This window comes from Paraburkholderia franconis, from assembly GCF_009362735.1.
Lineage (GTDB): Bacteria > Pseudomonadota > Gammaproteobacteria > Burkholderiales > Burkholderiaceae > Paraburkholderia > Paraburkholderia franconis.
Genome location: NZ_WHNP01000024.1, coordinates 57,672 through 113,583 on the forward strand (window position 1 = coordinate 57,672; position 55,912 = coordinate 113,583).

Annotated in this window: 56 protein-coding genes and 1 tRNA gene (2 of these 57 only partly in view); 42 read left to right on the forward strand and 15 right to left on the reverse strand. The window is 62.8% G+C overall.

Going from position 1 to position 55,912, the window contains the following annotated elements:
* The 4 genes from GCT13_RS24205 to GCT13_RS24220 all read left to right on the forward strand — a co-directional run.
* Positions 1 to 677, forward strand: the 3' portion of a protein-coding gene (locus GCT13_RS24205; protein WP_152762506.1) for an ABC transporter permease. The gene continues 1,813 nt to the left of window position 1, outside the view; the window shows 677 of its 2,490 coding nt (coding positions 1,814-2,490); its start codon lies beyond the left edge, outside the window; its stop codon occupies positions 675 to 677.
* 74 nt (positions 678 to 751) lie between these two features.
* Entirely contained in the window at positions 752 to 1,162 is a 411-nt protein-coding gene (locus tag GCT13_RS24210) for a group II truncated hemoglobin (protein WP_152762388.1), read from the forward strand.
* A gap of 134 nt (positions 1,163 to 1,296) precedes the next feature.
* On the forward strand, positions 1,297 to 2,028 hold the full coding sequence (locus GCT13_RS24215; protein WP_152762390.1) for an alanyl-tRNA editing protein: 732 nt from the start codon (positions 1,297 to 1,299) through the stop codon (positions 2,026 to 2,028).
* Positions 2,025 to 2,660 carry a DUF924 family protein gene (locus GCT13_RS24220; protein WP_321574583.1) on the forward strand — a complete coding sequence of 212 codons (636 nt, stop codon included), beginning with the start codon at positions 2,025 to 2,027 and terminating at the stop codon, positions 2,658 to 2,660. The genes GCT13_RS24215 and GCT13_RS24220 overlap by 4 nt, the downstream gene beginning before the upstream one ends.
* Before the next feature lie 95 nt (positions 2,661 to 2,755).
* Here GCT13_RS24220 and GCT13_RS24225 read toward each other — a convergent pair whose 3' ends face one another.
* The 6 genes from GCT13_RS24225 to GCT13_RS24250 form a co-directional block, all read right to left on the reverse strand.
* Positions 2,756 to 3,499, reverse strand: a complete 744-nt coding sequence (locus GCT13_RS24225; RefSeq protein ID WP_152762392.1) for an SDR family oxidoreductase — start codon at positions 3,497 to 3,499, stop codon at positions 2,756 to 2,758.
* Positions 3,500 to 3,575: 76 nt separating this feature from the next.
* Positions 3,576 to 4,160 (reverse strand): LOG family protein, encoded by a 585-nt coding sequence (locus GCT13_RS24230; protein ID WP_152762394.1) that lies wholly within the window; start codon positions 4,158 to 4,160, stop codon positions 3,576 to 3,578.
* A 2-nt stretch (positions 4,161 to 4,162) separates the two neighbouring features.
* Positions 4,163 to 4,879, reverse strand: coding sequence for a TetR/AcrR family transcriptional regulator (locus GCT13_RS24235; protein ID WP_087733310.1), 717 nt, complete (start codon positions 4,877 to 4,879; stop codon positions 4,163 to 4,165).
* 196 nt (positions 4,880 to 5,075) lie between these two features.
* A complete protein-coding gene (locus tag GCT13_RS24240) occupies positions 5,076 to 5,660 on the reverse strand; it encodes a diacylglycerol kinase (protein ID WP_407670844.1) in 585 nt (194 codons plus the stop codon).
* A 270-nt stretch (positions 5,661 to 5,930) separates the two neighbouring features.
* Complete coding sequence (locus GCT13_RS24245) at positions 5,931 to 6,962, reverse strand: glycosyltransferase family 4 protein (RefSeq protein WP_152762508.1); 1,032 nt, start codon at positions 6,960 to 6,962, stop codon at positions 5,931 to 5,933.
* Between the two features lie 35 nt (positions 6,963 to 6,997).
* Positions 6,998 to 7,939 (reverse strand): UDP-2,3-diacylglucosamine diphosphatase, encoded by a 942-nt coding sequence (locus tag GCT13_RS24250; RefSeq protein WP_152762398.1) that lies wholly within the window; start codon positions 7,937 to 7,939, stop codon positions 6,998 to 7,000.
* A gap of 292 nt (positions 7,940 to 8,231) precedes the next feature.
* On the opposite strand from GCT13_RS24250, the gene GCT13_RS24255 reads away from it, so the two are divergent.
* The 4 genes from GCT13_RS24255 (at position 8,232) to GCT13_RS24270 (ending at position 13,477) form a co-directional block, all read left to right on the forward strand.
* On the forward strand, positions 8,232 to 9,287 hold the full coding sequence (locus GCT13_RS24255) for a LacI family DNA-binding transcriptional regulator (protein WP_152762400.1): 1,056 nt from the start codon (positions 8,232 to 8,234) through the stop codon (positions 9,285 to 9,287).
* 185 nt (positions 9,288 to 9,472) lie between these two features.
* Positions 9,473 to 10,429, forward strand: a complete 957-nt coding sequence (locus GCT13_RS24260) for a substrate-binding domain-containing protein (protein WP_152762402.1) — start codon at positions 9,473 to 9,475, stop codon at positions 10,427 to 10,429.
* A gap of 125 nt (positions 10,430 to 10,554) precedes the next feature.
* Positions 10,555 to 12,129, forward strand: a complete 1,575-nt coding sequence (locus tag GCT13_RS24265; RefSeq protein ID WP_227746982.1) for a sugar ABC transporter ATP-binding protein — start codon at positions 10,555 to 10,557, stop codon at positions 12,127 to 12,129.
* A gap of 19 nt (positions 12,130 to 12,148) precedes the next feature.
* On the forward strand, positions 12,149 to 13,477 hold the full coding sequence (locus GCT13_RS24270) for an ABC transporter permease (RefSeq protein ID WP_152762404.1): 1,329 nt from the start codon (positions 12,149 to 12,151) through the stop codon (positions 13,475 to 13,477).
* Between the two features lie 142 nt (positions 13,478 to 13,619).
* Here GCT13_RS24270 and GCT13_RS24275 read toward each other — a convergent pair whose 3' ends face one another.
* The 4 genes from GCT13_RS24275 to GCT13_RS24290 are packed head-to-tail and all read right to left on the reverse strand — an operon-like array spanning position 13,620 to position 15,982.
* Positions 13,620 to 14,153 (reverse strand): RDD family protein, encoded by a 534-nt coding sequence (locus tag GCT13_RS24275; protein WP_321574585.1) that lies wholly within the window; start codon positions 14,151 to 14,153, stop codon positions 13,620 to 13,622.
* Between the two features lie 52 nt (positions 14,154 to 14,205).
* Positions 14,206 to 14,976: a DUF3106 domain-containing protein gene (locus GCT13_RS24280; protein WP_321574586.1), complete on the reverse strand. Its 771-nt coding sequence runs from the start codon at positions 14,974 to 14,976 to the stop codon at positions 14,206 to 14,208.
* A 17-nt stretch (positions 14,977 to 14,993) separates the two neighbouring features.
* On the reverse strand, positions 14,994 to 15,422 hold the full coding sequence (locus GCT13_RS24285; RefSeq protein ID WP_152762411.1) for a DUF3619 family protein: 429 nt from the start codon (positions 15,420 to 15,422) through the stop codon (positions 14,994 to 14,996).
* Positions 15,419 to 15,982: an RNA polymerase sigma factor gene (locus GCT13_RS24290; protein ID WP_152762413.1), complete on the reverse strand. Its 564-nt coding sequence runs from the start codon at positions 15,980 to 15,982 to the stop codon at positions 15,419 to 15,421. The genes GCT13_RS24285 and GCT13_RS24290 overlap by 4 nt, the downstream gene beginning before the upstream one ends.
* A 398-nt stretch (positions 15,983 to 16,380) precedes the next feature.
* On the opposite strand from GCT13_RS24290, the gene GCT13_RS24295 reads away from it, so the two are divergent.
* From GCT13_RS24295 to GCT13_RS24320, 6 genes are all read left to right on the forward strand, one after another.
* The gene (locus GCT13_RS24295) at positions 16,381 to 18,144 is read left to right on the forward strand and encodes an acetolactate synthase 3 catalytic subunit (RefSeq protein WP_152762415.1); all 1,764 of its coding nucleotides are present in this window, start codon (positions 16,381 to 16,383) and stop codon (positions 18,142 to 18,144) included.
* A 120-nt stretch (positions 18,145 to 18,264) separates the two neighbouring features.
* Positions 18,265 to 18,756 (forward strand): acetolactate synthase small subunit, encoded by a 492-nt coding sequence (gene ilvN, locus GCT13_RS24300; protein ID WP_007588180.1) that lies wholly within the window; start codon positions 18,265 to 18,267, stop codon positions 18,754 to 18,756.
* 112 nt (positions 18,757 to 18,868) lie between these two features.
* Entirely contained in the window at positions 18,869 to 19,885 is a 1,017-nt protein-coding gene (ilvC, locus tag GCT13_RS24305) for a ketol-acid reductoisomerase (RefSeq protein WP_152762417.1), read from the forward strand.
* Positions 19,886 to 20,008: 123 nt separating this feature from the next.
* Positions 20,009 to 20,647 (forward strand): phosphatidylserine decarboxylase, encoded by a 639-nt coding sequence (locus GCT13_RS24310; RefSeq protein ID WP_152762419.1) that lies wholly within the window; start codon positions 20,009 to 20,011, stop codon positions 20,645 to 20,647.
* A gap of 19 nt (positions 20,648 to 20,666) precedes the next feature.
* Positions 20,667 to 21,542, forward strand: a complete 876-nt coding sequence (pssA, locus tag GCT13_RS24315; protein ID WP_152762421.1) for a CDP-diacylglycerol--serine O-phosphatidyltransferase — start codon at positions 20,667 to 20,669, stop codon at positions 21,540 to 21,542.
* 411 nt (positions 21,543 to 21,953) lie between these two features.
* Positions 21,954 to 23,504, forward strand: a complete 1,551-nt coding sequence (locus GCT13_RS24320; protein ID WP_152762423.1) for a 2-isopropylmalate synthase — start codon at positions 21,954 to 21,956, stop codon at positions 23,502 to 23,504.
* A gap of 130 nt (positions 23,505 to 23,634) precedes the next feature.
* Here the strand turns inward: GCT13_RS24320 and GCT13_RS24325 are convergent, their stop codons facing one another.
* On the reverse strand, positions 23,635 to 24,186 hold the full coding sequence (locus GCT13_RS24325; protein ID WP_152762425.1) for a hypothetical protein: 552 nt from the start codon (positions 24,184 to 24,186) through the stop codon (positions 23,635 to 23,637).
* 227 nt (positions 24,187 to 24,413) lie between these two features.
* On the opposite strand from GCT13_RS24325, the gene GCT13_RS24330 reads away from it, so the two are divergent.
* The 28 genes from GCT13_RS24330 to GCT13_RS24465 all read left to right on the forward strand — a co-directional run bounded on the left by GCT13_RS24330 (position 24,414) and on the right by GCT13_RS24465 (position 51,619).
* Positions 24,414 to 25,706, forward strand: a complete 1,293-nt coding sequence (locus GCT13_RS24330; RefSeq protein ID WP_152762427.1) for a branched-chain amino acid ABC transporter substrate-binding protein — start codon at positions 24,414 to 24,416, stop codon at positions 25,704 to 25,706.
* 211 nt (positions 25,707 to 25,917) lie between these two features.
* Complete coding sequence (gene rpsO / locus GCT13_RS24335) at positions 25,918 to 26,187, forward strand: 30S ribosomal protein S15 (RefSeq protein WP_087733293.1); 270 nt, start codon at positions 25,918 to 25,920, stop codon at positions 26,185 to 26,187.
* A 316-nt stretch (positions 26,188 to 26,503) separates the two neighbouring features.
* Entirely contained in the window at positions 26,504 to 28,642 is a 2,139-nt protein-coding gene (gene pnp / locus GCT13_RS24340; protein WP_152762429.1) for a polyribonucleotide nucleotidyltransferase, read from the forward strand.
* 127 nt (positions 28,643 to 28,769) lie between these two features.
* The gene (locus GCT13_RS24345) at positions 28,770 to 29,786 is read left to right on the forward strand and encodes an NAD(P)H-quinone oxidoreductase (protein ID WP_152762431.1); all 1,017 of its coding nucleotides are present in this window, start codon (positions 28,770 to 28,772) and stop codon (positions 29,784 to 29,786) included.
* 167 nt (positions 29,787 to 29,953) lie between these two features.
* Positions 29,954 to 30,733 carry a triose-phosphate isomerase gene (gene tpiA, locus GCT13_RS24350; RefSeq protein ID WP_152762433.1) on the forward strand — a complete coding sequence of 260 codons (780 nt, stop codon included), beginning with the start codon at positions 29,954 to 29,956 and terminating at the stop codon, positions 30,731 to 30,733.
* Positions 30,734 to 30,823: 90 nt separating this feature from the next.
* Positions 30,824 to 31,213, forward strand: a complete 390-nt coding sequence (gene secG, locus GCT13_RS24355) for a preprotein translocase subunit SecG (protein WP_152762435.1) — start codon at positions 30,824 to 30,826, stop codon at positions 31,211 to 31,213.
* A gap of 112 nt (positions 31,214 to 31,325) precedes the next feature.
* A tRNA-Leu gene (locus GCT13_RS24360) sits at positions 31,326 to 31,410 on the forward strand.
* Positions 31,411 to 31,582: 172 nt separating this feature from the next.
* On the forward strand, positions 31,583 to 31,942 hold the full coding sequence (locus GCT13_RS24365; RefSeq protein WP_007588164.1) for an NADH-quinone oxidoreductase subunit A: 360 nt from the start codon (positions 31,583 to 31,585) through the stop codon (positions 31,940 to 31,942).
* 62 nt (positions 31,943 to 32,004) lie between these two features.
* Positions 32,005 to 32,484: a NuoB/complex I 20 kDa subunit family protein gene (locus GCT13_RS24370; RefSeq protein WP_006052903.1), complete on the forward strand. Its 480-nt coding sequence runs from the start codon at positions 32,005 to 32,007 to the stop codon at positions 32,482 to 32,484.
* Between the two features lie 21 nt (positions 32,485 to 32,505).
* Positions 32,506 to 33,108 (forward strand): NADH-quinone oxidoreductase subunit C, encoded by a 603-nt coding sequence (locus GCT13_RS24375; protein ID WP_152762437.1) that lies wholly within the window; start codon positions 32,506 to 32,508, stop codon positions 33,106 to 33,108.
* 9 nt (positions 33,109 to 33,117) lie between these two features.
* Positions 33,118 to 34,371, forward strand: coding sequence for an NADH-quinone oxidoreductase subunit D (locus tag GCT13_RS24380; protein ID WP_152762439.1), 1,254 nt, complete (start codon positions 33,118 to 33,120; stop codon positions 34,369 to 34,371).
* A 158-nt stretch (positions 34,372 to 34,529) separates the two neighbouring features.
* The gene (gene nuoE / locus GCT13_RS24385) at positions 34,530 to 35,015 is read left to right on the forward strand and encodes an NADH-quinone oxidoreductase subunit NuoE (RefSeq protein WP_087733287.1); all 486 of its coding nucleotides are present in this window, start codon (positions 34,530 to 34,532) and stop codon (positions 35,013 to 35,015) included.
* Positions 35,012 to 36,340, forward strand: a complete 1,329-nt coding sequence (gene nuoF, locus GCT13_RS24390; protein WP_152762441.1) for an NADH-quinone oxidoreductase subunit NuoF — start codon at positions 35,012 to 35,014, stop codon at positions 36,338 to 36,340. The genes nuoE and nuoF overlap by 4 nt, the downstream gene beginning before the upstream one ends.
* A 108-nt stretch (positions 36,341 to 36,448) precedes the next feature.
* Entirely contained in the window at positions 36,449 to 38,782 is a 2,334-nt protein-coding gene (nuoG, locus tag GCT13_RS24395; protein WP_152762443.1) for an NADH-quinone oxidoreductase subunit NuoG, read from the forward strand.
* Positions 38,783 to 39,847: an NADH-quinone oxidoreductase subunit NuoH gene (nuoH, locus tag GCT13_RS24400; protein ID WP_152762445.1), complete on the forward strand. Its 1,065-nt coding sequence runs from the start codon at positions 38,783 to 38,785 to the stop codon at positions 39,845 to 39,847.
* A 15-nt stretch (positions 39,848 to 39,862) separates the two neighbouring features.
* Positions 39,863 to 40,351 (forward strand): NADH-quinone oxidoreductase subunit NuoI, encoded by a 489-nt coding sequence (nuoI, locus tag GCT13_RS24405; protein ID WP_063495298.1) that lies wholly within the window; start codon positions 39,863 to 39,865, stop codon positions 40,349 to 40,351.
* 159 nt (positions 40,352 to 40,510) lie between these two features.
* Positions 40,511 to 41,179 (forward strand): NADH-quinone oxidoreductase subunit J, encoded by a 669-nt coding sequence (locus GCT13_RS24410; RefSeq protein WP_152762447.1) that lies wholly within the window; start codon positions 40,511 to 40,513, stop codon positions 41,177 to 41,179.
* Positions 41,180 to 41,195: 16 nt separating this feature from the next.
* The gene (gene nuoK, locus GCT13_RS24415) at positions 41,196 to 41,501 is read left to right on the forward strand and encodes an NADH-quinone oxidoreductase subunit NuoK (RefSeq protein ID WP_087733282.1); all 306 of its coding nucleotides are present in this window, start codon (positions 41,196 to 41,198) and stop codon (positions 41,499 to 41,501) included.
* Between the two features lie 18 nt (positions 41,502 to 41,519).
* Positions 41,520 to 43,574 carry an NADH-quinone oxidoreductase subunit L gene (gene nuoL / locus GCT13_RS24420; RefSeq protein ID WP_152762449.1) on the forward strand — a complete coding sequence of 685 codons (2,055 nt, stop codon included), beginning with the start codon at positions 41,520 to 41,522 and terminating at the stop codon, positions 43,572 to 43,574.
* Positions 43,575 to 43,596: 22 nt separating this feature from the next.
* A complete protein-coding gene (locus tag GCT13_RS24425; protein WP_152762451.1) occupies positions 43,597 to 45,090 on the forward strand; it encodes an NADH-quinone oxidoreductase subunit M in 1,494 nt (497 codons plus the stop codon).
* Positions 45,091 to 45,116: 26 nt separating this feature from the next.
* Positions 45,117 to 46,595, forward strand: coding sequence for an NADH-quinone oxidoreductase subunit NuoN (gene nuoN / locus GCT13_RS24430; RefSeq protein WP_152762453.1), 1,479 nt, complete (start codon positions 45,117 to 45,119; stop codon positions 46,593 to 46,595).
* A complete protein-coding gene (locus GCT13_RS24435; protein ID WP_152762455.1) occupies positions 46,595 to 46,891 on the forward strand; it encodes a DUF2818 family protein in 297 nt (98 codons plus the stop codon). The genes nuoN and GCT13_RS24435 overlap by 1 nt, the downstream gene beginning before the upstream one ends.
* Positions 46,892 to 46,933: 42 nt before the next feature.
* Entirely contained in the window at positions 46,934 to 47,524 is a 591-nt protein-coding gene (locus GCT13_RS24440; RefSeq protein ID WP_152762457.1) for an NUDIX domain-containing protein, read from the forward strand.
* 306 nt (positions 47,525 to 47,830) lie between these two features.
* Positions 47,831 to 48,265 (forward strand): DUF1178 family protein, encoded by a 435-nt coding sequence (locus tag GCT13_RS24445; RefSeq protein WP_152762459.1) that lies wholly within the window; start codon positions 47,831 to 47,833, stop codon positions 48,263 to 48,265.
* A 54-nt stretch (positions 48,266 to 48,319) separates the two neighbouring features.
* Complete coding sequence (locus GCT13_RS24450; protein WP_152762461.1) at positions 48,320 to 49,516, forward strand: acyl-CoA dehydrogenase family protein; 1,197 nt, start codon at positions 48,320 to 48,322, stop codon at positions 49,514 to 49,516.
* Positions 49,517 to 49,526: 10 nt separating this feature from the next.
* A complete protein-coding gene (locus GCT13_RS24455) occupies positions 49,527 to 50,666 on the forward strand; it encodes an acyl-CoA dehydrogenase family protein (RefSeq protein WP_152762463.1) in 1,140 nt (379 codons plus the stop codon).
* 33 nt (positions 50,667 to 50,699) lie between these two features.
* A complete protein-coding gene (locus GCT13_RS24460) occupies positions 50,700 to 51,158 on the forward strand; it encodes a MaoC family dehydratase (protein WP_152762465.1) in 459 nt (152 codons plus the stop codon).
* Positions 51,155 to 51,619 carry a MaoC family dehydratase gene (locus GCT13_RS24465; protein WP_152762467.1) on the forward strand — a complete coding sequence of 155 codons (465 nt, stop codon included), beginning with the start codon at positions 51,155 to 51,157 and terminating at the stop codon, positions 51,617 to 51,619. Before GCT13_RS24460 ends, GCT13_RS24465 begins: the two co-directional genes overlap by 4 nt.
* A 69-nt stretch (positions 51,620 to 51,688) precedes the next feature.
* Here GCT13_RS24465 and GCT13_RS24470 read toward each other — a convergent pair whose 3' ends face one another.
* From GCT13_RS24470 to GCT13_RS24485, 4 genes are all read right to left on the reverse strand, one after another.
* On the reverse strand, positions 51,689 to 52,390 hold the full coding sequence (locus GCT13_RS24470; RefSeq protein ID WP_152762469.1) for a glutathione binding-like protein: 702 nt from the start codon (positions 52,388 to 52,390) through the stop codon (positions 51,689 to 51,691).
* A gap of 560 nt (positions 52,391 to 52,950) precedes the next feature.
* A complete protein-coding gene (locus GCT13_RS24475) occupies positions 52,951 to 54,201 on the reverse strand; it encodes an acyl-CoA dehydrogenase family protein (protein ID WP_152762471.1) in 1,251 nt (416 codons plus the stop codon).
* A 65-nt stretch (positions 54,202 to 54,266) separates the two neighbouring features.
* Positions 54,267 to 55,373, reverse strand: a complete 1,107-nt coding sequence (locus tag GCT13_RS24480) for a phosphotransferase (RefSeq protein ID WP_152762473.1) — start codon at positions 55,371 to 55,373, stop codon at positions 54,267 to 54,269.
* 32 nt (positions 55,374 to 55,405) lie between these two features.
* Positions 55,406 to 55,912 carry the 3' portion of a histidine phosphatase family protein gene (locus GCT13_RS24485; protein WP_152762475.1) on the reverse strand. 228 nt of this gene lie beyond the right edge of the window, so 507 of the gene's 735 nt are visible here — the last part of the coding sequence; the start codon falls outside the window, past its right edge — the gene reads right to left on this strand; the stop codon is at positions 55,406 to 55,408.

Sequence of the window (55,912 nt, forward strand, 5' to 3'; positions counted from 1 at the left end):
AGCTGCTCAACGTGAAGGTCGGCGACGCGATGCGCTTCGACGTGACGGGCCTGCAAATCGAGGCGCCCGTGACGAGCGTGCGCAAGCTCGACTGGGGTTCGTTCAAGGTCAACTTTTTCGTGGTGATGCCGCCCGCCGCGTTGAAGGACTATCCCGCGACGTTCATCACGAGCTTCCATGTGCCGCCCGAGCAGCACAGGGTAATCGACGGGCTGATCGGCCAGTATCCGAATCTCACCGCGATCGATACGGCGCCGATCCTCGCGCAGGTGCAGCGCGTGATCGGCCAGGTGATCGGCGCGGTGCAGTTCCTGTTCGCGTTCACGCTGATCGCTGGTGTGCTCGTGCTGTACGCGGCGCTGGCGGGTACGCGCGACGAGCGTATGCGAGAATCGGCGCTGCTGCGCGCGCTCGGCGCATCGCACCGGCAGGTGCGCGCGGTGCAGATCGCGGAGTTCGTCGTGGTCGGCGCGCTGTCGGGCCTGATGGCTGCGCTCGGCTCGCAGCTGATCGGTTTCATTCTCGCGACGCGTGTGTTCGATTTCACGATCGAATTCAATCCGTGGCTGCTGCCGACGGGCATCGCGGCGGGCGTCACGTGCGCGGCCGTTGGCGGCTGGATCAGCTTGCGTCACGTGCTGATGCGGCCTGCGCTGCAATCGCTGCGCGACGCGTGAGATCGCGCGCCCTTTGATGCATCGGCGCGAACGCGCGATGCCTTTGTGTTCCTCTTGAATGTGTAGTTGCCCGTATGACTGATCCGATTGACGAAGCACCGTCGAAGCCGACGGCCTTCGAACTCGTGGGCGGCGAGGCGCGCGTGCGCGAACTCGTCGACCGTTTCTACGACCTGATGGACCTCGAAGCCGATTTCGCGGGCATTCGCAAGCTGCATCCGCCGACGCTCGACGGCTCGCGCGACAAGCTGTTCTGGTTCCTCTGCGGCTGGCTCGGCGGCCCCGATCACTACATCGGACGCTTCGGCCATCCGCGTCTGCGCGCGCGGCATCTGCCCTTTCAGATCGCATCGAGCGAGCGCGACCAGTGGCTGCGCTGCATGGCGTGGGCGATGGAAGACGTCGGCCTGCCCGAGCCGCTGCGCGAGCGTCTTCTGCATTCGTTCTTCGATACGGCCGACTGGATGCGCAATCATCCGGGCTGAGGTGTCACACTTCGTCAAAGCGTCGCGTCGAAACGCCCGGTACAGTTCCGCCGCGCGCGCTTCGATGTGGACGCGGCGGACATGTGCGATCCCGGCATAATGTCCAGCACGAACCAAGAATCAGGAGACACTCGATGAAGACGCGCGCGCTCTTTCGCGACGACGCCTATCTGACCCACTGCGACGCGTCCATTACCGCGATTGACGAACAGGGCATCCATCTCGACCAGACCGTGTTCTATCCGCTCGGCGGCGGCCAGGCGGGCGACGCGGGCGTACTGACGCTCGCCGACGGCACGCGCATCGAGATCGCCGACACGCGCAAGGCGGCATTCGAAGGCGCGACGCCCGACGATGCCGTCCACGTTCCCGCGCCCGGCCAGGAAGCGCTGCTCACGCAGCTTGCCGTCGGACAGCGGGTGACGGCGCAGATCGACTGGGAGCGCCGCTATCGGCACATGCGCCTGCACACGGCGAGTCACCTGATGTGCGCAGTGTTGCCGTATCCCGTCGACGGTTGCAGCATCACGTCCGCCTACGCGCGCCTCGACTTCGCGACGGTCGAGCCGATCGAACGCGAGCAGGTCGAGGCGCGGCTCGCTGAGCTGGTGGGCGGCGCGCACGACGTCGCGACGCAATGGATCACCGACGACGAAATGGCCGCGCGCCCCGAACTCGTGCGCACGATGAGCGTGAAGCCGCCGATGGGGTTGGGGCGCGTGCGGCTGCTGCGCATCGACGGCGTCGATCTGCAGCCGTGCGGCGGCACGCATGTGCGCAATACGCAGGAGATCGGCGCGCTGCGTGTCGCGAAGCTGGAAAAGAAGAGCGCGCGCACGCGGCGGCTGGTGCTGGAGTTCGCGTGAGCCCGCGCTTCGACGCGGCCGCCTGGTCGACACGAGGCGACTACGCGTCGCTCGATGCGCGTGCGCGCGAGGTGCTCGACTGCTGGTTCGGCGCACCCGGTTCGGACGAATACGGCACCGACCGCAAGTGCTGGTTCAAGCGCAGCGACGCGTTCGACGCGATGCTGCGCGAGCGCTTCGGCGCGCTGATCGAAGCGGCGCTCGCGCATGAACTCGACGCGTGGCTCAATACGCCGCTCGGCTCGCTCGCGCTCGTGATCGTGCTCGATCAGTTCACGCGCAACTGTCATCGGCATACGGCGCACATGTATGACGGCGATGCGCAGGCGGTCGGCATCGCGCGCCGGATGGTCGAAGAGGGCAGCGACCTGTTGCTGCCGACCGTCTATCACCGCGCATTCGCGACTATCCCGTTCGAGCACGACGAAACACTGGAAGGCCAGCGCGAAGGTGTGCGCCTCTACGCGCTGCTCGAAACGCAAGGGCTGGACCCGTCGTATGCGCGCTCGGCCGTGCGGCATGCGAAGATCGTCGAACGTTTCGGGCGTTTTCCGCATCGCAATGCGCTGCTCGGCCGTCCTTCCACCGATGAGGAAATCGCGTTCCTGCGCGAGCCGGGGTCGTCGTTCTAGAAGCGAGCGGCGTCCTGCTTCGAGTTGCACGGCACTTCACGGCGAAGCATCGCGCAATCCGCAACGATGGAACGCGCGAAGAGACAACCGGAGAATCAGCGGCCCGCGCTCACATCGAGCAGTGCGCCGTTCACATACGATGCCGCGTCGCTCAACAGCCAGACGATCGCCTCGGCGACTTCTTCAGCCGTGCCCGGACGGCCCAGCGGCGTTTGCGCACCGAGCACGGCGGCGCGGTCGGGGCGCCCGCCGCTCGCGTGGATGTCGGTGTCGATCAGGCCCGGGCGCACGGCGTTCACGCGCACGCCTTGCGGGCCGAGTTCCTTCGCGAGGCCGATCGTCATCGTATCGACGGCGCCTTTCGAGCCCGCGTAATCGACGTATTCGTTCGGCGACCCGAGCCGCGATGCCGCCGACGACACGTTGACGATCGCGCCGCCATGTCCGCCGCGATCCTTCGCCATGCGCCGCGCCGCTTCGCGCGCGCACAGATACGCACCGTACACGTTGACGTCGAACATGCGCTTCAGGCGCACGGCGTCCATGTCGGCGAGCGGCATCGAAGGCGCGACGATGCCCGCGTTGTTCACGAGCGCATCGATGCGGCCGTACGCGCTCTCGAGCGCATCGAACATCGCGACGACTTGCGCTTCGTCGGCGACGTCGCCCGCGATCACGCGTGCGTGCCCGCCCGCGCGTCCGACTTCGGCGGCGGCTTCTTTCGCGGCGGCTTCGTTGGCCGCGTAGTTGATGCCGACCGACCAGCCGTGCGCGCCGAGCAGACGCGCCGTCGCGCGGCCGATGCCGCGGCTCGCACCCGTGATCAGAACCACTTTCATCGTGTGTGCCTCATCTGTGCCTGATGTGTGCCGCCAGCGACCAAACTCCCGCTCACCATAGCGAGCGCGCCGCGCGTCACACGCGTTCGCGCCGGTCCGCCCACTTGTCGCGCGCGGGCGGCTGATAGCGCTGCAGCTTGGCGATCAGCGCGGCGGGGTCGTTGTCGATCTGCAGGATGTCGAAGTACGTCTGACGCATGAAGCCTTCCTGCACGGTGTGCCCGAGCAGCGAAATCAGCGGATCGTAGAAGCCGTCGATGTTCAGCACGGCCACGGCCTTCTGGTGATAGCCGAGCTGCGCCCACGTGTAGACCTCGAACAGCTCTTCGAGCGTGCCCGCGCCGCCCGGCAGCGCGACGAACGCATCCGACAGGTCGGCCATCATCTTCTTGCGCTGATGCATGTCGGGCACGACGTGCAGTTCCGACAGGCCGTCGTGACCGACTTCCTTGTTGACCAGCAATTCGGGAATCACGCCGATTGCGCGGCCGCCCGCGGCCATCACTTCATCGGCGATCACGCCCATCAGGCCGACCTTGCCGCCGCCGTAGACGAGCGACAGGTTCGCGTCGACGAGCGCGCGGCCGAACGCCTTCGCTGCGTCGCGATACAGCGGTTTGGCTCCGTCCGACGAGCCGCAATACACACAGACTGCCTTCATCTTCAACTTTCCTTTGATTCGTTGCGAGGTTCGCGCGGCGGCAGATAGTCGTAGAACTCGCGCTGCGGATGCTTGCCCGACACCAGATCGTCGAACAGCTCGCGCGAGCGGCCGCGCAGATACGGCGCCATCAGCGAAACAATCTGCACGCTCACCTGATGCAGCTCGGCGCGAATCGCCTCCTGCTCGTTGTACTTGCGCGGGTTCATCACGAACTGATACGACAGCCAGTACGTCGCGATCACGCCGATGTTGGTCGCGATCACCTTGATCTCGTCGGGCGTCGCGACCATTTCGCCGTCGGCGACGAGCTGCTCGCAGAACTGGCTCGCAAAACGCACCTTGTGGCTGATGATCTGCTTGAAGTGCGTTTCCAGCGTGCGGTTGCGCGCGAGCAGATCGTTCAGGTCGCGATACAGGAAGCGGTAGCGCCACGTGAAATCGACCATGTACTGCAGATACGACCACATTTCGTCGATGGTCGCGCGATGGTCTTCCGGAAAACGCAGACGCTTTTCGATCTCCTGCTCGAACTGGCTGAAGATGCTGTTGATGATGTCGTCCTTGTTGCGGAAGTGGTAGTACAGGTTGCCTGGACTGATTTCCATTTCCTCGGCGATCGTCGTCGTCGTGACGTTCGGCTCGCCGATCTCGTTGAAGAGCTTCAACGACAGTTCGAGAATCCGTTCGCGCGTGCGGCGGGGAGGTTTGGCTTCCATATCGTCCGGCCCTGGTTATCGGGCGGCCTCGATGCCTCGTGCTACGGCATGCTCCTGCGCCCGGTCTGGTTGGCTGTTTTTGAGACTATCGAACGATTATAAACCGACCGTTCTATCCCCAGAACGCGCGCTTCTGTATGGCGCGGATGCGGCGGCGATGATGGACTCGTAAAGACTCGGGACGTGCGTGCGCCGGCTAGCGCCCGTATCCGAACCACCCGCCGACCCAGTGGACGACGAGCGGTCCGACGATCAGCGCCCAGGTCATCACGCACATGAAGAGCGCGACCATCACGGCCGCGCTGCCGAGATCCTTCGCGCGCCGCGACAGTTCGTGGCGCTCGAGCGAGATGCGGTCGATGGCCGCTTCGACGCTCGAATTGAGCAGCTCGACGATCAGCACGAGGAACACGGAGCCAAGCAGCAGCACGCGCGACACAGGCTCGACGGGCACGACGATACCGCACGGCACGAGAATCGCCGCGAGCGTCAGTTCCTGGCGAAACGCGCTTTCCTCGCGGATCGCGACACGAAAGCCCGCGAACGAGTTCTTCATCGCGTGCCATGCGCGCGTGACGCCGCGATTGCCTTTGTACGGGTTGAACGGCAGCGGCGCGAGGGGATCGTCGGGGCCGAGCGGCTCGTGCGGATCATGCGCCTCGGCGCGGGTGTCGCCGTGGACGTCTGCACCGGCTTCGGCTTCGATGTCGGTCTCGATCAGCGTGTCGTCCTCGGAAGGCGCGGAATCGCGCGATATCGACTTGCGCGTCGTGGATGTCATGGGAGATGGCTTGCGTGCTGGACCAGGTTGAGTGCGTCCAGCATAGCGCGACTGCGGCGCGCCGTCGTCATGCCGTTCGTGCACATCGCCGAAAGGTTCGCCGTCCGGCTCGACGGCCGGACCGGCGTCGGACGCGATGGCTTCGGCGTCGCGCAGCGATTCCTGCGGGGCGCGCAATGCGTTCGATTGTCTCGTTTGCATGGGCGTGGCGGGAAGTAAGGGCGCTCGCGCGTCGGGCAGTGTGCTTCGGATACGCGCTTCGGATACACCTTACGCGGCGGCGTTTTCCTCGCTGTAGGCGGCGCGCGGCAACGGTTTCAGATGCGCGGCGAACTGTTCGGAGGCGGCCGTCCACGAGAAGCGCTCGGCCCATTCGCGCGCGCGGCTGCGCTCGATCTTCAGCGCTTCGAGACACGCTTCGCGCAGATCTTCGTGCATCGCGCCCGCGCCGCCGTCGCCGAGCACGTCGATGGGGCCCGTCACGGGATACGCGGCGACGGGCGTGCCGCACGCGAGCGCTTCGAGCAGCACGAGACCGAACGTGTCAGTGCGGCTCGGGAACACGAATACGTCGGCGGCCGCATAGACCTTCGCGAGTTCGGCTTGCGTCAGCACGCCGAGATAGTTGACGGCCGGATAGCGCGACTTGAGTTCGGCGAGTGCCGGGCCTTCGCCCGCGACCCATTTCGAGCCGGGCAGATCGAGCTTCAGAAATGCTTCGACGTTCTTCTCGACGGCGACGCGTCCCACGTACAAAAAGATCGGCCGCGCGGTGTTCAGCACCTTCGAGTCCATCATATGAAAGATGTCGAGATCGACGCCGCGCGTCCACAGCACCACGTTCGTGAAGCCGTATTTTTCGAGGTCCGCCTTCACGACGGGCGTCGGCGCCATCACGGACAGCGACGGCTTGTGGAACCAGTGCAGGAAGCGATACGTCCACGCGAGCGGAATGCCGAAACGCGCCTCCACGTACTCGGGAAAGCGCGTGTGATACGCGGTCGTGAACGGCAGCTTGTGCTCGATCGCATAAGCGCGCGCGGCGAGTCCGAGCGGGCCTTCCGTCGCGATGTGCAACGCGTCCGGCTGGAATGCGTCGATGCGCTCGCGCAGATGGCGCTTCGGCAGCAGCGACAGGCGGATCTCGGGGTACGTCGGGCACGGAATCGTCTTGAACTCGAGCGGCGTCAGCAGATCGACCTTGTGGCCGATCTCTGTCAATTCGCGCGTGGTGTTCTTCAGCGTGCGGACGACGCCGTTGACCTGCGGCTCCCACGCATCGGTGACGATCATGATCTTCATGCGGTTGGCCCTCTCGTAGTGGTGGTTGTGTGCGGTCATGCCGTCGCGCGGGCCTTCGACGCGGTCGCTTGCGGAGAGCGGATCACCGTCCAGTAGATCACTTTCAGTTCGCCCTCGTACGTCTCGACAAGCGCCGACAGGCTCTCGACCCAGTCGCCGTCGTTGCAGTACAGCACGCCGTCGATCTCGCGGATCTCGGCCTTGTGGATGTGCCCGCAGACGACGCCGTCGCAGCCGCGGCGGCGCGCTTCGTCGGTCATCACGCGCTCGAACGACGAGATGAAGTTGACGGCGTTCTTCACCTGATGCTTCAGGTACTGCGACAACGACCAGTACTGGAAGCCGAGCTTGCTGCGGATGCGGTTGAACCAGCGGTTCAGCACGAGGATCAGCGTATAGAGCGTGTCACCGAGATACGCGAGCCACTTCGCGTGCTGGATCACGCCGTCGAACAGATCGCCGTGCACGATCCACAGCCGCTTGCCCGTGAGCGTCGTGTGAAACGCTTCGCCGCGCACGTGGATGTCGCCGAATGCGAGGTCGCAGAACTGGCGCGCCGCTTCGTCGTGATTGCCGGGGATGTAGACCACCTGCGTGCCCTTGCGCGCCTTGCGCAGCACCTTCTGCACGACGTCGTTGTGCGCCTGCGGCCAGTACCAGCCCTTCTTCAGTTGCCAGCCGTCGATGATGTCGCCGACGAGGTACAGATACTCCGATTCGTTGTGCCGCAGGAAATCGAGCAGATACGTCGCCTGGCATCCGCCCGAGCCGAGGTGAATGTCGGAGAGCCAAATCGTGCGATAGCGATGCGAGTTCTCGTGATCGTCATCGTGATGGCTTTCGGAGGGCGAAGGCGGTATCGGCGGATGCGGAATCGTCGGCAGGGTTGCGGAGGGGGAGCGGGGCCCGAAAGCGACGGGATCGACGCTCGGGCCAGTCTGGCGGAAGAGGGAAGTCGCGGACGTGTTGTTGTCCATGGCTCACGCGTCGAGTTGCAGTACCCGCATTCCGCCATCGCCGCATGACGAAGCCGTGACATTCACGAGAAGTTCTTATTACGTATCGCGATGTGTCGGCTGGGTGCAACGCAACAAGCCATGCAGGAAGGCTGCGGATGCGCGATCGCGCCTCGGGAAAGCCCTGGCCGCCTGTGTCTTGTGCTGATGTAATCGATTGCATATTCTCTGAAACGTTTCAATCTCTGCGCACGACCAGAACACAAGATCAACGGTTCGACGAACCGGACATCGATCAAGGGGCTGACGAAACATGGGCGTATCCGAGCGGCTTTTGCCGACACTGCGCGACGTGGCCAATGCCGCCGAGGTCTCGGTAGGCACGGCGTCGAAAGTGTTGTCGGGCGTGCCGGGCGTCAGCGAAGCGCGCGCGCAGCGCGTGTGGGACGCGGCGCGCCGGCTCGGCTATCGCCGCAACGGCATCGCCGCCGACTTGCGGCGCGGCAGGCCCAGTTCGATCGGCTTCGTGCTGCCCGATCTCACCAATCAGTTCTTCGTCGACATTGCGCGCGCGCTGGAAAACCGCGCGCTCGAGCACGGCTACCGCCTGATCATGGCGCACGCGGACGAAGACCCCGAGCGCGAAATGGAGCGCATCCGCTTCGTGATGTCGCGCCAGGTGGCGGGCATGATCATCATTCCGTGCCGCGGCTATGAGCACGCGATCGAAGAAGTGCGCGAGTGCAATGTGCCGCTCGTGATGGCCGACCGCGTCGACGATTCCTTTCCCGCCGATACCGTGACGACGGACAGCCACGCGGCGTCGTTCGACGGCACCGAGCATCTGATCGGGCTCGGCCACAAGCGCATCGCGTTTCTCGTCAACACGCTCGAGCTCGTGAACTCGCGCGAGCGTGCGGACGGCTATATCGACGCGATGAAGCGCGCGGGACTCGACGCTCATATACGCGTCGTCGAATGCGGAATGACGGCGGCGGAGATTCATGCATCGACGCTCGAAGTGCTGTCGAATGCCGTGCGCCCTACGGCGCTCTTCGCGGGCGGCAACGTGACGACGCTGGGCGCGTTGCGCGCGATCCGCGACGCCGATCTGCGCCTGCCCGAGGACATCTCGCTGCTGTCGTTCGACGACGCGCCGTGGATGTCGGTGCTGCGTCCGTATCTAAGTTCGATCCGTCAGCCGGTGGAGGCGATCGGCCATGCGATCTGGCAGCTGATGCTCAAGCTGCTGAACGGCGAGCGCAATGCGCCCGTGCATCTGAGCTTCAAGGCCGAACTGCTGGTGCGCGAGAGCACGGCGCCCGTGCCCGTCGAGCAGTCGGAATTCGAGGAGACCCGAAGCAATTAAAACGTTTCAATCTCGGTAGGGCAGACCGAAACAGTAACAGCAGCAGTAACAGCAGCAGAGCAGCGGAGCAGGAGAAGGAGACGCACAAACCGCGCATCACGTAATGCGCAATGACAGCAACTTCCTTGCATGGGACGGGAGCAAGGCGCGAAAGCGCCAAACTCCGGATCGACAGGAGACACAAGATGAACCGCAATCGCCGTCTGATTACTGGCGCGCTCGTTTCGGCGCCTTTCGCCGGGATGTTGATCAAAGCCGGCTATGTGCACGCGCAGGGCAAGAAGTATCGCTTCGGTTTTTCGCAGGTGACGACCGTCGAGCCGTGGCGCGTCCAGTTCAACAAGGACATGAAGGCCGAGGCGGCGAAGCATCCGAACGTCGAGCTCGTCATCGCCGATGCAAACGATCGCACCGACAAGCAGAACGCCGACATGGAGAACTTCATCGCGCAGAAGATGGACGTGATCTTCATCTCGCCGAAGGAGTCGGCGGGGCTTACGGGCGTCGTCGAGAAGGCGTTCAAGGCGGGCATTCCCGTGTTCGTGCTCGACCGCGAGGTGAACGGCGACCAGTACACGCAGTTCGTCGGCGGCGACAACGTGCTGATCGGCAAGGGCGCGGGCGAGTTCATCGTGAAGACGCAGGGCGGCGCGGGCAAGGCGAAAGGCAATATCGTCGAGGTGTGGGGCGGCTTCGGCACGCAGGCGTCGCACGACCGGCACGACGGCATGATGTCGTTCGTCGGCAAGGAGTCGGGGCTGAAGATCGTCGGGCAGCGCGTCGATTGCGACTGGAAGCAGGACAAGGCCTACGATTACATGAAGACCGTGCTGCGCGTGAATCCGCAGGTCGATCTCGTGTTCGCGCACAACGATCCGATGGCGTATGGCGCGTATCTCGCCGCAAAGGACGCAGGGGTCGAAAAGAAGATCAAGTTCGTCGGCGCGGACGGGCTGCCGAACGAAGGCGCCGTATGGGTCGAAAAGGGCATTCTCACGGCGACGTTCGTCTATCCGACGCCGGGCGGCGAAGCGCTCCGCCAGGCGCTGAAGATGCTCGGCGGCGAAAAGATTCCGAAGAAGGTGATCATGCCGACGCAAGGCATCTTCGCCGACAACGCCAAGCAGTTCGTCGCGAGCTGAGTCGGCGTAGATGAGTCGGCGTAAATGAGTCGGCGTGAAGCACGCGCAACGGTGGCCACGAACATTGCGCGTGCTCCATACGCCACTTCTCACGTCACTTCACACCACCCACGAAGAAGCAGCGGATGGAATCCATGACGCCGACCGCAACCAGTCTCGATCCACCTCTCGCGCAGCAGCACGCTGCGGAGAGCGCGACGCCGCTCGTCGCCGCGACGCGCATTTCGATAGCGTTCAACGGCAGCCCCGCGCTCACCGACGTCGATTTCGACATCATGGCGGGCGAAGTGCATGCGCTCGTCGGCGAGAACGGCGCGGGCAAGTCGAGCCTGATGAAGATACTGGGCGGCCTGTATCTGCCCGATGCTGGCTCCATCGAAGTAGCCGGCGCGCGCACCGATTTTAGAACCACGGCCGATGCGATGGATGCCGGGATTGCGATCATCCACCAGGAGCTGAATCTGGTGGACAGCCTTTCGGTCGTCGACAATCTCTTTCTCGGCAAGGAAATCACGACGCGCTTCGGCTTTCCCGATCATCGCGCGATGCGGGCCAAAGCGCGCGACGTGCTTGCGCAACTGCAATTCAGGCCGTCGCCGGATGCGCTCGTGGGCGCGTTGCGGATCGGCGAAAAGCAGTTGATCGAGATCGCGAAGGCACTGCTCGCCGACGCGCGCGTGCTCATCATGGACGAGCCGACCTCAGCGCTCTCCGACACTGAAACGCATGCGCTCGCGGTGCTCGTGCGCGCGTTGCGCGAGCGCGGCATGGGCATCGTGCTGATCAGCCATCGCCTGCACGAAGTCTTCGATCTCGCCGATCGCGTGACCGTGCTGCGCGATGGCCGCCATATCGCGACGCTGCCGATGAGCCGCGTCGAATCGGCGGAACAGCTGGTGTCGATGATGATCGGCAAGAACTTCGTCGCGCCGCACCGCGAGTCCGGCGAAGTGCGCGCGGCCGCCGACACGATGGTCGCCGTGCGCGATCTCACGCTCTTTGGCGAACATCGGCCCGTGGTCGACGGCGTGTCGTTCGAGGTGCGGCGCCGCGAGGTGTTCGGTTTGTCGGGCCTGCTCGGCGCGGGCAAGACGGAGATTCTCGAAACGCTGTATGGCGTGTCGCCGTATCGCGTATCGGGTGCAATCGAGATCGGTCCCGGCAAGCGCGTGTTCAGGACGCCGGCGGAAGCCGTCGACGCGGGCGTCGCGTTCGTCACCGAAGATCGCAAGAAGGACGGGCTGATCGTCGATCAGTCGGTCGAGGCGAACTTCGTGCTGCCGAGTCTCGCGCACATCGAAGGCTTTCCGTTCTACCGGCCTCGCGCGATCGCGCGACGCGTGACCGCGCAGGCGAAAGCGTCGAACGTGAAGCACGGCGGCGCGTCGGAGCCCGTCGCGACGCTCTCGGGCGGCAATCAGCAGAAACTCATCATCGGCAAGTGGCTGATGACGCAGCCCGCCATTCTGCTGCTCGACGAACCGACGCGCGGCGTCGACGTAGCCGCGAAGGCCGAAATCTATAGCCAGATCCTGCAGGCGGCGCGCAGCGGACTGACGGTGGTGGTCGCGAGTTCGGAGATCGACGAACTGATGCTGATGTGCGACCGCATCCTCGTGCTGTGCGAAGGGCGCGCGCGAGGCGTGCTCGAACGCGAAGCGTTTTCCGCCGATGAACTCGTGAAGCTGGCATCGCCCTGATGCCGATGGAGCCCCGAACATGCTCAAGACCAACGAACAACCGATGAATGCCATGCCCGACACGCGGCAGCAGCGTCTGCGTGCGTGGCTGACGAACGTGAAGTACTACCTGGGGCTGATCGTGCTGCTTGCGCTCGGCGCGCTGACCTCGCCGCATGCCGCGGACGGCAGCAATATTTTTCTGTCGTCGGCGAATTTCTCCGATGTGTTTCGCCAGGTGGCGAACGTCGGCGTGATGTCGGTCGGCATGACGCTCGTGATCATCACGGCGGGCATCGATCTGTCCGTCGGCTCGGTGATGGGTTTCGGCAGCGTGCTCACCGCGATCCTGCTCACGACGCCCGGCAGCAACACGGCTTCGTGGACGTCGCTCGCGCTCGATGCCGCAAGCGTGTTCGCCGTCGTCTATATGGCGGGCGGCATGTTCGTGCGGCGCATGCGTGCGGGCGGTGCGCGTGTCAGCGCTCTTGCAGGCGGATCGCGAGGCGAGCGGCATCGCGACGTTCGCGCGGGTGTCGCGGCTCTTGTTGCGCTGCTCGCGTGCGGCTACGCGTGGCATCAGCTGCCGCAAAAGGTGTCGCTGCTGACCGTGCTCTGGATGGTGCCGCTCGCGGGCCTTGCGATCGGCGCGCTCAATGGCTTCATGATCACGCGCGGACGCATGCAGCCGTTCATCGTGACGCTCGCGGCGATGGTCGGCGTGATGGGCGTGGCGCGGCTCGTCGCAGGGCAGGATACGGCCGTTTATTCGATCTACAGCGGCAGTAACGCGACCACCGACATCGAAAATCTGCGCGCGCTGCTCTTTGGCGTGGTGCCCGTGCCCGCGCTCTTTTTCATCGTGATCGCGTTGATCGCGGACTTCGTGCTCAATCGCACGGTGTTCGGCAAGTACCTGTATGCGATCGGCGGTAACGAGAAGTGCGCGCGCATTTCGGGGCTCAAGGTCGATCGCCACAAGATCGCCGCGTATGCGATTTCGGGCATGCTCGCGGCGCTGGTCGGCGTGCTGTACGCGGCGCAGTACCGGCAAGGGAAGGCGGATGCGGGCGTCGGCTGGGAACTCGATGCGATCGCGGCCGTGGTGATCGGCGGAACGAGCCTGATGGGCGGCGTCGGACGGATCGCGGGGACGGTGGCGGGTGTGCTGATCTTCGGCTTTCTCGGCAACATCCTGCTGCTCAACAACATCGACAGCAATACGCAGCTGGTGCTGAAGGGGCTCATCATCGTCGTCGCAGTGTTCCTGCAGCAGACGCGGATGAATCCGCAAACGATGCTCGCGCGGCTGCGCGGCCGGCGCGTGGTGATGAATGCGCCGGGGCGCGAGGAGAAGGCGCGGCCGTGAGCGTTGAGGGCTGCGTCTGGATGAGTGCGAGCCTGGCGTGTGCATCAGCGTGAGATGGCGCACCGCGCTTGCGTGAGGCGAGCGTAAGCGTGCGCTAAGGCAAGAGGGCAGTGGCGAAGCCTTGCAACGGCTGCCCGGTGCGTCAGCGCGGCAACGAAACGATCCGTGTGCCGGCCAGCCGGTCGTGCAGGAACTGCCGGCTCGCGCCGATCCGGCCGACGGCCGCATACAGGACGAACCATACGGCGGCCACGATCAACGTCTGCGGCACGGCGAGCCCGAGCAGCGGATGCAGCGCGAGCGGCGGCAAGAACCACAGCCACGCGAACACATAGCGCAGGACGGCGCGTGGCACCGACAGGCGCTCGCCATCCTGCGCGCCGACGACGCGCAGCCGCCACGTCTTCATAGGCAGTGTCTGTCCGCCGTGCGTCCAGAACCAGACGAAATACACGCCGACCACCAGAGCGACCCACGCCGCGAGCCAGTTGTGATGCACGAGCCCGTTGCGCTGCCGCGTGAGCGTGCTGAACAGATAGCCCGCGAAGAACACGACGCCGAACAGCAGCACGCCTTCGTACATCAGCGTCGCAAGACGCCGGCGCACGGTGGGTGCGGCGAGTTCGGGGGATTCGGGCTTGGGCGGCAGGGCTGCAGAGTCGACGGAAGTGGACACGGGCGGGGCCTCGGTTGCCGTTGATGAGCCCGCGGCGCAGGCTCGCGGGAGATTATGAGCCGTTGAAGATCGACGGCGCGTCGGAAGGCGAGACGGGCGTCGGCGACGCCGGAACGAAGCTGCCGGCGGCGGGAACGGCAGGCGCGCCCGGCGCGGGCGTCATGCCTCCCGCCGCGCCCGCCGATGCGCCCGCTGCCGGCGGCACGGGCACGCTCGCGAGCTTGTCCTTGCCGTTCACGAGACGGTTGATGTCCTTGATCTCCGACTTGCCCGAAGGCGGTGCGCTGACGACGGTGGGGCGGCGCTTGTGCTCGCTCGCGGCGAGCTTCTGCTTCTGCTCTTCGGAGAGCTGCTGATACGCCTTCCACGCGTTCTGACGCGCTTCGCGCGGCAGTTCCTTCGACACCTGATAGTTCTCGCGCGCGACACGCCGCTGCTCGGGCGTCATGCGCACCCATTCCGTCATCCGGTCGTGGAGCCGCTTTTGCGCTTCGGGTGTCATCTTCGGGTAGCGCGACGCGATTTTCAGCCACTTGTGCTTGCGCTCTTCGCTGAAGCTGTCCCACTGCGACGCGAACGGCGCGAGCGCCACGTGTTCGGAGCTGGTCAGCTTCGCCCATGCGAGCGGACTGCTCGACGTCGGCAGAGCAGGCAGTTCGACGGTCAGCGCCGGGGCGGGCGCCGGCTTCGCGGGCGTGCCGGCAGTGGCGGGCGCCGCGGCCGGCATGGGTGTCGGATAGAAGCGCGGATAGGTGGCGGCAAATGACACCAGGGCTGCGATCACGCATCCGGACACAACGGCGAGGCCGCGCTTGTAACTCACCCGTCAAGTCTCCGCGGTCAGTGGTTGCGCGTCAGATACGCGTTGAACCCGTGATCGAGATAGGCATTGAGCGGCAGGTCGTCGCTCAGCATGGCGGCGTCGATATCGGCGAGTTCGGCCGTGCGCTGGTGGTCTTCCCACCACGCGATGCCCGCGAGGCCGATGACGAGCGCAAGCACCGGCCACGCGAGCGCGAGCTTGCGCAGGCGCGGCAGGCGGCGCGACGCTTCCCGTTGCGGCATGCCCGCAAGCGTGCCGGCGCCGACGAAGACAGGCACGAAGGCGGGCGCATGCACGGCTTCGGGCTTCTTGCGAGCGAGCGCGGCACTGCGCGCGGCGGCGAGCCGGTCGGTAGTGGCAGTCGGAATGCGGGCAGCGTTTTCGTCGAGCGCACGGCGAAGCTGTCGCGCAAACTCGAGTTCTTTTATTTCGAGAGCGGTGCTCATAGCGTGATTCCTTTGGCCCTGAGCGCATGCGCCAGCGTGTGCGTGGCTCGCGAGCAGTGGGTTTTCACACTGCCTTCCGAGCAGCCCATCGCGGCAGCAGTCTCAGCGACATCCATATCTTCCCAGTAACGCATCAGAAACGCCTCCCGTTGACGTGCCGGTAATTTTTGGATCTCGTCGTCGATCAACTGCAGCACCTGCTCGCGCTCGAGCTGCTGCTCGCCGCTTTCCGCGCCCGTTGCGCCGTCCTGGCTTTCGAACGTCTCCAGCGGGTCGAAGTCCTCGTCTTCAGCGTTGCCTAGCGACGAGAACAGCGTCACCCACGTGTTGCGCACTTTTTGCCGACGGAAATAGTCGTGCGTCGCATTCTGGAGAATACGCTGAAATAAAAGCGGCAGCTCGGCGGCAGGGCGGTCGCCGTATTTTTCGGCGAGCTTGATCATCGCGTCCTGCACGATGTCGAGCGACGCGTCATCGTCCCGCACGGCGTAGACCGTCTGCTTGAACGCGCGCCTTTCGACGCCCGCCAGAAAATCGGCGAGTTCCTTGTCTGATGCCATCCGTTGGGGGTCGGCGCAGCGAGAGTGCGCGGAATCGGTCGAAAAATGTCGTAAAACTCGCGGATGCTAACAAACTTTCGCGCGAATCGGGAAAAAACGCGGCAACCGTGCGGCTTGCATCCAGCCTTCGATTGAACTTTGTCCACGGTTCATGCAGGTTGGGCAAAGCGGTCAGAAGTGGACGACGGAAGGGCTGCCGCCGTCAATCATGGAAATATTTGCTTGACCATCGGACGCATCGTGGATATCGTCTACGGTTCGCAACATAAGTGACTTGTCTCATTTGAGTCGAGCCCAAGAAGCTCGCCTGTCAAACTGGACGCGCCGCTTGAACCCGAGCCACAAGCCCGGCAGAGAGCACCCGATCAATTTTTTGCCGAAAATTCGAAAGGTGAACGATGAATATGCCCAGCGCGGAATTCTCCACGTCGGATACCACACCCCCTCACGAAGCTGACTCGATCGGCGCCACCGTGCTCATGAAGGCACTGGCCGACGAAGACGTCGAGTTTGTCTGGGGCTATCCCGGCGGCTCGGTACTCTACATCTACGACGAGTTGTACAAGCAGGACAAGTTCCAGCACATCCTCGTGCGCCACGAGCAGGCCGCGGTTCACGCCGCCGATGCCTACTCGCGCTCGACCGGCAAGGTCGGCGTGTGCCTCGTGACCTCCGGCCCCGGCGTCACCAATGCGGTGACGGGCATCGCGACGGCCTATATGGACTCGATCCCGATGGTGGTCATCAGCGGCCAGGTGCCGACTGCCGCGATCGGCCAGGATGCGTTTCAGGAGTGCGATACGGTCGGCATCACGCGTCCCTGCGTGAAGCACAACTTCCTCGTGAAGGACGTGCGCGATCTCGCCGCCACCGTCAAGAAAGCTTTCTATATTGCCCGTACCGGCCGGCCCGGCCCCGTGCTGATCGACATTCCGAAGGACGTGTCGAAGGCGCCTTGCCAGTACGAACCGTTGAAGAGCGTGTCGCTTCGCTCGTACAACCCCGTCACGAAGGGCCACTCGGGCCAGATCCGCAAGGCCGTCGCGCTCTTGCTGTCGGCGAAGCGTCCGTACATCTACACGGGCGGCGGCATCATTCTCGCGGACGCGTCGCGCGAGCTGAACCAGTTCGCCGATCTGCTCGGCTATCCCGTCACAAACACGCTGATGGGCCTCGGCGGCTATCGCGCCGCGGACAAGAAATTTCTCGGCATGCTCGGCATGCACGGCACATACGAAGCCAACATGGCGATGCAGCACTGCGACGTGCTGATCGCGATCGGCGCGCGCTTCGACGACCGCGTGATCGGCGACCCCGCTCACTTCGCGTCGCGTCCGCGCAAGATCATTCACATCGACATCGACCCTTCGTCGATTTCGAAGCGCGTGAAGGTCGATATCCCGATCGTCGGCGACGTGAAGGAAGTACTGAAGGAGCTGATCGAGCAGCTGCAGACGGCCGAGCATGGCCCGGACACGGAAGCGCTCGCCGCGTGGTGGAAGGACATCGAAGGCTGGCGCTCGAAAGACTGCCTGAAGTACGACCGCGCAAGCGAGATTATCAAGCCGCAGTACGTGGTCGAAAAGCTGTGGGAGCTGACGGACGGCAACGCGTTCGTGTGCTCGGACGTGGGCCAGCATCAGATGTGGGCCGCGCAGTTCTACCGCTTCAACAAGCCGCGCCGCTGGATCAACTCCGGCGGTCTCGGCACGATGGGCTTCGGGCTGCCGGCGGCGATGGGCGTCAAGATGGCGCATCCGGATGACGAGGTTGTCTGCATCACGGGCGAAGGCTCGATCCAGATGTGCATCCAGGAGCTGTCGACCTGCAAGCAGTACGACACGCCCGTCAAGATCGTTTCGCTCAACAACCGCTATCTGGGCATGGTGCGCCAGTGGCAGCAGATCGAATACAGCAAGCGCTATTCGCATTCGTACATGGATGCGCTGCCTGATTTCGTGAAGCTCGCCGAAGCGTACGGGCACGTCGGCATGCGCATCGAAAAGACTGCGGATGTCGAGCCGGCGCTGAAGGAAGCGCTGCGCCTGAAAGATCGCACGGTGTTTCTCGACTTCCAGACTGATCCGACCGAAAACGTCTGGCCGATGGTTCAGGCCGGCAAGGGCATCACGGAGATGCTCCTCGGATCGGAAGATCTATAACGAGCGCGTTTGTGCGCCGGCTTCGTCATGCATGTCTTCACAAAAGGCGAGAGCGGATGGAGCGGCGCCAAATTGCATAAGGGCACGTATCGCCTGCATCGACATCTGGAAGAAGCGAACATGAGACACATCATTTCCGTTTTGCTGGAAAACGAACCGGGCGCGTTGTCGCGCGTGGTCGGCCTGTTCTCCGCACGCGGCTACAACATCGAAACCTTGACGGTGGCACCGACGGAAGACCGCTCGCTGTCGCGCATGACCATCGTCTCCATTGGCTCGGACGACGTGATCGAACAGATCACGAAGCATCTGAACCGCCTGATCGAGGTGGTGAAAGTGGTCGACCTGACCGAGGGCGCCCACATCGAGCGCGAGCTGATGCTGATCAAGGTAAGGGCGGTCGGCAAGGAACGTGAGGAGATGAAGCGGATGTCGGATATTTTCCGTGGCCGCATCATCGACGTCACCGAAAAGACCTATACGATCGAGCTGACGGGCGCGAGCGAGAAGCTCGACGCGTTCATCGAAGGGCTCGACGCCACCGCGATTCTCGAAACGGTTCGCACGGGCGGCTCGGGCATCGGGCGCGGCGAGCGTATCCTGAAGGTTTGATGACGAGCCACAGAAGCCGGTTCGATCCGGGCCCGGCGTCGCGTCATCCGTCGGGCCCACGCAACACACACACGCAGCTTTGAATTTTTCTGAATTTCGCCAAGGAACAGACATGAAAGTTTTCTACGACAAGGACGCCGACCTCTCCCTCATCAAAGGCAAGCAGGTCACCATCATCGGCTATGGCTCGCAAGGCCATGCTCACGCGCTGAACCTGAAGGAAAGCGGCGTGAACGTCACGGTGGGTCTGCGCAAGGGCGGCGCATCGTGGAGCAAGGCTGAGAACGCTGGCCTCGCGGTGAAGGAAGTGGCGGAAGCCGTGAAGGGCGCGGACGTCGTGATGATGCTGCTGCCCGACGAGCAGATCGCGGAGGTGTACGCGAAGGAAGTCGCCGCGAACATCAAGCAGGGCGCGGCGCTCGCGTTCGCGCACGGCTTCAACGTGCACTACGGCCAGGTGATCCCGCGCGCGGATCTCGACGTCATCATGATCGCGCCGAAGGCGCCGGGCCACACGGTGCGCAACACGTACCAGAACGGCGGCGGCGTGCCGCACCTGATCGCCGTCGCGCAAGACAAGTCGGGCGCGGCGCGCGATATCGCGCTGTCGTATGCAGCGGCAAACGGCGGCGGCCGTGCCGGCATCATCGAAACGAACTTCCGCGAAGAGACGGAAACTGACCTGTTCGGCGAGCAGGCCGTGCTGTGCGGCGGTACCGTCGACCTGATCAAGGCCGGCTTCGAAACGCTGGTCGAAGCGGGCTACGCGCCGGAAATGGCGTACTTCGAGTGCCTGCACGAACTGAAGCTGATCGTCGACCTGATCTACGAAGGCGGCATCGCGAACATGAACTACTCGATCTCGAACAACGCCGAGTACGGCGAGTACGTGACGGGCCCGCGCATCATCACGGACGAAACGAAGAAGGTGATGAAGGAAGTCCTGAAGGACATCCAGACGGGCGAGTACGCGAAGAGCTTCATCATCGAAAACCGCGCAGGCGCGCCGACGCTGCAGTCGCGTCGCCGCATCACGGCCGAGCATCAGATCGAGCAGGTCGGCTCGAAGCTGCGCGCGATGATGCCGTGGATCGCGAAGAACAAGCTGGTCGATCAGTCGAAGAACTAATCTGCCTGTTTTTCGCACTCCGGCGCACGAAATGCGTCGGAAGCATCAAAAAGCCGTCCAGGTGTGCTGAACCCTGGACGGCTTTTGCTATCCTACGGTTTTCCAAAAGACTGAACCCATTTTATGAATTACCCCCATCCGATCATCGCGCGCGAAGGCTGGCCGTTCATCGCCGTCGCGGTCGTCGTTGCGTTGTTGATCCACTTCGTCGCAGGGTTCGGCATTGCCTGGATTTTCTGGCTGTTGGTCATCTTCGTCGTGCAGTTCTTCCGCGATCCCGCCCGTCCCATTCCGACCCAGGCGAACGCGGTGCTGTGCCCCGCCGATGGCCGCATCGTCGCCGTCGAAACCACGCACGATCCGTATGCGAACCGCGAAGCGCTGAAAATCAGCGTGTTCATGAATGTGTTCAACGTGCACTCGCAGCGTTCGCCCGTCGATGGCGCAATCTCGAAGGTCGAGTACTTTCCGGGCGCGTATCTGAATGCCGCTGTCGACAAGGCGTCGACGGAAAACGAGCGTAACGCGATTGTCATCGAAACCGCGAGCGGCGCGACTGTGACCTCGGTGCAGATCGCCGGCCTGATCGCGCGGCGTATCCTCTGCTACGTGAGGGCGGGCGAGCCGCTGACGCGCGGTCAGCGCTACGGCTTCATCCGCTTCGGTTCGCGCGTCGACGTGTACCTGCCCATGGGCAGCCGTCCGCGTGTGTCGATCGGCGAGAAGGTGTCGGCGTCGTCCACGATTCTGGCTGAGCTATAAGCGGCACAGGGAGAGTTCGATGGCCGCATTCAAACCGCGTCGTCCTCGCAGCAGCGGTGCGCCGCAGCCGCGTCCGTTCAGGCGCAACAAGCCGCCCGTCGTCGCGGAATCCGCCGTGATCGACAGCCGGCGCGCCGCGCGCCAGCAATTCCTGCGCAAGCGCGGCATCTATCTGCTGCCGAACGCGTTCACGACGGCCGCGCTCTTTTGCGGCTTTTTCGCTGTCGTGCAGGCAATGAACGTGCGCTTCGAAGTCGCGGCAATCGCGATTTTCGTCGCGATGGTGCTCGACGGCATGGACGGCCGCGTCGCGCGTATGACGCATACCCAAAGCGCATTCGGCGAGCAGTTCGACAGTCTGTCGGACATGGTGTCGTTCGGCGTCGCGCCGGCGCTCGTGATGTACGAGTGGATTCTCAAGGATCTTGGCCGCTGGGGCTGGCTTGCGGCGTTCGTCTACTGCTCGGGCGCGGCGCTGCGTCTCGCGCGCTTCAACACGAACATCGGCGTCGTCGACAAGCGCTTCTTCCAGGGCATGCCGAGCCCGGCCGCGGCCGCGCTGATCGCGGGCTTCGTGTGGCTTGCCACCGACAACCGCGTGCCGCTCAAGCTCGTATGGCTGCCGTGGGTCGCGTTCGCGCTGACCATCTACGCGGGCGTCACGATGGTGTCGAACGCGCCGTTCTACAGCGGCAAGGCGCTCGACGTGCGCCATCGCGTGCCGTTCGCGGCGATCCTGCTGGTGGTGGTCGCGTTCGTGCTGGTGTCGTCCGATCCGCCGCTGATGCTGTTCGGCCTCTTCGTGCTGTATGGATTCTCGGGCTACGTGTTCTGGGCGTACCGCGCGATGCGCGGAATGGGCAATCCGGCGCGCTCGTCGCAGCGTCCGAACTGACAGCGCTCGCGCGCAGCGCAGTGAAACGGAAACGGCAGCCTTCGGGCTGCCGTTTTTTCGCCGGTTCGTGCCGCCGGTTCGTCTTGCCCGCTTGTATCGCCGATTTATCTTCGCGATGTGATTGCGTGGATCGTCGGGCACTGGCAAATCCTATGGCCGCCCTGGTTAGCGTCAATTGCGCGTTTTCGGGATTGCCGCTATAGTCGCTGGCATGGCACTTTCCAAGTTCCCCTTCCTGTCTCTTCAAGCCAGCAAGCTACTAGGCTCGCTAGCTCTAGCGCGCCTGCCGCGCTGATCGTCTTCGCCCTCCGTTTGCCTCGTTCGTTGTTTAGCGTCGCCTGCGGTGGTGGCGCAAACACTCGAATTCCGTTTTCCTGATTCAAACCAACCGAATCCCCCTGGAGACCTGAGATGGCAGACAAGCTCATCATTTTCGACACGACGTTGCGCGACGGCGAGCAATCGCCCGGTGCGTCGATGACGAAGGAAGAAAAAATCCGCATCGCGAAGCAACTCGAGCGGATGAAAGTCGACGTGATCGAAGCAGGCTTCGCCGCCAGTTCGAACGGCGACTTCGATGCGATCCACACGATCGCCGGCATGGTCAAGGACAGCACGGTCTGCTCGCTCGCGCGCGCGAACGACAAGGACATCCAGCGTGCCGCCGATGCGCTCAAGCCTGCCGATCACTTCCGCATCCACACATTCATCGCGACGTCCGCGCTGCACATGGAGAAGAAGCTGCGCATGTCGCCCGAGCAGGTGCTGGAGCAGGCGAAGCTGGCCGTGCGTTTCGCGCGCAAGTTCACGAACGACGTCGAGTTCTCGCCGGAAGACGGCAGCCGCTCGGACATGGACTTCCTGTGCCGCGTGCTCGAAGCGGTGATCGCGGAAGGCGCAACGACGATCAACATCGCAGATACCGTGGGCTACGGCGTGCCGGAGCTGTACGGCAATCTGGTGAAGACGCTGCGCGAGCGCATTCCGAATTCGGACAAGGCGATCTTCTCGGTGCACTGTCACAACGACCTCGGCATGGCGGTGGCGAATTCGCTGGCGGGCGTGCAGATCGGCGGCGCGCGTCAGGTGGAGTGCACGGTCAACGGTCTCGGCGAGCGCGCGGGCAATACGTCGCTCGAAGAAATCGTGATGGCCGTGAAAACCCGCAAGGACTACTTCGGCCTCGATCTCGGCATCGACACGACGCAGATCGTGCCGGCGTCGAAGCTCGTGTCGCAGATCACAGGTTTCGTCGTGCAGCCGAACAAGGCCGTGGTCGGCGCGAACGCGTTTGCGCACGCGTCGGGCATCCATCAGGACGGTGTGCTGAAGGCGCGCGACACGTACGAAATCATGCGCGCCGAAGATGTGGGCTGGACGGCGAACAAGATCGTGCTCGGCAAGCTGTCGGGGCGCAACGCGTTCAAGCAGCGTCTGCAGGAACTCGGCATCACGCTCGACAGCGAAAGCGAACTGAACCTCGCGTTCCAGCGCTTCAAGGAGCTGGCGGACCGCAAGGCCGAAATCTTCGACGAGGACATCATCGCGATCGTCACTGAAGAGTCGGCGCAAGCGCAGGAGAAGGAGCATTACAAGTTCGTGTCGCTGTCGCAGCATTCGGAAACGGGCGAGCGGCCGCATGCGCGGATCGTGTTCTCGGTTGCAGGCAAGGAAGTGGTCGGCGAGGCGAACGGCAACGGTCCCGTCGACGCGACGCTGAACGCGATCGAAACCGAAGTGGGCAGCGGTTCGGAACTGCTGCTGTACTCCGTCAATGCGATCACGACGGGCACGCAGGCGCAAGGCGAAGTGACCGTGCGTCTGTCGAAGGCGGGGCGCATCGTGAATGGCGTGGGTACGGACCCGGATATCGTCGCCGCATCGGCGAAGGCGTATATCTCGGCGCTCAACCGTTTGTATGCGGGCCGGGACAAGCTGAATCCGCAGCGCGCGGAAATCTGACCGCGCGTTCGTTGCGTCCGGTGGCATCGAAAAACCCCGCTGCGGCGGGGTTTTTTGTCGGTTCCGTTCCATGAAAAAAGCCGCCTTGACGGGCGGCTTTTTCGTTATTGCCCGGCCACGAAAGGCGGCTTCAGAAGAAGCTGCGTCGATCCGGATCGTGCAGCGGATCGGGCGTCTTCTGCGTCAGACGCAGGATGCCCTGGTCGTCGAAATAGAAGCTGTACATCAAGTACCAGACGTTGTCCTCCTGATAGCGATACGTCCACACCTCGCGCTTCATCAGCGGGAAGTAGTTTGTTTCGACAGGGCGACCGAAGTTGACCAGCACGTCGTCGCGCGTCCATTTGCCGATTTCCGCGCGATAGAACTCGTTCGGCTGCAGCACTTGACGCACGTTCACGATCTTGCCGGACGCGTCGACGTCGGCGGCCGTCGTCGTTTCGCCCATCGGCTGCGTCGGCCACATCAGGCGCTTGCCGCCGTTCGGAAGATCGTAGACTTCGCGCGGCGGCCCGAGGCGGGCGACGATCGTCGACTGATCCGCGCCCTCTTGATAGTTCTGCCAGGGCTGCGCACAGCCGGCGAGCGTGACGACGCCCGCGCAAAAGAGGACGGCCAGCGCGCCGCGCGCCGTACGCAAGCCCGGCATCGTCGGCGTGACGGATGAAAGGCGGTTGAACATGACACCTCCGATGGCGTTCGATGGTTGATTGTTATTGTGCCGTCGACGGGAGTTGGCGCTTTAGCGGTTACTTCCGTCCCATGCAAGATCATTGCGGACTCGATATTTTGACACGCGTCGGGCTAAAAGATTTTCGGGCCTTGCGTTCGGCGAGACGCGTATTCGCTTGATCGTGGGCGGCGCGGCGTCCTATGATCCGCGCTTCGATCGACAGATGAGACGCGCTGATGAAAACAAAATGGACCAGGACGGCGGCGGTGGCAATGACGCTGGCAATCGCGGCAATCGCAGCGTGGCCGGCAGCGAGCGCGCATGCGCAGAACTCGCCGTCGCGAGCGCCGATCCGTATCGCGATGATCGAAGGCATGTCCGGTCCGTTTGCGAACGCGGGCGCGGCCGTCGAGCGCAATTTGCGTTTCGGTGTCGAGACGGTCAATGCGCGCGGCGGCGTAAAGCTCGCGGACGGCGCGCATCCCCTCGAACTCGTCGTGCTCGACAGTAAGGGCAGTGCGGAAGAGGCGCTCGTGCAATTGCGCGCGGCCGCCGACAGGCACATCGGCTTCGTCGCCCAAGGCAACAGTTCGGCCGTGGCCGCGGCGCTGCTCGCCGCGATCGACAAGCAGAACACGCGCGAGCCGGACAATCGCGAACTGTTCCTCAACTACTCCGCCGACGATCCGGCGCTCACCAACGCGAACTGCAGCTTCTGGCATTTCCGCTTCGACGCGCACGCCGGCATGCGGATGGATGCGCTCGCCGATGTGATCCAGCGCGACAAGTCGGTGAAGAAAGTCTATCTGCTGAATCAGGACTACAGCTTCGGGCATGACGTGAGCACGCTGGCGCGCGCGGCGCTTGCGTCGAAGCGGCCGGATGTCGCCGTGGTCGGCGACGAGTTTCATCCGATCGGCCGCGTGAAGGATTTCGCGCCGTATATCGCGAAGATTCGCGCGAGCGGCGCCGACGCCGTGATCACGGGCAACTGGGGCAACGATCTGGCGCTGCTCGTCAAGGCGGCGCGCGAGCAGGGCGTCGACACGAAGTTCTACACGTTCTACGGCAACAGCCTCGGCGCGCCGGCCGCGCTCGGCGATGCGGGCGTGAAGCGGGTCGTCGCCGTCGCCGACTGGCACCCGAACGTGGGCGGCGCGGCATCGGACGCGTGGTATGCGTCGTTCCGCCAGCGTTTCCCGGCTGCGCAGGACGACTACGCGGTTCTGCGCATGCCGCTGATGATCGAAATGCTGGCAGGAGCGATGAACCGGGCGGGCAGCGCGCAGCCCGACAAGGTTGCGAAGGCGCTGGAAGGCATGAAATACGACAACGGCTTCCACCCGTCGTGGATGCGCGCCGACGATCACCAGCTGATTCAGCCCCTTTACGTAATGGAGATGGACAGGGCAGGCACGCCGGGCGTCCAGTTCGACAACGAGGGTTCGGATTACGGCTTCCGGACCGTGCTGGCATTGCCGCCCGAGCGCACCGTGCCGACCACGACTTGCCGGATGAAGCGGCCCTGAGCCGTCAATGAGCAATGAACGAGCCGTGAATGAGCCCCAAGGCGCCCCAAAACTTACCGCAAAAGGCGCTCGGCTCCGGCCCGAAGCATGGTCCGAAACGGCGGGGTTCGCCGGATGGTCCGGCTGTGATACAATACGCGACTCGTTTCGTTGTAACCCCACGGCACGGCCTTTCTTCCGTGACCGCCTGTTTGATTCAAAGGAAATCAACATGTCCGTAGCTGAAATCAAGAAATCTGACGTCGTCGCGCAATTCGCACGTGGCACAAACGACACCGGCTCCCCCGAAGTTCAGGTCGCGCTGCTCACGACGCGCATCAACGAACTGACGGTTCACTTCAAGGCCCACACGAAGGATCACCACAGCCGCCGCGGCCTGCTGCGCATGGTGAGCCGTCGTCGCAAGCTGCTCGACTACCTGAAGGGCAAGGACGCCGACCGTTACCGCGCTCTGATCGAGAAGCTGGGCCTGCGTAAGTAATCGGACGCATCGGACTTTCTGTCAGCAAGATGCCTGTGTCAGTTCCGCTGATGCAGGCATTTTGTTTTTCGACGGTACGCTTCGTGTGAGGTTTGCTGTCGAATCACCCGTCTGGCGCGCTGGTTGCGTCGCGGGCAAAACGAAACGAAACCGGGCTTGAGGGTAGGGCGCTGTGTCATTCCAGCGGTTCGCGTGCAAGTGGGTGCATCCACGCGATTCTCTGGAATGGCATAACACTCCTCTACCCGAAAGGCTTCGGTCCTGACGGTGTCGCGCGCTGTACTGCGCGGCATGACCAAAAGATCAAGGAGGACAAATGTCTATGTTTAACAAGGTCGTCAAAGAGTTCAAGTGGGGTCAGCACACCGTTCGCATGGAAACGGGTGAGATCGCTCGCCAGGCGGGCGGTGCCGTGCTCGTCGACATCGAAGACACCGTCGTGCTGGCGACCGTCGTCGGCGCGAAGACGGCGAAGCCGGGCCAGGACTTCTTCCCGCTGACCGTCGACTACATCGAAAAGACCTACTCGGCAGGCAAGATTCCGGGCGGCTTCTTCCGCCGCGAAGGCCGTCCGTCGGAAGGCGAAACGCTGATTTCGCGCCTGATCGATCGTCCGCTGCGTCCGCTGTTCCCGGAAGGCTTCTACAACGAAGTGCAGGTTGTTATCCACGTGATGTCGATCAACCCGGAGGTCCCGGCCGACATCCCCGCGCTGATCGGCGCGTCGGCTGCGCTCGCCGTGTCGGGTCTGCCGTTCAACGGCCCCGTTGGCGCTGCGCGCGTCGCGTACGTCAACAACGAATACGTGCTGAACCCGACGCGTACGCAAAGCAAGGAATCGCGCCTCGACCTCGTCGTCGCCGGTACGGAGCGCGCGGTGCTGATGGTCGAATCCGAAGCGGATCAACTGCCGGAAGACGTGATGCTGGGCGCTGTCGTGTTCGGTCACGAGCAGATGCAAACGGCCATCGACGCGATTCACGAACTCGTTCGCGAAGGCGGCAAGCCTGAGTGGGACTGGCAACCGGCGCCGAAGAACGAAGCGCTGATCTCACGCGTCAACGAAATCGCTTACGCTGATCTGCTCACCGCGTACCAGACGCGCGACAAGCAGGCTCGCTCGACGAAGCTGAAGGAAGTCTACGCAGCGACGCAGGTCAAGCTGGAAGAAGAAGCGGCAGCGGCGGGCACGGTGGCGGCCGACAAGGCGGCCGTCGGCAACGTGCTGTTCGACATCGAAGCGAAGATCGTCCGTTCGCAGATTCTGAACGGCGAGCCGCGTATCGACGGCCGCGACACCCGTACCGTTCGCCCGATCGAAATCCGCACGGGCGTGCTGCCGCGCACGCACGGTTCGGCGCTGTTCACGCGTGGCGAGACGCAGGCGCTCGTCGTCGCGACGCTCGGCACGAAGGGCGACGAGCAGATCATCGACGCGCTCGAAGGCGAGTACCGCGATCGCTTCATGCTCCACTACAACATGCCGCCGTTCGCGACGGGCGAAACGGGCCGCGTCGGCTCGCCGAAGCGTCGTGAAATCGGCCACGGCCGTCTCGCGAAGCGCGCGCTGGTCGCGTGCCTGCCGACCGCGGACGAGTTCGGCTACTCGATCCGCGTCGTGTCGGAAATCACCGAATCGAACGGTTCGTCGTCGATGGCATCGGTGTGCGGCGGCTGCCTCGCGCTGATGGACGCCGGCGTGCCGATGAAGGCACACGTCGCGGGCATCGCGATGGGCCTGATCCTCGAAGGCAACAAGTTTGCCGTGCTGACGGACATCCTTGGCGACGAAGATCACCTCGGCGACATGGACTTCAAGGTGGCGGGCACGGCTGACGGCGTGACGGCGCTGCAGATGGACATCAAGATCCAGGGCATCACGAAGGAAATCATGCAGGTCGCGCTCGCACAGGCGAAGGAAGGCCGCATGCATATCCTCGGCAAGATGACGTCGGCCGTTTCGGGCGCAAACACGGAACTGTCGGATTACGCCCCGCGCATGATCACCATCAAGATCAATCCGGAAAAGATCCGCGACGTGATCGGCAAGGGCGGTTCGGTGATCCGCGCGCTGACGGAAGAGACGGGCACGACGATCGACATTTCGGACGACGGCGTCGTCACGATCGCGAGCACGAGCAGCGAAGGCATGGCCGAAGCGAAGAAGCGCATCGAGAACATCACGGCTGAAGTCGAAGTGGGCCAGATCTACGAAGGCACGGTGCTCAAGCTGCTGGACTTCGGCGCGATCGTGAACCTGCTCCCGGGCAAGGACGGTCTGCTGCACATTTCCGAAATCGCCAACGAGCGCATCAAGGACATCAACGACTACCTGAAGGAAGGCCAGCAAGTGAAGGTCAAGGTCATCCAGACGGACGAAAAGGGTCGTGTACGTCTGTCGGCGAAGGCGCTTCTGAACGAAGCGGCGCAGACGGAACCGACGCCGCAGCAGTAACGTAGTGAAAGCAGGACGGCCGGTAGCGCAAAAGCGCGCCGGCCGTTTTTCATGTAGGGTGGATTGCAGTGCGAACCGGTTTTCTTGACCGATTTGCAGCGCTATCCAGACCTTGGGAGAGACGACGATGAACGCAATCGAAATCACCGAATTCGGTGCGCCGGAAGTCTTGAAGCTCGCCGAGCGGCCGACGCCTGAGCCGAAACCCGGCGAAGTGCTGATCAAAGTTTCCGCATCGGGCGTGAATCGTCCGGACGTGTTCCAGCGCAAGGGCGGCTATGCGCCGCCGCCTGGCGCGTCGGATCTGCCGGGGCTGGAAGTGGCGGGCGAAATCGTCGGCGGAAATATCGACGAGAAGCGCAATCCGTTCGGTCTCAAGATCGGCGATCGCGTGTGCGCGCTGATGGCGGGCGGCGGTTACGCGGAATACGCGACGGTGCCGCTGCTGCAGTGCCTGCCCGTGCCGAACGGTTTCTCCGATGTCGAAGCGGCGGCTTTGCCTGAGACCTTCTTCACCGTCTGGAGCAATGTTTTTGACCGTGCGATGCTCGGCAAAGGCGAGGGCGGCGAGAACGAAACGTTCCTCGTGCAGGGCGGCTCGAGCGGCATCGGCGTGACGGCGATCCAGATCGCGCATGCGCTCGGCTTTCGTGTGTTCGCGACGGCCGGCACGGACGAAAAGTGCCGCGCGTGCGAGTCGCTTGGCGCAGAGCGTGCGATCAACTACAAGACGGAAGATTTCGTCGAAGTGATCAAGTCACTCACGAACGACCGCGGCGTCGACGTGATCCTCGACATGGTGGCAGGCAGCTACGTGCCGCGCGAACTGAAGGCGCTCGCCGACGGCGGCCGTCTCGTGATCATCGCGCTGCTCGGTGGCGCGAAGGCCGAAGTGAATCTGAACGACATTCTGCGCCGTCGTCTGACGGTGACGGGCTCGACGCTGCGTCCGCGTCCAGTCGAATTCAAGGCGAAGATCGCGGCGCAACTGAAGGAACGCGTGTGGCCGCATCTCGAAGACGGCACGATCAAGCCGGTGATCTACAAGGTTTTCCCGGCCGCGCAGGCGGCGCAGGCGCACGAGCTGATGGAAAGCAGCCTGCACGTCGGCAAGATCGTGCTGAATTGGGGCGCGGATGCTTGACAGCGCCCATTTAATTGAGTTTGACCCGGTCTGTCAGCACACAGTAAAATCGTGTGTTTTGCGCGTTCTGCATGAATTTTGCAGGCGGACCGCGGGCACCAGAGAGCTGGGGACGCTGACGAAGCGGAGGCGTCCAGGACCCGCACCACGATAAAACGAGCGAGACGATGGCGAAACAACGAGCAAAACTGGTAGTCGGTAACTGGAAGATGCACGGTCGGCTTGCCGACAACCGCGTGCTGCTGCAAGCCGTATCGCACGGCGCGAACGATCTTCCGGACGATGTGCGAGTCGGCGTATGCGTGCCGTGTCCCTATCTGGCGCAAGCGCAGTCGCTGCTGGAAGGTGGCCGCGTCGCGTGGGGCGTGCAGGATGTGTCCGCGTACACGCAGGGCGCCTACACCGGTGAAGTCGCTGCCGAAATGGCTGCCGAGTTTGGCGCGTCGTTTGCGATCGTCGGACACTCCGAGCGTCGTGCGTATCACCGCGAAAGCGGCGAGACCGTCGCGGTCAAAGCGCAGCGCGCGCTCGAAGCAGGCTTGACGCCGATCGTCTGCGTCGGCGAAACGCTCGAAGAACGCGAGTCGGGCAAGACGGAGCAGATCGTGGGCGCGCAACTCGATGCGGTGCTCGCGAAGCTGTCGGTGGGCGATTCGGCTCGCATCGTCGTTGCCTATGAGCCCGTGTGGGCCATCGGCACCGGCAAGAGCGCGACGGCGCAACAGGCGCAGGATGTTCATGCGTTCCTGCGCGCGCGTCTCGCGGCGAAGGGCGACGATGTGGATAGCGTTCCGCTGCTGTACGGCGGCAGCGTGAAGCCGGAGAACGCGGAAGAGTTGTTCAGCCAGCCGGATATCGACGGCGGTCTGATTGGCGGCGCATCGCTGAAAGACAAGGATTTCCTGGCAATCTGCAGTGCAGCTGTCGCGGCGACCACCGCGCGCTAACACACGACAAGACAGAGTGCCCGGGCGAGGATGACCCATTGCGCGCAGCATGTGTTGTTGCGCGGTTAAATAAAGACTCAGGTGAGTGTGATGCTGTATTTGAAAACGTTGATCATTGTCGTGCAGTTGCTGTCGGCGCTTGGCGTCATCGGCCTCGTGCTGTTGCAACACGGCAAGGGCGCCGACATGGGGGCGGCCTTCGGTAGTGGCGCATCGGGCAGTCTCTTCGGCGCGACGGGCTCTGCTAATTTTCTGTCACGTACGACTGCGATACTGGCAGCAGTGTTCTTCGCCACCACGTTGGCACTGACGTACATCGGCGCGTATCATTCGAAACCTTCGGCAGGCGTGCTCGGTGGTGCTCCTGCAGCGGCTCCTGTGGTTGCATCGACTGCTCCTGCTGCGTCTGCACCGGCTAATGCATCGGCTGCAGTTGCTGCATCTGCAGCTTCTGCGCCAGGCCAGGACGTGCCGAAATAAATTTTCGAGGGAAACGCGTTTGTGCGTTGAACAAACTGCTTAAGCGGGTTACAATTCAAGTCTTGAAGCGATTCGCGGGTTTTACAAGTTGTTTTCCCGGATTGCAGACAGTGCCGACGTGGTGAAATTGGTAGACACGCTATCTTGAGGGGGTAGTGGCGAAAGCTGTGCGAGTTCGAGTCTCGCCGTCGGCACCAATGTTATCTAATGCCAGCCGCTTGCTTCAGCTTCGGCTGGCATTTTCACTTCTAGGGTGGTGTTTGCTGTGGGCTTTCGACATCAAGCATCCCGAAGTGTTTCGCGTCAGGGGTTGTTCAAAGTAGTCCACGTCTCCTGACGTCACTCAGAACCAACCGATTGAGGATAGCTTTGAACCTCGCAGCCTATTTCCCCGTATTGTTGTTCCTCCTCGTGGGCACCGGTTTAGGCGTAGCACTGGTCAGTATCGGCAAGATCCTCGGTCCGAATCGGCCGGATACCGAAAAGAACGCACCGTACGAGTGCGGTTTCGAAGCATTCGAAGATGCGCGCATGAAATTCGATGTGCGCTACTACCTGGTTGCCATTCTCTTCATCATTTTCGACCTTGAAACAGCGTTCCTGTTCCCGTGGGGTGTTGCCCTGCGCGATATCGGCTGGCCGGGCTTCATCTCGATGATGATTTTTCTGCTCGAATTCCTGTTGGGCTTCGCCTATATCTGGAAGAAAGGCGGCCTTGATTGGGAATGACGGGTTAATCGCCGGTTTGCATGGGTGGCGATGGCTCGCCGCCCGTCTGGAGTGGAAAACAAATGAGTATCGAAGGGGTCTTGAAGGAAGGGTTTGTCACCACCACGGCTGACAAGCTGATCAACTGGACGCGTACCGGTTCCCTGTGGCCGATGACGTTCGGTCTCGCGTGTTGTGCTGTCGAGATGATGCATGCGGGCGCCGCCCGTTATGACCTCGATCGTTTCGGCGTGGTGTTTCGTCCGAGTCCGCGTCAGTCGGATGTGATGATCGTCGCCGGCACGCTGTGCAACAAGATGGCGCCTGCGCTGCGTAAGGTCTACGACCAGATGGCCGAGCCGCGCTGGGTGATTTCGATGGGTTCGTGCGCGAACGGCGGCGGCTACTATCACTACTCGTATTCGGTGGTGCGTGGTTGCGACCGTATCGTCCCCGTCGATGTGTATGTACCGGGTTGCCCGCCCACGGCTGAAGCGCTGGTGTACGGCGTGATCCAGCTGCAGGCGAAGATCCGCCGCACCAATACCATCGCCCGTCAATAAGGCCAGAGCCTCCCCCACAATATGGCAAGCAAACTCGAGACCCTCAAAGCGAACCTCGAGGCGGCCTTTGGCGGCCGCCTGACGAGCATCACCGAATCCATCGGTGAGCTGACCATCGTCGTGAAAGCGGGCGATTACCTCGAAGTGGCAAAGCGTCTTCGCGATGACGCGACGCTTCACTTCGAGCAGCTGATCGACCTGTGTGGTGTCGACTATCAAACTTACGGTGAAGGCGCTTACGAAGGTCCGCGTTTTGCCGCTGTCCTGCATCTGCTGTCCATCTCGAACAACTGGCGCCTGCGCGTGCGCGTGTTCGCACCGGACGACGATGTGCCTCTGGTTCCGTCGGTCGTCGAGATCTGGAATTCGGCCAACTGGTATGAGCGCGAAGCGTTCGACCTGTACGGCATCGTCTTCGAAGGTCATCCGGACCTGCGCCGCATCCTGACCGATTACGGTTTCATCGGTCATCCGTTCCGCAAGGATTTCCCGGTTTCCGGCTACGTCGAAATGCGCTACGACCCGGAAGAGAAGCGTGTCGTCTATCAGCCGGTGACGATCGAGCCTCGGGAAATCACGCCGCGCGTGATCCGCGAGGATCGCTATGGCGGCCTGAAACACTAAGAGAACGCCATGGCAGAGATCAAGAACTACACGCTCAACTTCGGCCCGCAGCACCCGGCAGCGCACGGCGTGCTGCGCCTCGTGCTCGAACTCGACGGCGAAGTGATCCAGCGCGCCGATCCGCACATCGGCCTCCTGCACCGCGCGACCGAAAAGCTCGCGGAGAGCAAGACGTTTATCCAGTCGGTGCCGTACATGGACCGTCTCGACTATGTGTCGATGATGGTCAACGAGCACGGCTATGTGCTCGCGATCGAAAAGCTGCTCGGCATCGACGTGCCTATTCGCGCAAAGTACATCCGCGTGCTGTTCGACGAAGTCACGCGCGTGCTGAACCACCTGATGTGGATCGGCGCGCATGCGCTCGACGTCGGCGCGATGGCGGTGTTCCTCTACGCGTTCCGCGAGCGCGAAGACCTGATGGACGTGTATGAGGCGGTGTCCGGCGCACGGATGCACGCGGCGTACTATCGTCCGGGCGGTGTCTATCGCGATCTGCCGGACGCGATGCCGCAATACAAGGCATCGAAGATTCGCAATGCGAAGGCATTGTCGAAGCTGAACGAGAACCGCCAGGGCTCGCTGCTCGATTTCATCGAAGACTTCTTCAACCGCTTCCCGAAGTACGTCGACGAGTACGAAACGCTGCTCACCGACAACCGCATCTGGAAGCAGCGTCTGGTCGGCATCGGCGTCGTGACTCCGGAGCGCGCGTTGCAGCTGGGCCTGACGGGCGCGATGCTGCGCGGCTCGGGCGTCGAGTGGGATCTGCGCAAGAAGCAGCCGTATGAAGTGTATGACCAGCTGGACTTCGACATCCCAGTCGGCGTGAATGGCGATTGCTACGACCGCTATCTGGTGCGTGTCGAAGAAATGCGTCAATCCACGCGCATCGCGAAACAGTGCATTGAATGGCTGCGCAAGAATCCCGGCCCTGTGATGACGGACAATCACAAGGTCGCGCCGCCGTCGCGCGTCGGCATGAAGTCGAACATGGAAGATCTGATTCACCACTTCAAGCTCTTCACGGAAGGCTTCCACGTGCCGGAAGGAGAAGCGTACGCGGCCGTCGAGCATCCGAAGGGCGAGTTCGGCATCTATCTCGTGTCGGATGGCGCGAACAAGCCGTATCGCCTGAAGATTCGCGCGCCGGGTTATGCGCACCTGTCCGCGCTCGACGAAATGGCGCGCGGTCACATGATCGCCGACGCCGTGACGATCATCGGCACGCAAGACATCGTGTTCGGTGAAGTCGATCGCTAGGCGAGTTCACTAGCAGTATTCATCAAGGCGCGCGCTCACGTAGCCGATAACGCATGAGAAGCGGGGCGCGCGTCAAGCAAAGGAACGCCGGGTCTGTCGCAACACGCAGTGCGCGACAGGTTTTCGTTCGGTAGGAATTGAAAGAGTCGTGTCTGAAAATGATCTCAGCTGAAGGCCTGAAAGAAATCGATCGTGCGATCACGAAGTACCCCGCCGATCAGAAACAGTCCGCCGTGATGGCGGCGCTGGCCGTCGGTCAGCAGGAGCATGGCTGGCTGTCGCCCGAACTGATGCAGTTCGTCGCGGACTATCTCGGCATGCCGGCCGTCGCCGTGCAGGAGGTCGCGACCTTCTACACGATGTTCGAGACGTCGCCTGTCGGCAAACACAAGATCACGCTCTGCACGAACCTGCCGTGCCAGCTCGGTCCCGATGGCGGTTCGGACAGCGCCGCCGAATATCTGAAGCAGAAGCTCGGCATCGACTTCGGCGAAACCACCCCGGACGGCAAGTTCACCCTGAAAGAGGGCGAGTGCATGGGTTCGTGCGGTGACGCTCCCGTGCTGCTCGTGAACAACCATCGGATGTGCAGCTTCATGAGCCGCGAGAAGATCGACCAGCTGCTCGAGGAACTTTCGAAATGACGTCTTTGCACGATCGTCACATCAAACCGCTGATTCTCGCCGGCCTGAACGGCGACAACTGGCATCTTCAAGACTACGTGGCGCGCGGCGGCTACAAGCAGCTGCGCCGTATCCTCGAAGAGAAGATTCCGCCGGAGCAGGTGATCGCCGACGTGAAGGCTTCGGGTCTGCGCGGCCGTGGCGGTGCGGGCTTCCCGACTGGCCTGAAGTGGAGCTTTATGCCGCGCCAGTTTCCGGGGCAGAAGTATCTCGTCTGCAACTCTGACGAGGGTGAGCCGGGTACGTTCAAGGATCGCGACATCCTGCGCTGGAATCCGCATTCGCTGATCGAAGGCATGGCCATTGGCGCGTACGCGATGGGCATTACGGTCGGCTACAACTACATCCACGGCGAAATCTTCGAAGTCTACAAGCGCTTCGAAGAGGCGCTGGAGGAGGCGCGCGCAGCCGGCTTCCTCGGCGACAACATCATGGGCTCGGGCTTCTCGTTCCAATTGCACGCGCATCACGGTTACGGCGCCTACATCTGCGGCGAAGAAACCGCGCTGCTCGAATCGCTGGAGGGCAAGAAGGGCCAGCCGCGCTTCAAGCCGCCGTTCCCGGCGAGCTTCGGCGTGTACGGCAAGCCGACCACGATCAACAACACCGAAACGTTCGCAGCCGTGCCGTTCCTGCTGGAGGTCGGTCCGCAGGCTTACCTCGAAATGGGCAAGCCGAACAACGGCGGCACGAAGATCTTCTCGGTGTCGGGTGATGTCGAGCGTCCGGGCAACTACGAAATCCCGCTCGGCACGCCGTTCTCGACGCTGATGGAACTCGCAGGCGGCATGCGCGGCGGCAAGAAGATAAAGGCCGTGATTCCCGGCGGTTCGTCGGCGCCCGTGATTCCGGGCGACATCATGATGCAAACCGACATGGACTACGATTCGATCGCGAAGGCGGGTTCGATGCTGGGTTCCGGCGCTGTCATCGTGATGGACGAGACGCGCTGCATGGTGCGCTCGCTGTTGCGCCTGTCGTACTTCTATTACGAAGAGTCGTGCGGTCAGTGCACGCCGTGCCGCGAAGGCACGGGCTGGCTGTATCGCGTCGTGCATCGCATCGAACACGGCCTCGGCCGCCCGGAAGATCTGGATCTGCTGAACTCGGTCGCCGAGAACATCATGGGCCGCACGATCTGCGCGCTCGGCGATGCGGCTGCCATGCCCGTGCGTGGCATGCTCAAGCACTACTGGGACGAATTCGAGTATCACGTCGCCAACAAGCGTTGCCTCGTCGGCGGTCATGCGGGCGCAGCGGCGGCATCGGAAACGGTCGCTGCATAACGCCAGAGTAAAGCCAGAGGCAGGCGCGGGAGCCGCCGCTTCGCGCCAAAGCGCAGCGGCGAGCGGGCGAACGATTGAGCGGTAACAGGTTAAGGAAGATTGACCATCATGGTTGAACTTGAAATAGACGGCAAGAAAGTAGAGGTGGCCGAAGGCAGCATGATCATTCAGGCTGCGCATAAGGTCGATACCTACATCCCTCACTTCTGCTATCACAAGAAGCTGTCGATTGCGGCCAACTGCCGGATGTGTCTCGTCGATGTCGAGAAGATGCCGAAGGCCGTGCCTGCATGCGCGACGCCGGTGTCGGCGGGCATGATCGTGCGCACGAAGTCGGAAAAGGCGGTGAAGGGCCAGCAATCCGTGATGGAGTTTCTGCTGATCAATCACCCGCTCGATTGCCCGATCTGCGATCAGGGCGGCGAATGCCAGTTGCAGGATTTGGCCGTCGGTTACGGCAAGTCGTCGTCGCGTTATAGCGAAGAGAAGCGCGTCGTGTTCCACAAGAACGTCGGCCCGCTGATCTCGATGGAAGAAATGACGCGCTGCATTCACTGCACGCGCTGCGTCCGCTTTGGCGAAGAAATCGCCGGCGTGATGGAGCTCGGCATGCTGGGCCGCGGCGAGCACTCGGAAATCACGTCGTTCGTCGGCAAGACGGTCGACTCCGAGCTGTCGGGCAACATGATCGACCTGTGCCCGGTCGGTGCGCTGACCAGTAAGCCGTTCCGCTACAGCGCGCGTACGTGGGAACTGTCGCGCCGCAAGTCGGTGAGCCCGCACGATTCCGTCGGCGCGAACCTCGTCGTGCAGGTGAAAAACAACCGCGTGATGCGCGTGCTGCCGTTCGAGAACGAAGCGATCAACGAGTGCTGGATTTCGGACAAAGACCGTTTCTCGTACGAAGGCCTCAACAGCCCGGAACGTCTGACGCGTCCGATGCTCAAGCAAGGCGGCCAGTGGATCGAGACGGACTGGCAGACGGCGCTCGAATACGTCGTCAAGGGCCTGAAGGGTATCAAGGCGGATCACGGCGCGGACGCGTTTGCCGCGCTCGGGAGCGCGCACAGCACGGTCGAAGAACTGTTCCTGCTGAAGAAGATCGCGGAAGCGGTCGGCACGCCGAACGTCGATTTCCGTCTGCGTCAGACGGACTTTTCGGCGGGTGCAAACGGCACGCCGTGGCTGGGTACGGCTATCGCGAATCTGTCGATGCTCGACGCCGCATTGGTGATCGGCTCGTCGCTGCGCCGCGACCATCCGCTGTTCGCCGCGCGTCTGCGTCAGGCAGCGAAGGGCGGCGCGAAGATCACGCTGCTGCAAGGCACGCGCGACGACGCGCTGATCCCGCAAGCTACACGCATCGCCACGGCACCGTCCGCATGGCTCGACGAACTGGCCGGCATCGCTGCCGCCGTGTCGGAAGCGAAGGGCGTCGCGCTGCCGGAAGCGTTCACCGGCACGCAGGCATCGGATGTCGCGAAGCAGACGGCGGCATCGCTCACCACGGGCGAGTTGCGTGTCGTGCTGCTCGGCAACGGCGCTGTCCAGCATCCGGAGTTCGCGCGCATTCACGCAGCGGCTCAATGGATCGCTGATGCAACGGGCGCATCGCTCGGCTTCCTGACGGAAGCGGCGAACACGGTCGGCGCGCATCTCGTCGGCGCATTGCCGGGCGAGGGCGGTCTGAACGCTCGCGAAGTCTTCGAACAGCCGCGCAAGGGTTATCTGCTGCTGAACTTCGAACCGGAATTCGACACGGCCAACCCGGCACAAGCGCTCGCCGCGCTGAACCAGGCGGAAATGGTCGTCGTGATGTCGCCGTTCCAGACGGGCGCCGAATACGCGGACGTCCTGCTGCCGATCGCGCCGTTCACGGAAACGGCCGGCACGTTCATCAACGCGGAAGGCACGGTCCAGATGTTCAACGGCGTCGTGCGTCCGCTGGGCGATACGCGTCCCGCATGGAAGGTTCTGCGCGTGCTGGGCAGCCTGCTCGGCGTGCCGGGCTTCGAATACGACACGGCTGAAGAAGTGCGCGTCGCCGCATTGGGCGATGGCGATCTGACGCCGCGCCTGTCGAACAGGACGACGGCGGCCGTCGCACGCAGCAGCGCGGCGAAGGCGGCGGATGGCACGTTCGAGCGCATCGCCGATGTGCCGATCTATCACGCCGATCCGCTCGTGCGTCGCGCAGAGTCGTTGCAGCTGACGACAGCCGCGCGTGCTGCCCACACGGTCGGTTTGCCGGCGGCATTGTTCGACAAGCTGGGTTTGAAGGAAGGCGACGCGGTGCGCGTTCGTCAGGGCGATCGCTCGGTGCAGGTTCCGGCCGTGCGTGATACGAATCTTGCGGAGACGGTCGTCCGCGTATCGGCGGCTACGCCTGCCGGTGCAGCGCTGGGCAGCCTGTTCGGTGAACTGGTGGTGGAGAAGGCGTAAATGACCTTGTTCGATACGATCAACGCGGGCGGCAGCCAGCTTCTCGGCGTGGCCTGGCCTACGGTGTGGGCACTTGTGCGCATCCTCGTGGTGTCCGTCGCGATCCTGCTGTGCGTGGCTTACCTGATCCTGTGGGAACGTAAGCTGATCGGCTGGATGCACGTGCGCCTCGGCCCGAACCGCGTCGGCCCGGCGGGTCTCCTGCAGCCGATCGCCGACGTGTTGAAGCTGCTTCTGAAGGAAGTCATTCAGCCGACGCAGGCGAGCCGCTGGATCTACCTGATCGCGCCGATCATGGTGGTGGTCCCCGCGTTCGCGGTGTGGGCGGTGATTCCGTTCCAGTCGGGTGCCGTGCTCGGCGACATCAACGCGGGGCTGCTGTACGCGATCTCCATTTCGTCGATGGGCGTCTACGGCGTGATTCTCGCGGGCTGGGCGTCGAACTCGAAGTACGCGTTCCTCGGCGCAATGCGCGCGGCGGCGCAGATGGTGTCGTACGAAATCTCGATGGGCTTCGCGCTCGTCGTCGTGATGATGACGGCAGGCACGATGAACCTCTCGGACATCGTCGGATCGCAGATGCGCGGCATCTTCGCGAGCCACGGCGTGACGTTCCTGTCGTGGAACTGGCTGCCGCTGCTGCCGGCCTTCGTCGTGTACTTCATTTCGGGCATCGCCGAAACGAACCGTCACCCGTTCGACGTGGTGGAAGGCGAGTCGGAAATCGTGGCAGGTCACATGATCGATTACTCGGGCATGGCGTTCGCGCTGTTCTTCCTCGCCGAGTACATCAACATGATCGTGATCTCGGCGCTGGCTTCTGTCCTGTTCCTGGGCGGCTGGAGCGCACCGTTCGGGTTCCTGTCGTTCATTCCTGGCATCTTCTGGCTGCTGCTGAAAGTATTCTTCCTGTTGTCGGTATTCATCTGGGCGCGTGCGACGTTCCCGCGCTACCGCTATGACCAGATCATGCGTCTGGGCTGGAAGGTGTTCCTGCCGGTTACCGTGATCTGGGTGATCGTGGTCGGCCTCTGGATCATGTCGCCGTTGAATATCTGGAATTAAGGAGGCGGACGAACCATGACCGCAATCCAAAACTTCTTCAAGACCTTCTTTCTGACCGAACTGCTGAAAGGCCTCGCGCTGACGGGACGCTATGCGTTCCAGCGCAAGATCACGGTGCAGTTCCCGGAAGAGAAGACCCCGATCTCGCCGCGTTTCCGCGGGCTGCACGCGCTGCGCCGCTATGAGAACGGCGAAGAGCGCTGCATCGCATGCAAGCTGTGCGAAGCGGTGTGCCCGGCGCTCGCTATCACGATCGAATCGGAAACCCGTGCGGACAACACGCGCCGCACGACGCGCTACGACATCGACCTGACCAAGTGCATCTTCTGCGGTTTCTGCGAGGAGAGCTGTCCGGTCGATTCGATCGTCGAAACGCACATCCTCGAATATCACGGCGAAAAGCGCGGCGACCTGTACTTCACGAAGGACATGCTGCTCGCAGTCGGCGACCGTTACGAAGCGGAAATCGCCGCGAACAAGGCAGCCGACGCACCTTATCGTTGATTTGGGTTGATATAGCAGTTCGACGCCGCACGGCTTACCAGGCGCAAAACCGTGCGGCGCTGCCAGACCGCTTGGGCGTCGCGTCAGTGAAAGCGATGTATTAGAAGACGCGCGCCGAAGCACCAAGCCTGACGATGGCCTAACGATGAATCGGTAATCATGGAATTCACGACCGTACTGTTCTACATCTTCGCGCTACTCCTGACGGTGTCAGGGCTGAAGGTGATCACTTCGCGCAACCCGGTGGCGTCCGCGTTGTTCCTCGTGCTCGCGTTCTTCAACGCGGCCGCGATCTGGATGCTGCTGCAGGCGGAATTCCTCGCGATCCTGCTTGTGCTGGTGTACGTCGGCGCGGTGATGGTGCTGTTCCTGTTCGTCGTGATGATGCTGGACATCAATCTCGACGTGTTGCGGCGCGACTTCAAACGCTTCGTGCCGATGGCGACGGTGGTGGGCGCCATCATCGTGGTCGAAACGGCGCTGATCCTGTGGCACGGTTATGGCGCGACGGTTCAGCCCGTGCGCGACACGACGGCTGCCGTCGCGGGCGCCGCCGACTGGTCGAACACGCGCCTGATCGGCAAGGTCATCTACACGGATTACATCTTCGCGTTCGAAGTTGCCGGCCTCGTGCTGCTGGTTGCGATCATCGCGGCGATGGCGCTGACCGCGCGTCACGGCAAGGACAGCAAGCGCCAGCGCGTGTCGGAGCAGGTGAAGGTGCGCCGCGAAGACCGCGTGCGCGTGGTCAAGATGGCAGCAGAGAAGGAACGTCTGGCTGAACCTGAAGCCATTACCGGCGACGCTGGCGCCGGCAAGAACAGCTGACGCAGAGGAGAGAAACATGTTGTCACTTGCCCATTACCTCGTGCTCGGCGCGATCCTGTTCGCGATCAGCGTCGTCGGCATATTCCTGAACCGTCGCAACGTCATCATCATCCTGATGGCGATCGAACTGATGCTGCTGGCGGTCAACACGAATTTCGTCGCGTTCTCGCATTACCTCGGCGACGTGCATGGCCAGATCTTCGTTTTCTTCGTGCTGACCGTCGCGGCGGCCGAAGCGGCGATCGGCCTCGCAATTCTGGTGACCCTGTTCCGTAGTCTCGACACGATCAACGTCGAGGATCTCGATCAGCTCAAAGGTTAATTTCAGGCACAGGCTCTTATGTCAACGACACTCAATGAAAACCTGTTGCTGGCGGTTGCGCTCGCACCGCTGGCCGGCTCGCTGATCGCAGGGCTGTTCGGCAAGACGGTCGGGCGTGCGGGTGCGCACTCGGTCACGATCCTCGGCGTTGCGATTTCGTTTGTTCTTTCGTGCATCGTTTTCCTCGACGTGCTGAATGGTGCGAGCTTCAACGCGACCGTGTACGAATGGATGACGGCCGGCAAGGTCAAGTTCGAAATCGGCTTCCTCGTCGACACGCTGACGGCCATGATGATGTGCGTCGTGACCTTCGTGTCGCTGATGGTGCACATCTACACGATCGGCTACATGGCCGACGAAGAAACGGGCTACGAGCGCTTCTTCTCATACATCTCGCTGTTCACGTTCTCGATGCTGATGCTCGTGATGAGCAACAACTTCCTGCAGCTGTTCTTCGGCTGGGAAGCGGTGGGTCTCGTGTCGTACCTGCTGATCGGCTTCTACTTCAAGCGTGAGAGCGCGATCTACGCGAACATGAAGGCGTTCATCGTCAACCGCGTGGGCGACTTCGGCTTCATTCTGGGCATCGGTCTGCTCCTCGCGTACGGCGGCTCGATGAACTACGGCGAAGTGTTCGCGAAGAGCCACGAGCTGGCTTCGCTGACGTTCCCGGGCACCGACTGGGGCCTGCTGACGGTCGCGTGCATCTGCCTCTTCATCGGCGCAATGGGCAAGTCGGCGCAGTTCCCGCTGCACGTATGGCTGCCGGATTCGATGGAAGGCCCGACGCCGATCTCCGCGCTGATTCACGCGGCAACCATGGTGACGGCGGGTATCTTCATGGTGACGCGCATGTCGCCGCTGTTCGAGCTGTCGGATTCGGCGCTGTCGTTCATCACGGTGATCGGCGCGATCACGGCGCTGTTCATGGGCTTTCTCGGCATCGTGCAGAACGACATCAAGCGTGTCGTCGCTTACTCGACGCTGTCGCAGCTCGGTTACATGACGGTTGCGCTCGGCGTGTCCGCGTATCCCGTCGCCGTGTTCCACCTGATGACGCACGCGTTCTTCAAGGCCCTGCTGTTCCTCGGCGCGGGCTCGGTCATCATCGGCATGCACCACGATCAGGACATGCGCAACATGGGCGGCCTGCGCAAGTACATGCCGATCACGTGGATCACGTCGCTCGTCGGTTCGCTCGCGCTGATCGGCACGCCGTTCTTCTCGGGCTTCTATTCGAAGGACTCGATCATCGATGCGGTCAAGCTGTCGCATCTGCCAGGTTCGGGCTTCGCGTACTTCGCGGTTGTCGCAAGCGTGTTCGTGACGGCGCTGTACTCGTTCCGCATGTACTTCATGGTGTTCCACGGCGAAGAGCGCTTCCGCGGTCCGAAGCATCCCGACTCGCCGATGGGTGCCGAAGCTGCTGCGCACGGCCATGGCGATCACGGCCACGGTCACGACGACCACGCTCACGAGCCGCACGAAACGCCGTGGGTGGTGTGGGTGCCGCTGGTCCTGCTCGCGATTCCGTCGATCGTGATCGGCGCAATCGGCATCGGCCCGATGCTGTACGGCGATTTCTTCCAGCACGGCGTGGCGTTCGAGAAGGTCATCTTCATCGGCGAAAACCATCCGGCTCTGCACGAGATGGCGGAAGAATTCCAGGGCTGGGCCTCGATGGGCCTGCACGCCGCGTCGGGCGTGCCCGTGTGGCTGGCGCTTGCGGGTGTCGTGGTGGCGTGGTTCCTGTACCTGCAGCGCCCCGATCTGCCCGCTACGCTGCGCCGCGCGTTCGGTCCGATCTATACGCTGCTGGATAACAAGTACTACATGGACAAGATCAACGAAGTCGTGTTTGCACGCGGCGCCGTGGCAATCGGCCGTGGCCTGTGGAAGGAAGGCGACGTCGTGGTCATTGACGGTATTGTCAACGGAAGCGCGCGCTTTATCGGCTGGTTCGCGAGCGTGATCCGTTTCCTGCAATCGGGTTACATCTACCATTACGCGTTTGCCATGATCATCGGCATGCTGGGGCTCTTGACCCTGTTTGTAACGCTCGGCGGCAAATAAGAACAGGCTGGAGACACTTCACATGCATACGACGTTTCCGATTCTAAGTATCGCGATCTGGATGCCGATTGTTTTCGGCCTGGTGGTTCTAGCCATCGGTTCAGATCGTAATCCCGGTCCTGCGCGCTGGATTTCGCTGATCGGGTCTGTCCTGAGTTTCATCGTGACAATTCCGCTGATCACGGACTTCGACTCGAGCACAGCAGCATTGCAGTTCGAAGAGAAGGCCGGCTGGATCGAGCGCTTCAATATCACGTACCACCTCGGCATCGACGGCATCGCGATGTGGTTTGTCGTGCTGACGGCGCTGATCACGGTGGTCGTCGTGATCAGCGCGTGGGAAGTGATCACGAAGAATGTCGCGCAGTACATGGCCGCGTTCCTGATCCTGTCGGGCATCATGGTCGGCGTGTTCTGCGCGGCTGACGGCATGCTGTTCTACGTGTTCTTCGAAGCGACGCTGATCCCGATGTACATCATCATCGGCGTGTGGGGCGGGGCGAACCGCGTGTACGCGGCGTTCAAGTTCTTCCTCTATACGCTGATGGGCTCGCTGCTGATGCTGGTCGGCCTGCTGTACCTGTACACGCAGACGGGCACGTTCGATCTCGCGACGTGGCAAGCCGCGAAGCTGTCGATGACGCCGCAGGTGCTGCTCTTCATCGCGTTCTTCCTCGCGTTCGCCGTCAAGGTGCCGATGTGGCCCGTCCATACGTGGTTGCCTGATGCGCACGTGGAAGCGCCGACGGGCGGCTCGGTCGTGCTGGCCGCGATCATGCTGAAGCTGGGCGCGTACGGTTTCCTGCGCTTCTCGCTGCCTATCGCGCCGGATGCGAGCCATTTCCTCGCACCCGTCGTGATCACGCTGTCGCTGATCGCCGTGATCTACATCGGCTTCGTCGCGATGGTGCAGGCCGACATGAAGAAGCTGGTCGCGTATTCGTCGATTGCTCACATGGGCTTCGTCACGCTCGGCTTCTTCATCTTCAACCAGCTCGGTACGGAAGGCGCGATCGTCCAGATGATCTCGCACGGCTTCGTGTCGGGCGCGATGTTCCTTTGCATCGGCGTGTTGTACGACCGCATGCACTCGCGTCAGATCGCTGACTACGGTGGCGTCGTCAACACGATGCCGAAGTTCGCCGCGCTCGTGATGCTGTTCTCGATGGCGAACTGCGGCCTGCCGGGCACGTCCGGTTTCGTCGGCGAATTCATGGTGATTCTGGCCGCTGTCCAGTACAACTTCTGGATCGCGTTCGGCGCGGCCGTGACGCTGATTCTCGGCGCGGCCTATACGTTGTGGATGTACAAGCGCGTGTACTTCGGCGCGGTTGTGAACGACCACGTGAAGAGCCTCGTCGACATCAACCGTCGCGAGTTCTTCATGCTGGGGGTGCTCGCCGCGTTGACGCTGTACATGGGCATCTATCCGAAGCCCTTTACCGAAGTGATGCACGTGTCGGTGGAAAACCTCCTCTCCCACGTCGCGCAGTCGAAGCTGCCGCTACCGCAGTAATGCAGAGCGGAGGAATTTAAAAGATCATGCAAAACGCTCCTATGACCGCCTTGTTGCCTGACGCGCTGGTGATGGCCGCCATCGTCGTCGCGTGGCTCAACGACACCTTTGCCGGGCCCGACAGCCGAAAGACGACGTATTTCATCGCGCTCGTTTCGTCGGTGGTGGCCGGCATCTGGTTTGCCATCGAAGCCGTCGCGCCGGGCGCCGGGCCGCAGTACTTCTTCTCGCGCATGTACGTGGTGGATCCGTTCGCCAGCGTGATGAAGGCGGTCGTATCGCTTGGCTACGCGCTGACGATCATCTACTCGCGCAAGTATCTGGAAGACCGCGGCCTGTACGAAGGCAACTTCTTCCTGCTTGGCATGTTCTCGCTGCTCGGTCAGCTGATCATGATCTCGGGCAACAACTTCCTGACGCTGTATCTCGGTCTGGAACTGATGTCGCTGTCGCTGTACGCGGTGATCGCGCTGCGCCGCGATGCTGCTCCGTCGAACGAAGCCGCGATGAAGTACTACGTGCTGGGCGCGCTGGCTTCGGGCTTCCTGCTGTACGGCATCTCGATGCTCTATGGCGCAACGGGCTCGCTCGAACTGAACGAAGTGCTGAAGGCCGTCGCGTCGGGCCGCATCAACGACGTCGTGCTGCTGTTCGGCGTGATCTTCATCGTCGCGGGTGTCGCGTTCAAGATGGGCGCCGTGCCGTTCCATATGTGGGTGCCCGACGTCTATCAGGGCGCGCCGACTGCGATGACGCTGATCGTCGGCGGCGGCCCGAAGGTCGCGGCGTTCGCGTGGGGCCTGCGCTTCCTGGTGATGGGCCTGCTGCCGCTCGCCGTCGACTGGCAGGAGATGCTGGTCATCCTCGCCGCGCTGTCGCTGATCGTCGGCAACATCACGGGTATCGTCCAGCGCAACGTCAAGCGGATGCTGGCTTACTCGGCGATCTCGAACATGGGCTTCGTGCTGCTCGGCCTGCTGGCCGGCGTGGTCGACGGCAAGACGGGCTCGGCAGCGAGCGCATACGGCTCGGCGATGTTCTACAGCATCGTCTATCTGCTGACGACGCTCGGCTCGTTCGGCGTCGTGATGCTGCTCGCGCGCCGCGAGTTCGAAGCCGAAACACTCGACGATTTCAAGGGTCTCAACCAGCGTAGCCCCATCTTCGCGTTCGTGATGATGATGATGATGTTCTCGCTCGCCGGCATTCCGCCGGCGGTCGGCTTCTACGCAAAGCTCGCGGTTCTCGAAGCGACGATGAACGCGGGTCTCACGTGGCTCGCCGTGCTCGCCGTGATCACATCGCTGTTCGGCGCGTTCTACTACCTGCGCATCGTCAAGCTGATGTACTTCGATGACCCCGTCGACACGACGCCGCTCGCGGGCGACGCCTGCAAGCGCACGCTGCTGGCACTGAACGGCGTCGCCGTGCTGGTGCTCGGCATCGTTCCCGGTCCGCTGATGTCGATTTGCCTGAACGCGATTTCGCATACGCTGCCGCTGTAATGTCGGCAGCCGGGTGGTTCATCGTGCTGTTGGCGCTCGCGGGCGCCAACTTGCCGTTTCTGAATCAACGCCTGTTCGGTGTCGTGCCCTTGAGGGCCGAAAAGAAAAGCGCGTGGATCAGGATTGGCGAACTGATCGTGCTGTATTTCATTGTGGGCGCGCTCGGCTTCCTGCTCGAAGCGCGCGCCGGCAACCGCTTCGAACAAGGCTGGCAGTTCTACGCGATCACGTTCAGCCTGTTCATCGTGTTTGCCTTCCCGGGCTTCACGTTTCAATATCTCGTCAAACGGCGCTGACGGTTCCAGCCGTCGCGCCTCTCTCGCCGCAAGAGGCCGCACATGGCAGAACTTCCCGATCACGACGCCGCGCTCATCGAGACCTGCATCAAAAGCGAAGTGGCTTATCAAGGGCCCTTCATGACGGTCAAATGCGACACCGTGCGCCTGCCCGATGGCAAAACGGCGACGCGCGAATACGTCAAGCATCCCGGCGCCGTGATGGTGATCCCTCTCTTCGACGACGGCCGCGTGCTGATGGAGAGCCAATATCGCTACGCGATGGGCAAGGTGATGTACGAGTATCCGGCCGGCAAGCTGGACCCGGACGAAGACTCGCTGACCTGCGCAAAGCGCGAGTTGCTCGAAGAGACGGGCTATACGGCGCGCGAGTACGTCTATCTGACGCGCATTCATCCGATCATTTCGTACTCGACGGAGTTCATCGACATCTATGTCGCGCGCGGCCTGACGGCGGGCGAGCGCAAGCTCGACGATGGTGAGTTCCTGGAAACGTTCATCGCGAAGGTGACGGACGTGTCGGAATGGATACGGACGGGCCAACTGAGCGACGTGAAGACGATCATCGGCACGTTCTGGCTCGAGAAGCTGCTGTCGGGCGAGTGGGCGACGAACGCGGCAGAGGCGGGCTGATACGCCGCCCGCATTGACTCAGCGATCATCTGCAAAACGGTAGCCTTGGCGCTGCCGTTTTCCTTTTCTGACGTTCGTTGTGGGGCGGCCATCGACGTTCGGGCGCGTCATGCACCAACGCGCTAAAATGATTGACTGTCGTTCAGTTGCCAGCACCGCCTGCTTTGTCCGATACAAGAGCGCCAAGCGGCTGCGCTGCCGCTAGCCGGCCCACAAGAGCACCAGCAAAAGCAGCAGCAATCTTAACGAACGACCGTTCACAAATTTCGATTTTGCGCTAAACTCGTACGCAAGCCCTGATTCCACATGAAGGTCCTCGATCTACAGTGTCCGCACGATCATCGGTTCGAAGGCTGGTTTGCTTCCGCCGATGACTTCGAATCGCAGTTGTCCCGCAAGCTGGTCGGATGTCCGATTTGCGGTGCGACCGAAGTGAGCCGTTTGCCGTCGGCGCCTCGCCTGAATCTGTCGAAGGCGACGAGCGCCCCGTCCGACAAGGCTCCCGCGAACGCTAGCGAATTGCAGGCGCACGTGATGCGCGCGCTGCGCGAGGTGCTGGAAAAGACCGAGAACGTGGGCGACCGCTTTGCCGAGGAAGCGCGGCGCATTCACTATAACGAAGCGCCGGCTCGCAGCATCCGGGGCGTCACGACGCCCGAAGATGCGCGCGCCCTCGTCGAAGAAGGCATCGATGTGATGCCGCTGCCCGTACCCGCCGCGCTGAAAGAGCCGCTGCAATAGCCCTTGCTTGCAGTGCTCCTGGCGGCAACAGGCCGCGGCCAGGAGACACTGTGCATGGACCTGAACTATTCCCCCGCCGACGACGCGTTCCGCGCCGACATCCGCGCCTGGCTCGAAGCGAATCTGCCTGACGAGCTGCGCGACAAAGTCCTCAACCACAAACGTCTGAATCGCGACGACTTCGCGAACTGGCACAAGCTGCTCGGCAAGCGCGGCTGGTCGGCGCCTGCATGGCCCTCCGAATACGGCGGCCCGAACTGGAACACGACGCAGCGCCATATCTGGGACGAAGAGTGCGCCCGTGTCGGCGCGCCGACGGTGTTGCCGTTCGGCGTGTCGATGGTCGCGCCCGTGCTGATGAAGTACGGCAGCGAAGCGCAAAAGCGCCACTATCTGCCGCGCATTCTCGACGGCACCGACTGGTGGTGCCAGGGTTATTCGGAGCCGGGCTCGGGTTCGGATCTGGCGTCGCTGCGCACGCGTGCCGAGCGCGTCGGCGACCATTACGTCGTCAACGGCCAGAAGACCTGGACGACGCTCGGCCAGCACGCCGACATGATGTTCTGCCTCGTGCGCACCGACAGCGGCGCGAAGAAGCAGGAGGGCATCTCGTTCCTGCTGATCGACATGAAGACACCGGGCATCACGGTGCGTCCCATCATCACGCTCGACGAGGATCACGAAGTCAACGAAGTGTTCTTCGAGGACGTGAAGGTTCCCGTCGAGAATCTCGTCGGCGACGAGAATCGCGGCTGGACCTATGCGAAGTATCTGCTCGGACATGAGCGCACGGGCATTGCGCGCGTCGGCCAGTCGAAGCGCGAACTCGTGTTTCTCAAGCATCTCGCGCTAAAGCAGAAAAAGAACGTCAGGCCGCTGCTGCACGATCCGCTCTTTGCCGCGAAAGTCGCGAGCCTCGAAATCGAACTGATGGCGCTCGAAGTCACGGTGCAGCGCGTCGTGGCGAACGAAGCGGGCGGGCGCGGTCCGGGGCCGGAGGCGTCGATGCTGAAGATCAAGGGCACGGAAGTGCAGCAGGGACTGACGGAGCTGATGGTCGAAGCCGTCGGCCCGCTCGCCGCGCCGTTTGATGTGCCGTTCCTCGAAGGCGAACGCGAGCACAGCATCGCGGGCGACGACGATGCCGCGCCGCTCGCCGCGTACTACTTCAACTATCGCAAGACCTCGATCTACGGCGGCTCGAACGAAATTCAAAAGAACATCATCGCGCAGATGATTCTCGGACTGTGAGGAGCGGCGCATGGACTTCAATTTCACCGACGAACAACAGCAATTCGCGGACGCGCTGCGCCGCTACCTCGATAAGCACTACGGCTTCGAAGCGCGTCGGGCGATCGTGCGCTCGGAAGCCGGCGTATCGGACGAGCATTGGTCCGCGTTCACGGAGCTGGGGCTGACCGCGCTGCCCGTACCCGAGGCGCAGGGCGGCTTCAACGGCGATACGGTCGACATGCTGGTCGTGATGCAGGAGCTGGGGCGCGCGCTGGTCGTCGAGCCGTACTGGTCGACGGCTGTCGGCATCGAAGCGCTGAAGCTTTCCGGCACGGGCGAAGGCGATGACGCCGCGCTGCTCGAACGCGCGGCGCAAGGGGAGATCAAGCTTGCCGTCGCGTTTCATGAGCCCGACGCGCGCTACGATCTGTTCGCGATCGAAACGATGGCCACGCGTCAAGGCGACGGCTACGTGCTGAGCGGCACGAAGTCGGTCGTGCAGCATGGCGCGCAGGCCGACCATTGGATCGTGCCCACTCGGCTCGACGGCGAAGTGGCGCTGTTCGTCGTCGCACGCGATGCCACGAGTACGCAGATCACCGCGCAAGTCACCGACTATCGGACGATCGATGGCCAGCGCGCCGCGACGCTCGTGTTCAACGCGACGCCGGCGCGCAAGCTGAACGGCAGGCATGCGGGCGCAGCCGCGCTCGAGCACATCGCCGACTACGGCATCGTTCTGTTGTGCTCGGAGGCGATCGGCGCGCTCGATGCGCTGAATCACGCGACCGTCGAATACACGAAGACGCGCCAGCAATTCGGCGTGCCGATCGCGCGGTTCCAGGCGCTGCAGCATCGGATGGTCGAGATGCTGATTCATACCGAGCAGGCGCGTTCCGCGACCTATCTCGCGGCCGTGCGCTACAGCGGCGATGATGCCGACGTGCGCCGCCGCGCGGTGTCCGCGGCGAAAGTGCGCGTGGGCCAGGCTGCGCGCTTCGTCGGGCAGCAGGCGGTGCAGTTGCACGGCGGCATGGGCGTGACGAACGAAGTCGCGGCCGCGCATCTGTTCAAGCGCCTCGCGATCATCGAGACCACGCTCGGTGATGTCGATCATCATCTTGCGCGCTTTGCCGCGCTGCCGGGATTCGCGACGGCCGACGCGTGAGCGCCGCCTTCAACACATGCAATGAGGTGACAGATGGGTTTGAGCTACGAGGACATGGAAGTCGGCAAGACGTATGAAGTCGGCACGCACACGTTCACCCGCGACGAGATCATCCGCTTTGCGGAGCAATACGATCCGCAGCCGTTCCATGTCGACGATGCCGGCGCTGCCGCGTCGCCGTACGGCACGCTGATCGCGAGCGGCTGGCACACGTGCTCGGTGATGATGGGCATGCTCGTGCGCAACATGCTGCAAGGCTCGACGTCGATGGGCTCGCCGGGCATCGACGACTTGCGCTGGCTCAAGCCCGTGCGCATCGGCGACACGATCCGCATGACCAACAGCATCCTCGACAAGCGCGTGTCGGCGAGCAAGCCGGATCGCGGCATCGTGTCGACGGAATGGCAGGGCATCAATCAGAACGGCGAACTCGTGATCATGGTGCGTTCGAAGGCGATCTTCGGGCTGCGTAATCCCGGGGCGGCTGCATGACGCCCGAGCTGACGCTCGGCCATGCCGACGATGTGCGGGCGCTCATCGGCCGGCCGCCGCGCGTGAGTCATTGGGTCGAAGTCGATCAGGCGAGCGTCGACCGCTTCGCTGTCGTGACGAGCGATCATCAATGGATTCATGTCGACCCCGAACGTGCAAAGCGCGAGTCGCCGTTCGGCGGACCGATAGCACATGGCTTTCTGACGCTGTCGCTGATTCCGGCGCTGCTCGTCAGCACGTTCGGCTTCGAGCAGCGCATGGGCGTCAATTACGGGCTCAATCGCGTGCGCTTCACTGCGCCTGTGCCCGTGGGCTCGCAGTTGCGCGCGCGCTTTGCCGTGTCGGGCGTGACAGATGTCGAAGAGGGCGGCGTGCAGATCGTGTGGAATGTGGCGCTCGAAACGGAGGGTAGCGAGCGCCCCGTGTGCATCGCGGAGTTCATCACGCGACATTATTTCTAGCAGCGCCGGCAAGCGCCGTTGCGATGAACTTCAACGCATCGCAACGGCACACTTCACCGATGCAGTCGCTCAGTGCTTCGCGTACTGTGTCGCGCCGAACAGCACTTCCTTCGCCTTTTCGTCCATCAACGGCACGCGCTCCGACGCCAGCACTTCGACGCCACGTTGCACGGCCGGGCGCGCGGCGATCTCTTCCTGCCAGCGCTTCACGTTCGGAAACTCGTCGATCTGCAAGCCCTGGTTTTGCCACGAGCGCGTCCACGGATACGTGGCGATATCCGCGATCGTGTAGTCGTTGCCCGCCAGATAACGCGTCTTGCCGAGCTTCGCATCCATCACGCCGTATAGGCGCTTCGCTTCGTTCGTGTAGCGGTTGATCGCGTATTCGATTGGCTGCGGCGCATACACGCGGAAGTGGTGCGTCTGGCCGAGCATCGGGCCGATGCCGCCCATCTGGAACATCAGCCATTGAAGCGTTTCGTAACGCGCGGCGGGATCGGTGGGGAGAAACTTGCCCGTCTTCTCGGCGAGGTAGATCAGGATCGCGCCGGACTCGAACAGCGAAAACGGCTTGCCGTCCGCGCGTTTCGGTCCGTCGCTGTCGACGATGGCGGGAATCTTGTTGTTCGGGCTGATCTCCAGAAACTCGTGCGTGAACTGATCGCCAGCGCCGATGTTGATGGGATGCGCCTTGTATTCGAGGCCCGTCTCCTCGAGCATGATGTGAATCTTGTGGCCGTTCGGGGTTGCCCAGCTGTAGACGTCGATCATCGTGGTTCCTTGTGTCTGGTTGTCTTTGGGTTTTTGCCTTCGCGCTGGCATCCGCGATGCGCCTACCGGCGCGAAGGTTGCCCCTGTGCGGGGCGGCACTTACTTTTCTTTGCAGCGGCAAAGAAAGTAGGCAAAAGAAAGCCGTTCACACCACCAGCGCTTGACCTTTACCCACGGGCTCTCAACGTTCCAGGGTCCTAATCGCGGCTTCAGTAACGACCGGCAAGCGCCCGCAACAACGTACGTACACCAACTTGAGCGGCGGTTGATCTATTACGGTCCGCTTTGCAAGCTTTGGCAAATCAACCGCATATCGTCACGGTATGTCACTCATCGGCGGCAAAGAAATTAAGTGCCGCCCCGCACAGGGGCGACGCCCGCGCCGCGTATGCGTATGCGCATACGCGGATGCCTGCGGCACGCCAAGCAAAACCACAGCGAAAACCGTCGCAAAGACAAAAAAATTAGACCACAGTTCGCCTGAGGCCGCTGACGCCGTGACAAGGACGCTGCACGTGGTCCAGACAGATGGCTGGGCACTACAGCCACGTTTCTACGAACTAACTTCCCGCATGAGAAGCGGACCCAGCTCCCGCGTCCGCATATTTCGCCAGTTCAATTTTGGCAATCGCATTGCGATGCACTTCATCGGGACCATCGGCGAAGCGCAGCCAGCGTGCCGTCGTGTACGCATACGCGAGCGGAAAGTCGTCGCACATGCCCGCCGCGCCGTGTGCCTGCATTGCCCAGTCGATCACCTGACACGCCATGTTCGGCGCGACGACCTTGATCATCGCGATCTCGCCGCGCGCGCCCTTGTTGCCGACGGTGTCCATCATGTACGCCGTCTTCAGCGTCAGCAGGCGCGCCTGCTCGATCAGACAGCGCGCTTCGGCGATGCGTTCCTGCGTGACCGTCTGCGCGGCGATAGGCTTGCCGAACGCGACGCGTTGCAGCGTGCGCTTGCACATCAGCTCCAGCGCGCGTTCCGCGAGTCCAATCAGGCGCATGCAGTGATGGATGCGTCCCGGCCCGAGACGTCCCTGCGCGATTTCGAAGCCGCGTCCTTCGCCCAGCAGCATGTTGGCGGCAGGTACGCGGACGTTGTCGAGCGTGATCTCCATGTGGCCGTGCGGCGCGTCGTCGTAGCCGAACACCGTCAGCGGACGATGAACGGTGATGCCTGTCGCGTCGGCGGGCACGAGAATCATCGACTGTTGCTGATGACGCGGCGCTTCGGGGTCGGTCTTGCCCATCACGATGAAGAGCTTGCAGCGCGGATCGCCCGCGCCCGACGACCACCACTTGTGCCCATTGATCACATACGTATCGCCGTCACGCACGATGCTCGTCTGAATGTTGGTCGCATCCGATGACGCCACTTCCGGCTCCGTCATCAGGAACGCCGAGCGAATCTGCCCTTGCAGCAGCGGTTCCAGCCACTCGCGTTTGTTCTCGTCGCTGCCGTAGCGCTCGACGGTTTCCATGTTGCCGGTGTCGGGCGCGCTGCAATTGAACACTTCGGGCGCCCAAGGCACGCGGCCCATGATCTCACACAGTGGCGCGTACTCGAGATTCGTGAGACCCGCGCCGCGTTCGGAGTCGGGCAGGAAGAGATTCCACAGGCCCGCATCGCGCGCGCTTTGCTTGAGGCTTTCGATCAGTTCGGTCGGCACCCACGCGTTGCCTGCTTCACGATTGCGCGCGACCTCGGCGGCAAAGGCCTGCTCGCTCGGGTAAATGTATTCGTCGAAGAATGCGAGCAGCTTCTCGCGCAATGCCTGGACCTTCGGGGTGTAGTCGAAATTCATCTTGCCCTCGTGGATGACGTTGAATCCGCTCTACAGACTGACTGACCATCAGCGGCGATGTTCAATCAGCGCACCTTCTGCGCGTAGCGCCATGCGAGTTCGGCCATTGGCCGCGCGCGGCGGCCCGCATCGAGCGCCTGTTCGCTCGCCGCCGTGCCGTCGACCACGCGCTTCATGATCCCTTGCAGGATCGCCGCGATGCGGAACATGTTGTACGCGAGATAGAAGTTCCAGTCGCCGCGAATCGTGAAGCCCGTGCGCTCGCAATAGCGTTGCACGTACTGTGCCTCGTCGGGGATGCCGAGCGCGGCCCAGTCGAGCCCCGCGATGCCGCGAAACTGCGCGGGGTCGACGTGCCACGCCATGCAGTGATACGCGAAGTCGGCGAGAGGATCGCCCAATGTCGACAGCTCCCAGTCGAGCACAGCGAGCACGCGTGGCTCGTGCGGATGAAAGATCAGATTGTCGAGCCGGTAATCGCCATGCACGACGGACACGCGCTCGTCCGTTTCTGTGGGCATGTGCTGCGGCAGCCATTCGATCAGGCGGTTCATCGCGTCGATCGGCTCCGTCTCCGATGCCTGATACTGCTTGCTCCACCGGCCGATCTGCCGCGCGAAATAGTTGCCCGGCTTGCCATAGCCGGCAAGACCCGCTGCGTCGACATCGACGCTATGCAGCGCGGCGATCACGCGATTCATCTCGTCGTAGATCGCGCCGCGCTGCGCAGGCGTCATGCCGGGCAGAGACTGATCCCACAGCACGCGGCCCTGCACGAACTCCATCACGTAGAACGCGCGGCCGATCACGCTTTCGTCTTCGCACAGCGCGAGCATCTTCGCAACGGGCACGTCGGTGTCGCGCAGCGCATGCATCACGCGGTACTCGCGTTCGATCGCATGCGCGGACGGCAGCAGTTTCGCGGAAGGACCGGGCTTCGCGCGCATCACGTACGAGCGCGCGGGCGTGATCAGCTTGAAGGTGGGATTCGACTGGCCGCCCGCGAACTGTTCGAGCGTCAGCGGCCCCGCGAAGTCTTCGATGGGCTGCGCAAGCCACGCGGAGAGCGCATCGACGTCGATGCGCTGCCGTTCGCTGACAGGCCGCGTGCCTTCGAAAGCAGAGTAGTCGGTTTGAGTCGTCGATCCGGCTGGTGTCGCGTCTTGCGGCATGTCTCCTCCATTGCACGAACGATTGGCGACTTCTAGGTGCGCTTGTATCGGATGTATTGCGCGTAGAGCATTTCCATCGTCGTGTTGCGCACGTCGCGATGCAGCGGCGACGGCGGCGAGTGATTGATGAGCCGCACGACCCAGTCGCGCGGCGCATCGCCCACGTCGAGCGCATTGATGCAGCCCGTGGCCTGCGAGAGATGGCCGAAGAACGTGCGGCCGCCCGCCGTCAATGCGTGCGACAGGATCGCGCGATTGACGCCGCCATGCAGCACGAGCAGCGCGACATCCCACGATGGATCGTCGCGCAGCGCGGCCACGGCGGGCAGCACGCGGTCGAACAGTTCGCCGATCGTCTCGCCGCCGAGAAAGCGCTTGTCTTCCGCCACGATGCCGTCGAACGCGCCGAGAAACGCAGCTTCGAGATCGGCAGCGGGAATCGAGCCGGGCTCGCCACTGCGTATCTCTTCCCACGCGGGTTCGATCTCGACTTGCTGATCGTGTCGGTTCATTTGCGCGAGCACGCGCTGCGCCGTCTC

What these genes read in the sequence shown, in the direction of transcription:
- GCT13_RS24210 (WP_152762388.1), top strand. Translation starts at nt 752, where the DNA reads ATGACTGATCCGATTGACGAAGCACCGTCGAAGCCGACGGCCTTCGAA.
- GCT13_RS24215 (WP_152762390.1), top strand. Translation starts at nt 1,297, where the DNA reads ATGAAGACGCGCGCGCTCTTTCGCGACGACGCCTATCTGACCCACTGC.
- GCT13_RS24225 (WP_152762392.1), bottom strand. Translation starts at nt 3,499, where the DNA reads ATGAAAGTGGTTCTGATCACGGGTGCGAGCCGCGGCATCGGCCGCGCG.
- GCT13_RS24230 (WP_152762394.1), bottom strand. Translation starts at nt 4,160, where the DNA reads ATGAAGGCAGTCTGTGTGTATTGCGGCTCGTCGGACGGAGCCAAACCG.
- GCT13_RS24235 (WP_087733310.1), bottom strand. Translation starts at nt 4,879, where the DNA reads ATGGAAGCCAAACCTCCCCGCCGCACGCGCGAACGGATTCTCGAACTG.
- GCT13_RS24240 (WP_407670844.1), bottom strand. Translation starts at nt 5,660, where the DNA reads ATGACATCCACGACGCGCAAGTCGATATCGCGCGATTCCGCGCCTTCC.
- GCT13_RS24245 (WP_152762508.1), bottom strand. Translation starts at nt 6,962, where the DNA reads ATGAAGATCATGATCGTCACCGATGCGTGGGAGCCGCAGGTCAACGGC.
- GCT13_RS24250 (WP_152762398.1), bottom strand. Translation starts at nt 7,939, where the DNA reads ATGGACAACAACACGTCCGCGACTTCCCTCTTCCGCCAGACTGGCCCG.
- GCT13_RS24255 (WP_152762400.1), top strand. Translation starts at nt 8,232, where the DNA reads ATGGGCGTATCCGAGCGGCTTTTGCCGACACTGCGCGACGTGGCCAAT.
- GCT13_RS24260 (WP_152762402.1), top strand. Translation starts at nt 9,473, where the DNA reads ATGAACCGCAATCGCCGTCTGATTACTGGCGCGCTCGTTTCGGCGCCT.
- GCT13_RS24265 (WP_227746982.1), top strand. Translation starts at nt 10,555, where the DNA reads ATGGAATCCATGACGCCGACCGCAACCAGTCTCGATCCACCTCTCGCG.
- GCT13_RS24270 (WP_152762404.1), top strand. Translation starts at nt 12,149, where the DNA reads ATGCTCAAGACCAACGAACAACCGATGAATGCCATGCCCGACACGCGG.
- GCT13_RS24285 (WP_152762411.1), bottom strand. Translation starts at nt 15,422, where the DNA reads ATGAGCACCGCTCTCGAAATAAAAGAACTCGAGTTTGCGCGACAGCTT.
- GCT13_RS24290 (WP_152762413.1), bottom strand. Translation starts at nt 15,982, where the DNA reads ATGGCATCAGACAAGGAACTCGCCGATTTTCTGGCGGGCGTCGAAAGG.
- GCT13_RS24295 (WP_152762415.1), top strand. Translation starts at nt 16,381, where the DNA reads ATGAATATGCCCAGCGCGGAATTCTCCACGTCGGATACCACACCCCCT.
- ilvN (WP_007588180.1), top strand. Translation starts at nt 18,265, where the DNA reads ATGAGACACATCATTTCCGTTTTGCTGGAAAACGAACCGGGCGCGTTG.
- ilvC (WP_152762417.1), top strand. Translation starts at nt 18,869, where the DNA reads ATGAAAGTTTTCTACGACAAGGACGCCGACCTCTCCCTCATCAAAGGC.
- GCT13_RS24310 (WP_152762419.1), top strand. Translation starts at nt 20,009, where the DNA reads ATGAATTACCCCCATCCGATCATCGCGCGCGAAGGCTGGCCGTTCATC.
- pssA (WP_152762421.1), top strand. Translation starts at nt 20,667, where the DNA reads ATGGCCGCATTCAAACCGCGTCGTCCTCGCAGCAGCGGTGCGCCGCAG.
- GCT13_RS24320 (WP_152762423.1), top strand. Translation starts at nt 21,954, where the DNA reads ATGGCAGACAAGCTCATCATTTTCGACACGACGTTGCGCGACGGCGAG.
- GCT13_RS24325 (WP_152762425.1), bottom strand. Translation starts at nt 24,186, where the DNA reads ATGTTCAACCGCCTTTCATCCGTCACGCCGACGATGCCGGGCTTGCGT.
- GCT13_RS24330 (WP_152762427.1), top strand. Translation starts at nt 24,414, where the DNA reads ATGAAAACAAAATGGACCAGGACGGCGGCGGTGGCAATGACGCTGGCA.
- rpsO (WP_087733293.1), top strand. Translation starts at nt 25,918, where the DNA reads ATGTCCGTAGCTGAAATCAAGAAATCTGACGTCGTCGCGCAATTCGCA.
- pnp (WP_152762429.1), top strand. Translation starts at nt 26,504, where the DNA reads ATGTCTATGTTTAACAAGGTCGTCAAAGAGTTCAAGTGGGGTCAGCAC.
- GCT13_RS24345 (WP_152762431.1), top strand. Translation starts at nt 28,770, where the DNA reads ATGAACGCAATCGAAATCACCGAATTCGGTGCGCCGGAAGTCTTGAAG.
- tpiA (WP_152762433.1), top strand. Translation starts at nt 29,954, where the DNA reads ATGGCGAAACAACGAGCAAAACTGGTAGTCGGTAACTGGAAGATGCAC.
- secG (WP_152762435.1), top strand. Translation starts at nt 30,824, where the DNA reads ATGCTGTATTTGAAAACGTTGATCATTGTCGTGCAGTTGCTGTCGGCG.
- GCT13_RS24370 (WP_006052903.1), top strand. Translation starts at nt 32,005, where the DNA reads ATGAGTATCGAAGGGGTCTTGAAGGAAGGGTTTGTCACCACCACGGCT.
- GCT13_RS24375 (WP_152762437.1), top strand. Translation starts at nt 32,506, where the DNA reads ATGGCAAGCAAACTCGAGACCCTCAAAGCGAACCTCGAGGCGGCCTTT.
- GCT13_RS24380 (WP_152762439.1), top strand. Translation starts at nt 33,118, where the DNA reads ATGGCAGAGATCAAGAACTACACGCTCAACTTCGGCCCGCAGCACCCG.
- nuoE (WP_087733287.1), top strand. Translation starts at nt 34,530, where the DNA reads ATGATCTCAGCTGAAGGCCTGAAAGAAATCGATCGTGCGATCACGAAG.
- nuoF (WP_152762441.1), top strand. Translation starts at nt 35,012, where the DNA reads ATGACGTCTTTGCACGATCGTCACATCAAACCGCTGATTCTCGCCGGC.
- nuoG (WP_152762443.1), top strand. Translation starts at nt 36,449, where the DNA reads ATGGTTGAACTTGAAATAGACGGCAAGAAAGTAGAGGTGGCCGAAGGC.
- nuoH (WP_152762445.1), top strand. Translation starts at nt 38,783, where the DNA reads ATGACCTTGTTCGATACGATCAACGCGGGCGGCAGCCAGCTTCTCGGC.
- nuoI (WP_063495298.1), top strand. Translation starts at nt 39,863, where the DNA reads ATGACCGCAATCCAAAACTTCTTCAAGACCTTCTTTCTGACCGAACTG.
- GCT13_RS24410 (WP_152762447.1), top strand. Translation starts at nt 40,511, where the DNA reads ATGGAATTCACGACCGTACTGTTCTACATCTTCGCGCTACTCCTGACG.
- nuoK (WP_087733282.1), top strand. Translation starts at nt 41,196, where the DNA reads ATGTTGTCACTTGCCCATTACCTCGTGCTCGGCGCGATCCTGTTCGCG.
- nuoL (WP_152762449.1), top strand. Translation starts at nt 41,520, where the DNA reads ATGTCAACGACACTCAATGAAAACCTGTTGCTGGCGGTTGCGCTCGCA.
- GCT13_RS24425 (WP_152762451.1), top strand. Translation starts at nt 43,597, where the DNA reads ATGCATACGACGTTTCCGATTCTAAGTATCGCGATCTGGATGCCGATT.
- nuoN (WP_152762453.1), top strand. Translation starts at nt 45,117, where the DNA reads ATGCAAAACGCTCCTATGACCGCCTTGTTGCCTGACGCGCTGGTGATG.
- GCT13_RS24435 (WP_152762455.1), top strand. Translation starts at nt 46,595, where the DNA reads ATGTCGGCAGCCGGGTGGTTCATCGTGCTGTTGGCGCTCGCGGGCGCC.
- GCT13_RS24440 (WP_152762457.1), top strand. Translation starts at nt 46,934, where the DNA reads ATGGCAGAACTTCCCGATCACGACGCCGCGCTCATCGAGACCTGCATC.
- GCT13_RS24445 (WP_152762459.1), top strand. Translation starts at nt 47,831, where the DNA reads ATGAAGGTCCTCGATCTACAGTGTCCGCACGATCATCGGTTCGAAGGC.
- GCT13_RS24450 (WP_152762461.1), top strand. Translation starts at nt 48,320, where the DNA reads ATGGACCTGAACTATTCCCCCGCCGACGACGCGTTCCGCGCCGACATC.
- GCT13_RS24455 (WP_152762463.1), top strand. Translation starts at nt 49,527, where the DNA reads ATGGACTTCAATTTCACCGACGAACAACAGCAATTCGCGGACGCGCTG.
- GCT13_RS24460 (WP_152762465.1), top strand. Translation starts at nt 50,700, where the DNA reads ATGGGTTTGAGCTACGAGGACATGGAAGTCGGCAAGACGTATGAAGTC.
- GCT13_RS24465 (WP_152762467.1), top strand. Translation starts at nt 51,155, where the DNA reads ATGACGCCCGAGCTGACGCTCGGCCATGCCGACGATGTGCGGGCGCTC.
- GCT13_RS24470 (WP_152762469.1), bottom strand. Translation starts at nt 52,390, where the DNA reads ATGATCGACGTCTACAGCTGGGCAACCCCGAACGGCCACAAGATTCAC.
- GCT13_RS24475 (WP_152762471.1), bottom strand. Translation starts at nt 54,201, where the DNA reads ATGAATTTCGACTACACCCCGAAGGTCCAGGCATTGCGCGAGAAGCTG.
- GCT13_RS24480 (WP_152762473.1), bottom strand. Translation starts at nt 55,373, where the DNA reads ATGCCGCAAGACGCGACACCAGCCGGATCGACGACTCAAACCGACTAC.